Origin of the sequence: Micromonospora sp. NPDC047557 (assembly GCF_043205095.1) — a bacterium.
Classification (GTDB): domain Bacteria; phylum Actinomycetota; class Actinomycetes; order Mycobacteriales; family Micromonosporaceae; genus Micromonospora.
Genome location: NZ_JBIDDK010000001.1, coordinates 1021360 through 1079030 on the forward strand (window position 1 = coordinate 1021360; position 57671 = coordinate 1079030).

Genomic DNA, 57671 nt, shown 5'->3' on the forward strand with positions numbered 1-57671 from the left:
GGATGAACATATCTCCACGTCACGAGTCCGTGACTACCGGTACAACGAGCGGATCGCAATTGCGGTATTTACCAGGTACAACGTTCCTGATATGAAGTCAGTTCATATTCATGAATGAGGAGCGCGCATGGTCGGCACGGCACCGCTCACCACCCCCTGGTCCAACTGGGCCGGCAACCAGCGCGGCTCCGCCACCGCCATCCTCCGCCCCGGCTCGGTGGCCGACGTCACCGAGGCTGTCCGTGCCACCGCCGCCGAGGGCCGCCGGATCCGGGTGACCGGCAGCGGCCACTCCTTCACCGCCATCGCGCTCGCCGACGACCGGCGGATGGAACTGTCCGAGTTGGACACCACCGTCAGCGTCGACGTCGCGAACCGGCTCGTCACGGTACCGGCCGGAATGACCCTGCACACGCTCAACAGCCTGCTCGCCCGGCACGGCCTCGCACTGCCCAACCTCGGTGACATCGACGCGCAGACCGTCGCCGGCGCGATCTCCACCGGCACCCACGGCACCGGCGCCGGCTACGGCTGCCTGTCCACCTTCGTCGAAGCGATCACTCTGGTCACCGGCAGCGGAGAGGTGCTGCGCTGCTCCGCCGACGAGCACCCGGACGTCTTCGCCGCCGCCCGGGTGTCGCTCGGGGCGCTCGGGGTGCTGGTCGAGGTGACGCTGCGCTGCGTCGACGCCTTCGTCCTGCACGCCCACGAACGGCCCGCCGCGCTGGCCGATGTGCTCGGCGACCTGCCCACTCTGATCGGCGGCCACGACCACGTCGAGTTCTACTGGTTCCCCTACACGTCCCGGGTCCAGGTCAAGACCAACGACCGGGCACCCGCCAACGACCGGCCACTGCCTCGCTGGCGCGGCTGGTTGGACGACGACTTCCTGTCCAACACAGTCTTCGCCGGCGCCTGCCGCCTCGGCCGAGCGCTGCCGGCGCTGGCACCCGGCATCAGCGCCGTCTCCGCCCGCGCACTCACCGAACGGCAGTACACCGGGCGCTCCGACCGGGTGTTCTGCACCCCACGCCGGGTCCGCTTCGTGGAGATGGAGTACGGCCTGCCCCGCGAGGCGCTACCCGAGGCGCTCGCCGCGCTGCAGCGGATCGTCGACGGACTGCCGTTCAAGGTGCTCTTCCCGGTCGAGGTGCGGTTCACCGCCGCCGACGACATCTGGCTGTCGCACGGCTACGGTCGGGACTCCGCGTACATCGCTGTGCACCAGTACGTCGGCATGCCGTACGAGCCGTACTTCCGGGCCTTCGAGGAGGTGGCCGCCGGGCTGGGTGGCCGCCCGCACTGGGGCAAGCTGCACTACCGGGACGCCGCCAGCCTGGCCCCCGCCTACCCGAGGTTCGCCGACTTCCTGGCCGTACGCGACCGCCTGGACCCTGACCACCGGTTCGCCAACGCCCACCTCGACCGCGTCCTCGGCGGCGGCGCTCAGCCGCCCGACGCCACCACCTGGTCCGCGCCGGCGCCGAGGGCCCGGACGTAGCCGAGCACCCGCTGGTACGCCGCCCGGTAGTCGCCCCGCAGACCTGGCAGGGTGCCCGGGTCGGCAAGCGCTGCGGTCAGGTCAACCAGCCGGAGGGCCGGAGCCAGGTCGGTCCAGGTTGGCAGTGCCTCCATCCGGGTCACCGTCCAGCGCCCCGGGGCGGTCTCGGTGAAGGTCGCCCGGGCCATCACACCCTCGCGGTTGTCGTTGATCGGCTCCTCGTGCCGGGCCAGCTCGTTGCCCATGCCGAAGACCACCCACTTGTCGCCGAAGCGCTGGAACGGCTGCACCGCGTGGGCGTGATGGCCCAGGATGAGGTCCACGTCGGGGGAAGAGATCAGCCGCTCGGCCCAGGCCCGCTGGTCGGCGTCCGGCAGGTGCTGATACTCCGTACCCCAGTGCAGGCTGAGCACGACGATGTCGGCGCCGGCGGCGCGCGCCTCGTGGGCGGCGGCGAGGATCTCGGGCGGATCGATCAGGTTGGCCAGCCACGGCTGGCCCGAGGGGCGGCTCAGCCCGTTGAAGTTCAGGCTGTACGCCAGGTGGGCGACGCGGACGTCGCCCACCTGATAGATCCGGGGCCTGGCCGCTTCGGCGGCACTGCGGGCGCTGCCGGTGTGCCCCAGCCCGGCGGCGTCGAGGGCGCGGATTGTCCGGGCCACCCCGTCGGCGCCCTGGTCGAGCGTGTGGTTGGAGGCGGTCGAGCAGCCGTCGAATCCGGTGGCGCGCAGCCCGTCGAGCACCTGCGGCGGCGCGTTGAACGACGGATAGCCGGCGAACGGGCCGGCGGGATCGGCCAAAGGCGTCTCGAGGTGGCACAGCGCCAGGTCGGCGCCGCGGACCGCCGGGGCGACCCCGGCGAACATCGGGGCGAAGTCCATGCCGCCGGCACGGGCAGCGTCCCGGCGCGCCTGGTCGGTCACCGCTGGATGGATCAGAACGTCACCCGCGGCGACGAGTCGCACGGTCCGCCGGTTGGCCGGATCCCGGGTCGGCCCGGTGGACGCCCCGGGGGCGACGGTCTGCGGGGGAGCGTGCGACGCGGTGGCCCCGGCCGGCCCGGAACTCTCGACATCCATCTGCCAGGCGCCGACCGCGGCCACGGCAAGCAGCAACGCTCCGGCCGAGGCGCCGACGAGGACGCGGCGACGCGTGGTGGCGAACATCCCCTCACGTTAGGGAACCTCCACCAACCGCCAATCTCAAATAGGACATTTCATCCATTAGGGACAGGGGTCGGTGCTCGTCACTCCTCGGCCGGCCTGGCGGCGGTGGCCTTCTTCGGGGCCGCCTTCTTCGCCGGGGCCGCCTTCCTGGCCGCCGTCGCCTTGGCGGTGGTGGTCTTCTTCGCGGCGGTGGACTTGCTGGCGGCGGCCGTCTTCTTGGTCGCCGTGACCTTCTTCGCCGGAGCCTTCTTCGCCGCCGCCTTCTTGCGCGGCGCCGGACCCTTGGCACGCTTCTCCGCCAACATCTCCGAGGCTTCCTCGAGGCTCAACGCCTCCGGGGTCTGCCCGCGCCGCAGGGACGCGTTGAACTCGCCGTCGGTGACGTACGGGCCGAAACGCCCATCCTTGATCACCAGTGGCTTCTCGGTCAGCGGGTCGACGCCCATCTCCCGCAGTGGCGGCGCGGCGGCCCGCCGGCCCCGGGTCTTCGGGGCGGCCAGCAGGGCCAACGCCTCGTCCAGGCTGACCGTGAACATCTGCTCTTCGGACTCCAGCGAGCGGAACTCCTCGCCGCGCTTCACGTACGGGCCGTAGCGACCGTTGTTGGCGAACACCTCGACGCCGTCGGGCGCGACGCCCACCAGCCGGGGCAGGCTGAGCAGCCGCAGCGCCTCCTCCAGGGAGAGCGAGTCCGGTGTCTGCGAGCGCAGCAGCGACGACTTCCGCTCGCCGCTGGAGACGTACGGGCCGAAGCGGCCGGACTTCAGCACGATCGGCTCGCCGGTGGCGGGGTCGTCGCCGAGCTTGCGCTCGCCGCTGCCGCCGAGGAACAGCTCGTGCACCTTCTCCGGGGTCAGCTCGTCCGGGGCGAGGCCCTCGGGGATCGGCGCCCGGTCGCCCTGGGCACCGCCCTCCTCGCCCTCGGCCGGCGCGGGCTGCTCACCGCCGGGCAGCTCCCGCTGGAGGTACGGCCCGTACCGGCCGACCCGGACGACGATCTCGCGGCCGTCGGAGTCGGTGAAGAGCGGGATGGAGTTGACGCTGCGCGCGTCGATCTCGCTGAGGTTCTCGGTGACCAGCTTCTTCAACCCGCCGGAGCGGGCGATGTCCTGGTCGCCGGCGCCGTTGGAGCTGCCGAAGTAGAACGCGGTGAGGAAGTCGACCGCGGCGTGGTCACCGCCGGCGATCTCATCCAGCTCGTTCTCCATGCTGGCGGTGAAGTCGTAGTCGATCAGGCGGGGATAGTGCCGTTCCATCAGCCCGATCACCGCGAAGGCCAGGAACGTGGGGATCATCGCCTGGCCGCGCTTGGTGACGTACCCCCGGTCCTGGATCGTCTGCATGATCGACGCGTAGGTGGACGGGCGGCCGATGCCCAGCTCTTCCAGGGCCTTGACCAGCGACGCCTCGGTGTAGCGCGACGGCGGCTGGGTGTGGTGACCCTGCGCGACCAGCTCGTCGGCGGTCAGCGGCTGGTCCTTGACCAGGGTGGGCAGCCGGCGCTCGGCGTCCTCGGCCTCGGCGTTCTCGTCGTCGCTGGACTCGACGTACGCGCGCAGGAAGCCCGGGTCGGTAATGGTCTTGCCGGTCGCGCCGAAGTCGGCCTCCTCCTGCGAGGTGGAGACCGCCCGAATCCGCACCGACACGCTGGAACCGACCGCGTCGGTCATCTGCGAGGCAATGGTCCGCCGCCAGATCAGCTCGTAGAGCTTGAACTCCTCGGCGGACAGCTCCTTGGCCACCTCGCCCGGAGTACGGAAGTTGTCCCCCGCCGGGCGGATCGCCTCGTGCGCCTCCTGCGCGTTCTTCACCTTGCCGGTGTAGCGGCGCGGCTCCGGCGGAACGCTGCGCTCGCCGTACAGCTCGACGATCTGCCGGCGGGCCGCCGAGATGGCGGTCTCCGACAGGTTCACCGAGTCGGTACGCATATAGGTGATGTAGCCGTTCTCGTAGAGCCGCTGCGCGGTACGCATCGTCTGCTGCGAGGACAGGCGCAGCTTGCGGGCCGCCTCCTGCTGGAGCGTGGAGGTGATGAACGGCGCGTACGGGCGGCGGCGGTAGGGCTTCTCCTCGACGCGGGTGACGGTGAACGGCCGACCCTCCAGGCGGGCCGCGAGCCCTCGGGCGCCGCCCTCGTCCAGGTGGACGACACCAGCGCCGGCCCGAACCCGGCCCGTGGTCGGCTCGAAGTCCTTGCCGGTGGCGATCCGGTCGCCGTTCAACGCGATCAGGGTGGCGTTGAAGGCGCGCGGCCCCTCACCGGCGTTCGCCACGGCGAGGGTGGCCAGGATGTCCCAGTACTCGGCGGTGCGGAAGGCCATCCGCTGCCGCTCCCGCTCGACCACGATGCGGGTCGCCACGGACTGCACCCGGCCGGCCGAGAGCTTCGGCATGACCTTCTTCCACAGCACCGGGGAGACCTCGTAGCCGTAGAGGCGGTCGAGGATCCGCCGGGCCTCCTGGGCATCGACCAGGTCGCGGTCGATCTCCCGGGGGTTGGCCACTGCCGCCTGGATCGCCGGCTTGGTGATCTCGTGGAAGACCATCCGCTTGACCGGCACCTTGGGCTTGAGCGTCTCCACCAGGTGCCAGGCGATCGCCTCGCCCTCGCGGTCCTCATCCGTGGCCAGGAAGATCTCGTCGACCTCCTTGGCGAGCTTCACCAGCTTGCTGATCTGCTGCCGGCGGTCGGCGGAGACGACGTAGAGGGCGTGGAAGCCGTTGTCCACGTCCACCCCGAGGCGGGCCCAGGACTCGCCCTTGTACTTCGCCGGCACGTCGGCGGCGTTGCGCGGCAGGTCGCGGACGTGACCGAAGCTGGCCTCCACGACGTACCCCGGGCCGAGGTAGCCCGAGATCGTCTTGGCCTTCGCCGGTGACTCGACGATGACCAGACGGGTGGTTCCAGCTTTGCTCGGCACGTCTCTGTCGACCTCACTCCTGCTCGTGGCCTGCCGGCGCCTACGACAGCGACCGCTCTCGACCCCGCCGCGGCACCGGCGGTCCGGATGTCCAACGTAACGCGCCGTCCGCGTTTCGGGTTTCGCGGGCGGCAATCCGCTGCGGCGCGGCGGTCAACTCCCGCCCCGCCGTGCTCGGCACTGCCGGACGGCGCCACCGTACACCGTGAGTAGGGCTCGAAGCGGGTCACTGTGACGATGGCGGACCCTCGGTCGAGGCCCGACCCGGCTGTTTTCCTCTGGATCAACCCGCCGGTTGTCCGGCACCGGACAACCGGCCACCCCTCCCGACTTGGGCGAATTGACTGGTTCAACCCCGGCTGGGCCAGGCGTCCGTTGGCGCCGCCGGTGGCGGTCCGCCGACCAGCTCGGCGAGCCGCGCCAACCGGCGCCGGCCGGTGATCCGGTACGCCGGGCCGCCCTCGCCGGGGCCGAGCAACGTGCCGGCCAGGCCGGCGGCGGCCAGGGCGGCGCCGATCGCGTCCCACGACTCCTGGTCGCCCTCGCCGAGCCGCAGCAGGAAGCCGCTGGGCGGCTCCGGCGTCCCGGCGGCGGCGAGCCAGAGCCGCAGCCGCCGGCCGGTCAGGTGGAAGACGGCCGGCGGGCGCTTCGCCGGGCCGTGCAGCCAGGCGACCGCGAGCGGCTTCAACAGCCGGGTGTACGACGTCCGGACGGTGTGTCGCTCGTCCTCGGTCGGCTCCCAGCTCGCGGCCAGCCCGCGCAGCGCCAGTTCGGCGACGAGCACGTGCACCCGCCAGGCGGCGTCCACCCGCACCGCGAGCCGGGCGGTGCCGCCCATCCGGACCACCTCGCCCGGCCCGGCCAGCAACCCGGCCAGATCGGCGACCGCCGGCTCGGCGGCATCCGCGCCGAAGAAGACCAGTTGCCGCCCCGCGTCGTCGGCGTGCGGCGGCCCGGGACGACTCGACTCCGATCGGGCCGGGCCGCCGCGTCGCCGGCTGGCACCCGACGTCGCCGGGCCAGTGTCCGGCGGATCGGGCTCGGGTGCGGGGAACAGCGCCGGCAGCGGCTGCGCCGCCGGAGAGTCACCGAGCCCGTTCAGCGACACTCCGGCACCTCGTCGAAGGCCTGTTTCAACTCCTCGGAGTTGAGCTGGCTGGTGTCCAGAGCGCTGGCGTCGTACTCCTTGTTCAGCGTCTCGACGGCGGCCCGCACGCCGTCGTAGAAGGCGGCCGGCTCGCCGGTGCCCAACCCCTCGATGGTGTCCCGGGCCCGGCCGTAGGCGTCCCGCATCTTGCTCAGCGAGCTGCGGAACCCGGCCGAGATGGCCTCGCCGTTGTCGGTCTCCGGGACGCCGGCCTGCTCGACCTTGCGGCGCGCGGTCTCGCTGGCCTGCTCGGCACCACCGAAGAGCCGCACCAGGTTCTCCTTGGCCTGCGCCGGAGTGGTCTGCGCCGTCATCTGCTGATCGGTGCTGCTGGTCAACTTGCTGATCTCGGAGCGCCACGGCGTGAGCGCGCCGCAGACCGACGCCGCCCAGGCCCGCGGGCTGGGCCCACCACCGCAGCCGGCGAGGACGACGACGAGCGTGGCCAGGACCACCGTGAGCTTTCCGGCGGCAGACGCCCGGCACGTACGCATGCGTTGCAGCGTACGGCCTCCGGCCAGGCGTGGCACCGGTCCGGATGGCCGGGGTCCCCGCCCGACAGGTACGTCGAGCGGGGACTCCGGTGCCGGTGTCGCTCAGGCGTTGACCGTCTCCGGCCGGTGGTCGGCGCTGCCCGCGCCGGTGTTGCCACCGGCGTCGGAGTCGTCCATCGCGATGCCCTTGCGCTTGCTGAAGACCACCGACGCCACGATGATCAGCGTCGCGACCAGCGCGATGCCCACCCGCAGTGCGACGTTGCGGTCGTCACCGACGCTGTACGCCACCACGGCGGGCGCGATCAGCAGCGAGACCAGGTTCATCACCTTGATCAGCGGGTTGATCGCCGGGCCGGCGGTGTCCTTGAACGGGTCACCGACGGTGTCGCCGATGACCGTGGCGGCGTGCGCCTCGGAACCCTTGCCGCCGTACGCGCCGTCCTCGACCAACTTCTTGGCGTTGTCCCACGCGCCACCGGAGTTGGCCAGGAAGACCGCCATCAGGGTGCCGGCCCCGATCGCGCCGGCGAGGTACGCCGCCAGCGCGCCGGGCCCGAGGCCGAAGCCGACCGCGATCGGCGCCAGGATGGCGAGCAGACCGGGGGTCATCAGCTCGCGCTGCGCGTCCCGGGTGCAGATGTCGACGACCTTGCCGTACTCCGGGCGCTGGGTGCGGTCCATGATGCCGGGCAGCTCACGGAACTGCCGGCGCACCTCCATCACCACGGCGCCGGCCGAGCGGGACACCGCGTTGATGGCCAGCCCGGAGAAGAGGAAGACGACCGCCGCACCGATGATCAGGCCGACCAGGTTGCGCGGGTTGGCCACGTTCAGCGAGTTGAGGATCTCGGTCCCGACGTCGCCCACACCGGCGTCCGCGTACGCGGTGCGCAGGGTGTCCGTGTACGAGCCGAACAGCGCGGTCGCCGCCAGCACCGCGGTGGCGATCGCGATGCCCTTGGTGATCGCCTTGGTGGTGTTGCCGACCGCGTCCAGCTCGGTGAGCGTCCGCGCGCCGTGCTCGTCGATGTCGCCGGACATCTCCGCCACGCCCTGGGCGTTGTCGGAGATCGGCCCGAAGGTGTCCATGGCGACGATGACGCCGACAGTGGTGAGCAGGCCGGTGCCGGCCAGCGCCACCGCGAACAGCGACAGCGTGATGGAGCTGCCGCCGAGCAGGAACGCCCCGAAGACGCCGGCGCCGATCAGCAGCGCCGAGTAGACCGCCGACTCCAACCCGATGCTGATGCCGGCGAGGATCACCGTGGCGGCGCCGGTCTGCGAGCTCTTGCCGATGTCCTGCACCGGCCGGCGGTTGGTCTCGGTGAAGTACCCGGTCAGCGCCTGGATCGCCGCGGCCAGCACGATGCCGATCACGACCGCGCCGATGGCCACCAGTCGCGGGTTGCGGTCGACGTCGGTGAGGCCACCCTCCAGCTCGGCGAAGGTCGCCGGCAGGTACGCGTACGCGGCGATCGCCACCAGCACCGCGGAGATCACGGCGGAGATGTAGAAGGCCCGGTTGATCGCGGTGAGGCCGCTGCGGTCGGAGGCGCGCAGCCGGGTGATGAAGACGCCGACGATGGCGACCAGCACGCCGATGGTGGAGATGATCAGCGGGAAGACCAGACCGTCCTCGCCGAAGGCGGCGCGGCCGAGGATCAGCGCGGCGACCAGCGTCACCGCGTACGACTCGAAGAGGTCGGCGGCCATGCCGGCGCAGTCACCGACGTTGTCGCCCACGTTGTCGGCGATGGTGGCGGCGTTGCGCGGATCGTCCTCGGGGATGCCCTGCTCGACCTTGCCGACCAGGTCGGCGCCGACGTCGGCGGCCTTGGTGAAGATGCCGCCGCCGACCCGCATGAACATCGCCAGCAGCGCGGCGCCGAAGCCGAAGCCCTCCAGGACCGTGGGCGCGTCACCCCGGTAGACCAGGACGACGAGCGCGGCGCCGAAGAGGCCGAGGCCGACGGTGAGGAAGCCGACCACGCCGCCGGTCCGGAAGGCGATCTTCATGGCCGCCTCGCGGCCACCCTGTCGCTCCCGGGCGGCGGCGGCCACGCGCAGGTTGGCGCGGGTCGCCAGCCACATGCCGGCGCCGCCGATGGACGCGCTGAAGACGGCGCCCACGACGAAGAAGAGCGAGCGGCCGAGCTTCACGGCCATCTCGCTGCCGTCGGTGTCGTGCACCGGCAGCAGGAAGAGCAGCACCACGGCGACGACGACGAAGATCGCCAAGGTGCGGAACTGGCGGAGCAGGTAGGCCGAGGCGCCCTCCTGGACCGCCCCCGAGATCTCCTGCATGTTCGTGGTGCCCTTGCCGGCTGCCAGCACCGTCTTCGTCAGCGCGGCGGCGAAGACGAGCGCCACCAGGGCGATGACCGCGGCGATGACGACGTATGTGACATTGCTTCCGGTAAGGGAAAGCCCGCCGCCATCGGCGGCCAAGGTCTCGGACATCTGTGTCCTCCTGTTACCGAACACTCGCGTCGACGGGTGGAGACGCACCGATCGACGCCTGGATGCGGACTCGCAAGCGCGCGCCAACCCACCCCAGCGGACCAGCGATGACCACCCATACCCGCTGGCTGCGGGTTGGATCACTTGCTGACAACCCGGGTACTGTAGCCCTCCACAGTGTTCGAGGTCACACCGAGGTGGCACCGTGTCTCGATGATCTTCGTCGCTGTGTTATGAAACGAAATCTGATATAGGGCCCGATCCATGACGACAAGGCCGCATCCCCGTGGGGACGCGGCCTTGTCTTTCCGTGAGTCTGTGGCCCTTCCGGGTCAGTGGCCCACCGGCCACACCATCCGCACCTCGGTGCCGATGCCCTCGTCGACCGGGCGCACCTGCAGGTCCTCGACGAAGCCCGCGAGCAGGGCGAACCCGACGCCCGTGGTCAACGCCTCGTCGGTAAGTGACTCGTTGGCCAACTCGTCCGGCGGCAACGCCGCCAGCCCGATGCCGGCCTCGATCGGCGCACGGTCCACCACCCGCACCGCGTACGTGCCGCCGTCGGACATCTCCACCAGCACCGGATCGGCCAGGCCGTACTGCCGGTGCAGGGCGACCGCCCGGGTGCACGCCTCACCGATGGCCAGGCGCACCTCGTCCAGCAGATCCTCGCGGACACCGGCCCGCCGGGCGACGGCGACGCCGACCAGTCGGGCGGTACGCACGTGCACCGGCGCCGGGGAGAAGGAGAGCCGGACCGTCGCCATCACGCGTTGGCGCCGCTCGGGCCCGCACCGACCGCCGCCTCGACCGTGGGGTGCAGCGGGAACACCTGGTCCAGGGCCGTGATCCGGAAGATCTTGAGCAGTGGCTCCTTGTCACAGACCAGGGCGAACGAGCCGCCGGCCGTCCGCAGCCGCTTGTGCGCGCCCACCAGCACGCCCAGCCCGGTGGAGTCGAGAAAGTCCACCCGTCCGAGGTCCACGATCACGTGGCGGGCGCCACCGTCGATCAGTTCGAGGAGTCGTTCGCGGAGCCGGGGCGCGGTGTAGACGTCCACCTCACCGCCGACCTCGAGCACCGTGTGCTCGCCCACGGTGCGCGTCGCCAGCGACAGCTCCATCGGTCCTCCTCGCCAGAGCCGTAAACTCTCCTGGGCATCTAACCACTACCGCCGGGACACCCTGCGGTCACCGGCGGAGGCTTCCCCTTACCCCCGGCCCCGGCTTTTCATCTCCGAACACCAGTGCGAGAGTGCAGGACGTGACCTCCAACGACTCCATCTCGGCGCGTCCTACGCCGCGTCGTGACCTGGAGTCGTCGACCGCGCCCACCGTATCCGCAGGTCACGGCGCTGGACCAGCGCCGGTCGACCTGCTGCGCCGGCTGCGCGCCCGGGGTGCCGGCGACCCGGTCACCCACGTCGAGCGGGTGCCGGCCCGGGTCGGGGTGCCCGCCCCCTGGCCGGCGTGGGCGCCGCCGGAGCTGCGGGCGGCGTTCGCCCGCCGCGGCGTGGTCGCGCCCTGGCAGCACCAAGCCGAGGCGGCCACCCTGGCGTACGACGGCGGCCACGTGATCGTCGCCACCGGCACCGCGTCCGGCAAGTCGCTGGCGTACCAGCTCCCGGCACTGGCCACGCTGCTCGCCGACCCCCGGGCCACCGTGCTCTACCTGGCGCCGACCAAGGCCCTCGCCGCCGACCAGCTGCGGGCCGTCGCCGGCCTGGAACTGGAGGGGGTACGCCCCGCCTGCTACGACGGGGACACGCCGCGCGCCGAACGGGAGTGGATCCGCCGGCACTCCCGCTTCGTGCTGACCAACCCGGACATGCTGCACCACGGCATCCTGCCCGGCCACGCCCAGTGGTCCGGTTTCCTGCGCAGGCTGGCGTACGTGGTGATCGACGAGTGCCACACCTACCGGGGTGTGTTCGGCTCGCACGTCGCGCACGTACTGCGCCGACTGCGCCGGCAGTGCGCCCGCTTCGGGGCCACCCCGGTGTTCGTGCTCGCCTCGGCGACCTCCGGCGACCCGGCGACCGCCGCCGGCCGACTGACCGGCCTGCCGGTGACAGCGGTCACCGAGGACGCCTCACCGCGCGGCGGGGTGACCTTCGCGCTCTGGGAGCCGCCGCTGCTCCCACCCGACTCGGCCGCCCCTGCGGTGCCCGCGCAGGCCGCCGGCGACCACGACGCCGCCACCACGGACCTCGTCCAGGTCCGCCGGTCGGCGCTGCGGGAGACCGCGGACCTGCTCGCCGACACGGTCGCCGAGGGTGTACGCACGCTCGCGTTCGTCCGGTCCCGCAAGGGCGCCGAGGTGGTGGCGGCCAACGCGCGCCGGGCGCTGGACGACGCGGTCCCGGGGCTCGGTGGCCGGGTCGCCGCCTACCGGGGCGGCTACCTGCGCGAGGAGCGGCGCGAGCTGGAACGTGCCCTGCTGCACGGTGACCTGCTCGGCCTCGCCTCCACCAACGCGCTGGAGCTGGGCGTGGACCTGGTCGGTCTGGACGCCGTGCTGATCTGCGGCTATCCGGGCACCCGGGCGTCACTGTGGCAGCAGGCGGGCCGCGCCGGGCGATCCGGGCAGGAGGCCCTGGCCGTGCTGGTAGCACGGGACGACCCGCTGGACACCTACCTGGTGCACCATCCGGAGGCGATCTTCGGTGCGCCGGTCGAGGCGACGGTGCTCGACCCGGCCAACCCGTACGTGCTGGCCCCGCAGTTGGCCTGCGCGGCCGTCGAGGCGCCACTCACCCCGGCCGACCTGGCGCTCTTCGGCGATGGGGCGAAGGAGGCCATCGACCAGTTGGTCGAGGCCGGTGCGCTGCGGCAGCGGCCCACCGGCTGGTACTGGCGGCACCGCGAGCGCCCCGAGGTGGACCTGCGCGGCGAGGGCGGCGCACCGGTCTGCGTGGTGGAGTCGGCCACCGGTCGGCTGCTCGGCACTGTCGACGGCGGCTCGTCGCACTTCCTGCTCCACCCCGGCGCGGTCTACCTGCACCAGGGCATCTCGTACGTGGTCGACGACCTCGACCTGGCCGACGGCTGCGCGCTGGTGCACGTCGAGGAGCCGGACTGGTCCACCCACGCCCGGGACGTCACGGACCTGTCCGTGGTGTCGGTGCGCTCCTACGTGGACGCCGGGCCGGTCGGGATGTTCCTCGGCGAGGTGGACGTGACCAGCCAGGTCGTGTCGTACCAGCGGCGCCGGATCGCCACCGGCGAGGTGATCGACACCCGGCCGCTCGACCTGCCCACCCGGGAGCTGCGCACGGTGGCGGTCTGGTTCACGTTGTCACCGCGGTCGCTGGCCTCCGCCGGGGTCCAGCAGGCCGACGTGCCGGGTGCGCTGCACGCCGCCGAACACGCCGCGATCGGCCTGCTTCCGCTGATGGCGACGTGCGACAGGTGGGACATCGGCGGGCTCTCCACCGCCCTGCACCCGGACACCGAGGCGCCGACGGTCTTCGTCTACGACGGGCATCCGGGCGGCGCAGGCTTCGCCGAGCGGGCGTACGGGACGGCGTCGGCGTGGCTGCGCGCCACGCGGGACGCCATCGCGGAGTGCGGCTGCGAGAGCGGCTGCCCGTCCTGCGTGCAGTCGCCGAAATGCGGCAACGGCAACAACCCGCTCTCCAAGCCGGACGCGATCCGGGTGCTCGACGTGGTGCTGGAGAATCTGCCCGCCTGAGGCAGCTTGCATGAATCCCGGCGGCACTGGGCACAATGGCATGGGAGCGCTTCCATCGATGCTTGTGTTCCAGTTAGCCCCCGCGCCCGAGGAGAAGCCGTGGCCGACACGATCGCTGAGACCGTCGACCTGCTCTACACCATCGACCAGGACCACCTCACCCTCGACCAGCAGATCGCACTGGGGGCGGCGCTGGCCGCCCTGGCTCAGGCGGAACGACTGGAGCAGATCAACGAACGGCTGCGCAGCATCCATCAGGTGCTCAACACCTGGTCGTTGCGCGTGACCGTGGACGGCCGTTGACCTTCGCGGGACTGTTCCCGCGGGCGGACCGGTCGGGGTGGGAGCGCCAGGGCCACGGGCCGACGGTGGTTGTCCGGCTGTGCGAGACTCCGGCGCAGCATCCCCCTGAGGAGAACACATGCAGCTCGACAACTTGCAGGCCCTGCAGCAGTTCCACATCCGCCAGCGGCTGCGGATGATGGTCAACCAGTACGAGGTCCGGGCGGTCGCGCCGGACGGCACCGAGGGCGAACTGCTGGCGTTCGCGCAGCAGAAGCGGCTCGCCTTCAAGGAGCAGGTGACGATCTACACCGACGACTCCAAGCAGCAGCCCCTGCTCGGCTTCAAGGCCCGCCAGCGCATCGACCTCGGCGCGACGTACGACGTCACCGACGCGGCCGGCAACGCGATCGGCCTGTTCCGCAAGGACTTCGCCCAGTCGCTGCTCCGCTCCACCTGGCACGTCGAGCAGGCCGGCCTGCCGCAGGTGACGGGTCAGGAGCGCAGCCTGCCGGTGGCACTGCTGCGCCGGTTCGTCGACTCGCTGTCCTGGCTGCCGTATCACTTCGACTTCACCGCCGGTGGCCAGCCGGTCTTCTCGGTGGTGAAGAAGTGGGGCCTGCGCGACAAGTACATCGTCGAGGTGCAGAACCCGCAGATCGACCGCCGTCTCGTCATCGCGATGGCCGTCGCCCTCGACGCGCTCCAGTCCCGCTGACGCACCCCGGCTCGCACCCAGCGACCCACCCTCTCGGCCGCTGGCCGGGACAGGACCCGCAACCCTGTCCCGGCCAGCCGGCCGCGGTCGAATAGCCCGGCGGTCGGGTAGCGCGGCGGCCGGATAACCCGGCGGTCGGATCAACCGGGCGTAACCCGTTGGCGCGACCCGCGGCCCGAAGACACCAGCCAGCCCGGTGGTATCCAGCAGGGCCTCGTTCAGCCACGCACCGGGCCGGCGCGGGCAGTCGACGCGGCGACCCGGGTCAGGCCCGGAAGGGGTGTGAACGCCACCTCGACGGTCACCAGCACGTCCAGCCCGTCGAGGAGACAGTCGATCAGTCGGCCGGCGTTGCGGTGGACGATGTCCGCGGCGGTCGCGCACGCCACCGCCTCGCCGTCGAGCGCCCGGGCAGCGCCGGCCAGCGCGCCGAGATCAGCGGCCACCGCCGCCCGCTGAGCCGCTATCCCCGCTGCGGCGACGGCGGCGCCGAACGTCCCGACCAACACGAAGACCAGTCCCAACGCGAGCAGTAGCAGGGTTGCGCCACCTCGCTCCGCGTCCGGTCGACCGCCATCGTGTCGCTCGGCGTTCGGGCCGTGCCAACGGGACCGAGCGTCGGAGTGCCGCATCACCAACTCCCCTCGCTGGCGCCTGGTTCCACGGCTGCGACCGCGGTGGCGACAACGGTGATCCGCGGTAGCCGGCCGCCCAGCGCGCGGACGGGCGCGCGGACCGTCGCCTGCACCCGGTCGCCGTCGACAGACACCGACACCTCTGCTCCCGGTGGCGCCGCGCGCTCCCTATCTGCGCTGTCGGCTCCCCGGGCGGCGGCCAACGCCACCTCCCGGGCCGTGTGCAGGCAACTCGCCTGGGTGCTGACGGCGTTGACCGCGGTCAGGCCGGCGAGCAGCAGCAGGAGTAGCGCCGGCAGGCCGGCCGCCAACTCGGCGGTGAAGGAGCCCCGGTCGCCGCCAGCGAGGTGGGCCCACCAGCTACCGTCGCACGCCCGCCCGGGGGTACCCGGTTCCCGACCATGGCCGACCTGCCGGCGCCCGATCACTTGAGCGCCCGGTCGATCACCGCGGTCAACGCCGACTGGACATTGCCGGAGGTCAGCACCTTCAACAGAATCCCGGCGAAGGCCACCGCGGCGAGTGTGCCCACGGCGTACTCGGCGGTGTTCATCCCGTCGTCGCCGCGGAGTCGGGCGATGAGTTTGCGCATGCGTCTTCCCTTTCTCGATGGGTCAGAGCACGTCACCGAGGACGGCGACGATCACCGGCACCAGGCCGGCGAGAATGAACGCGGGCAGGAAGCACAGCCCCAGCGGCAGCACGATGAGTACGCCAGCCCGGCGGGCCGACGCCTCGGCGGCGGTGGCCCGGTCGGCCCGCAGGTCGTCAGCGAGACGGGTCAGCGCACCGGCCAGCGCGGCACCACTGTTGGCCGAGCGGAATGCCGCCGCGGCCATCCGCTCGGCTCCCGGCACCCCGTCCAACGCCGACCACGCCTCGGCCGGGCCACCACCGAGGAGCAGGGTGCGGCCGACCCGGGCCAGTCGGCTGGCGAGCGGGCCGTCCAGCGCCTCGGCCACGGCCAGCACCGAGCGGTCCACCGGCGCACCCGCCCGCATCGCCGCCGCCAGCAGGTCAGCGGCGAGCGGCAGGTCGGCGGCCTCCCGGAGTCGCCGGTCGCGCGCCGCCGGGGTCTCGATCCGCCGCAGCAGCACGTCCAGCAGGACTGCCGTCGGAACCGCACCGAGCAGCCCGAACCAGCCCCCGACGACCACCGCCATGGCGAGCCCGGCCATCCCTGCCGCGAGCCGGATCGCGTCCGGTCGCCGCCGACTCTCCACACCGCCCCTACCCGAGCCGCCCTGGGTCACCCGCCGGGGTGGGCGAGCCGGGCCGCGCTGGCGCAGCCGCAGCGGCACCACGAGGAGGGCGGCGACCACCAGACCGGCAGCCACGAGCAGCGCCGGGGACATCAGGCACCCCGGCCCGGCGTCGCGCCCAACCGCTCGGCCCAGAACAGGCCGACAATCTGTAGGGCAACCGCGATGACCGCGCATACCCCTCCGACCGTGCTGTGCAGGAGCACCGCCAAGGGGTCGACCCCGATCCCGTAGCCGAGCCCGATCCCGCCGACCGGCAGGGCCGCCAGCAACCAGGCCGTGGCACGGGCACCCGCCGCCTGTGCCGCTGCGGCGGCCAGGCCCCGGTCGGTCGCCCGGGCGTCCGCCTCGATCCGCTCGACCAGCTCAGCCAGTGGTGCGCCGGTCCGGTCCGCCAGCCGCACGGCGGCCGCAGTCAGCTCGCGAAGGCGGTCCGCTCCGCCCGACCCCTGGACGGCGGCGATCTCCAGGGTTGGCGGGACGGGCAGGCCCGCCCGGAGGTCGGCTGCCAGACCGCAGAGCAGGTCCAGGCCGCGCCGCCGCACCAGGTCGGCGTGCCGGCTCGCCCTCCAGCGGAGCAGGGCGCGCACGGCCAGCGTGCCGTAGCCGGCCACCGCGACCGCGGCCACCGGCCCGGCGGATACGGCACCGACGCCTGCTCCCACCAGGCCAACCAGCAGCAGCACACGCCTCGGCGACCGACGCACGCGTACCGGATGGGCCACGTACGACCCGCCGGCCTTCTCGTCCGCCGGGTCAACGAGGCGGTGGTCCACAGCCAGGTCGACCCGGCTGTGGCCCGGATGCTCGACGGCCTCCAGGGTCTCGGTCTCGGGACGGGCAGTGGCAGCAGGGCGGCGAGGATCCCGACGGATCGGCGGACGTGCCGGGCCTGCCGGTCGGGTGGATCCCCCCGGGCCGCCGGTCGCCCTCGGGCGGCTCGGGCTGTCGTCAAGGTCCCGAGTGGACCAGGCGACAGCCGCCGGCCGGCTGCTGGACGCCGACGTCCCCGGCGGGTACGAGAGGCCACCTGGGTGGACCGAGGCCGAGACGCCGCCGAACTCATCGGTCGGCCCGCCCTGCCCACGAGCGAGGCCCCTGATCCATTCCACCAGGGCGTCGTCCGGGTCAGCGCCGGTGGTGCCACGGCCCGGTGCCAGCACCCGGCGGCGGCGTGCCCGGACGCTCTGCACAGGCCAGGCCACCAGGGCGGCGGCGGCCAGCAGCAGCGCCACCACCAGCGCCGTCCCGCCGGTCATGCCGGGCCCGCCGATCCAGGCCACGGCTCGCTGAGGATCGGGGGCACCGCCACGCCCCGGTCTCGCAGCAGCGTGCCGAAGGTACGCGCGGCCAGCCCCAACCCCCGTCCACGTATCCAGGCGGGCACCACGGTGGCCAGTCGCTCGGGCCCCTCGGGAAGCAGCAGGCAGATCGACTCGAGGACACGACCCCGGTCTCCTCGGCGTACCTGAAGCAGCACCTGGAGCGCGGCGACCACCTGGGCATGCAGCGCGGCGCGCGGCAGCCCGCCCAGCATGCCGAGCGCCTCCAGCCGGGCCGGCACGTCGGACGGGGTGTTGGCGTGCAGCGTGCCGGCGCCACCGTCGTGGCCGGTGTTCAGCGCGGCCAGCAGGTCGACCACCTCCGCGCCCCGGCACTCCCCGACCACCAGCCGGTCCGGGCGCATCCGCAACGCCTGCCGGACCAGGTCGCCGAGGCTGACGACGCCCGTCCCTTCGACGTTGGCGGTACGGGCCTGGAGCCCGACCACGTGCGGGTGCCCCGGTTGCAACTCGGCCGCGTCCTCCACCAGGACGATCCGCTCGGTGGCGGGCACCAGCCCGAGCAACGTGTTGAGCAGTGTGGTCTTGCCCGAGCCCGTGCCGCCGGTGACCAGGTACGCCAGCCGGGCCGCGACGACGGCGGCGAGCAGCGGCGCCACCGGTCGCGGCACCGTCCCCTCGCGCACCAGTTCGTCGAGGGTGAACGGGCGGTGCCGGAACGTCCGCAGGGACAGGTAGGGCCCCTCGGTCGCCACCGGCGGCAGCACGGCGTGCAGCCGGGTGCCGTCGGGAAGCCGGGCGTCCGCGTACGGGGAGCCGTCGTCGAGCCGCCGCCCGGCGCTGGCGATCAGTCGCTGCGCCAGCCGGCGGACGTCCTCGACCGAGCCCACCGGGACCGCGACCTGGTGCAGCCCCGCACCCCGGTCGACCCAGACGCGGACACCGTTGACCAGGACGTCGGTCACCTCCGGATCGGCCAGCAGCGGGGCCAGCGGCCCGGCGCCGACGAGGTCGTCGTGCACCCGGTCGGCGATCCGCAGTACGGCGGTGTCGCCCAACACCGCCGCGGTGGGCTCGGCGCGTACGGCGGACACGATCGCCGCCGGGGTGACCGGGTCGGTGGCGGCGGCGATCCGCTGCCGCACCCGGGCTGCGAAGGTGTCGTCCTCCGACCGGCCGCTCATGCCGCACCCGTCGCGGGGACGCCGGTGAGGTCCGCGACGATCCGCCGGCAGAGAGTGGCGAGCGGGCCCTTGCCGGCTGCCGCCGGCGCCTCGCCGCGTTCGAGACCTCGGCAGAGCCCGGGTTCGGGGCGCAGCGTGCCCGCGAGAGGAAGCCCGAGTGCCCGTGCCACCTCGGTGGCGCGCAGGCGGCCCGGGGCGGGCCCGCGCACCACCACCGAGAGCGCGGCGCAGTGTGGGGCGGCCGCGGCCACCACCCGGGCGGCTGCCGCGGTGGCACGCAGCTCCGCCGGTACGACGACGAACGCCTGGTCGGCTGCCTGCAACGCGACCACGGCGGCGTCGTCCAGCTGTCGGGGCAGGTCGATCACCACGAAGTCCCGGCCACGGTGCGCGGCGTCGACGGTCGCCGCCATCGCGGCGGCGGGCAGTGCCAGCATCTCGCCGCGATCCCAGGAGAGCACCACCAGGTCGCCCCGGCTGGGCAGCGCGTGGACCAGCGCGGGCGCGTCCACCCGCCCGTCCGCGTCGGTGAGCGACGGCCAGCGCAGCCCTTCCAGCTGCTCCCAGCCCAGCACGAGGTCGAGGCCACCACCGAGCGGGTCGGCGTCGATGAGCAGGGTGCGCAGTCGGGCCCGCGCCGCGGTCACGGCGAGCCCGCCCGCGAGCACGCTCGCCCCGGCACCGCCCCGACCCCCGAACAACGCGACGACCCGGGCACCCGGGCCGTCCGGCTGGTCGGGGCCCTGCTCGGCCAGGCGGTCCACCAGCCAGGGCTCCGCGGCGGGCAGTGCGGCGACGTGCTCGGCACCGATCAGCTCGGCGATCTGCCAGCCGGGATCGAGCTGACCGGCCCGGCCCACCAGCACCAACCGGGGCCGCTTCGGCAGTCGGGCCCGCAGGCACGCCTGCGCCTGGTCGGCGCCGAGCAGCACCAGCGGCGCGGGACCCCAGCGGGTGCGGGCCGCTGCCGGGTCGGCCGCCAACTCCACCTCGGTGCCGCCGGCGGCGGCGAGCCGGAGCAGGTCGTCGAGCAGGTCGCCGTCCCCCGTGACGACCAGCGGGAGCCGTCGGATCGGCGGAACGGAGGTACGGGGTGCCATCGCGGCCTCCAGCGGTCGGGATCGGATGCACCGCCGACCCTGCTCGCGATCGGCCCCGCACACTCCCCCCGACGCCTCGCCTGTGGACAACTCCGGGGCCTGTGGACAACGCCCGCCGAGATGGTTGATCTGCTATGCGCGCGGGTTGCGGCGCAGCTACCGCGGCTGCCGGGAAAACACCGTGGGGCCGCTCCCGAGGAAGCGGCCCCACAAAGTCGGCGGTCAGCCGATTCGGTCGGTCCAGGTCGTCTCCAAGATCAGCTGGTACGCGCTGATCCGCACCGGAGCCAGCGTCAGCAGCTCATAGGCGAGCAGCTCACCCGTCGTCGGATCGAAGATCAGCAGAGACTGCTGGTGGTTCTCGCGGTCGTCCACGGTGACCGCGACGCCGGCTCGACCGGCCCGGTCGGCCACCCGTCCCCGCCAGCGAAAACCGGGCACGTCGGCGATGACCCGCAGGATCTCCGCCCGGATCGCACGCGGTACGACGTACCGCGCGTAGAGCGTGCTGACCCCCTTGCTCGCTGCCCCCGCGCCAGAATTGACGTTCAGCAGTTCGCGCAGCTGCGACGGGTCGGCCGACGGTGGCGTGAGCTCCATGGGGGGCAGCGGGATCAGGGACGGGGCGGGGCTGCTCGTGACCGTTGAGCGCGACGGGAACCTGCGCTGCCAGTAGACCCGGGACTCCTGATCGGGGTACTGCGGCTCCAGCTGCTTGTTGCTCTGGCTGCCGGTTCCGTCGGCGGCCTGCCAGACCTTGGACTCGCCGGCGAAGGCCATGTGGTGACGGCCGTCGGGGGAGCTCAGGACCGGCTCACCCCACACCCTCGTCTGGTGGTACATGTAGCGCCCGGTGCGGTGGTCGTACTCCGTGTCCTTGATTTCGCTGGCCAGCGTGCGCAGCGGCGGGTCAGCCGCCGGTGGGTCGGCGTCGAACTGGTACGCGACCGGCACCAGCAGCGTCCCCACGGCACCGCCGGATCCGCCGGGATCGTCCGGCGTTTGCTCGTCGAACGGTTGGAGGACGGCCACGGCACCGGCCGCGACCGCCAGCGTCCCGGCTGTCAGGAGCAGCCGGCGGGTCGGGCGTACGCGACGGTGTCCCGGAGCGGGGTCAGTTGCGCCGGCACGCTCGATCAGATCGCGCGCTGAGACCGGCGGTGGCGCGACGACCGTGTTCCGGGCCGGGTCGGCAGGGCTGAGGAGGGTACGGGTTCGTTCTGCTCCTACCATCACAGATCCCCTCGGGTAGCGGCCAACAAAGGACGTCGGGAGCGTGCCGGTCGCTCGGACATCGCGTCGGCGAGGCGACGGCGGGCGCGGTGCAGGCGCACCGCCGCGGTCGGGCGGCTACAGCCGAGGACCTGGGCGGCCTCGGCCACCGTCAGCTCCTCCCAGCCGATGAGCCGCAGGATCTCCTGATCGAGGTCGTTGAGGGTGGCCAGTGCGGCCCGCACGTCGGTAACCCCCAGAGTCCGGTCGGCACCGGACGGGTCCGCCACCCGCGTCAGGTCGGCGTGGGCGATCGGCAGGAGGTCCGGTGCGGCGCGTCGGGACCGCCACTGGTTGGCCAGCAGGCGCCGGGCCACCCCGTACAGCCAGGGCAGACTGCGGTCCGGCACCTCGCCGCGACGACGCCACGCCACGACGAAGACCTCCTGGGCGAGTTCCGCCGACGCGTCGGCGTCGGCGAGGCGGCGCAGGCCGTACCTCACGATGTGCGCGTACTCGGCGGCGTAGAGGCTGGTGAACCAGCCCTCGTCTCGCTTTCCTGGTGGACCCACCCGAACCCCCATTGCCTCGGCGACTCTCACCCTTGCTTGTGTCGCGCACGGGCCGGCGATTACTACGCACCCTCAATGTGTCGGAGCCATCGGGAACACTCCTGGCCGTGGACGTGGAGGAGTTCTGGGATGTCGTGGAGCGGGCACGGGCTGCGGCCGGCGTAGCGGCCGTCCAACCGCAGCGCGACGGTCAGCCGAGTGCGATGGCCAATGCCTTGGTGACGGAGCTGGCGCGGCTGCCGTTGGCACAGATCGTGGCGTTCGACAGGTGTTCGGCGAGGTGGCGGACCGAGCCGACAGCTGGGATGTCTGTGCCGCGTGTTGGATCATCGAGTACGGGTTTCTCTCCGACGACGGATTCTCCGACTTCCAGGCGGGGCTGATCGGTCTGGGCAGAGGCGTTCGAGTCAGCCGTGCGTGATCCCGACTCGCTCGCCGAGCACCCCGCGGTACGGCAGATCAGCGCATCGGAAGGCTGCCAGCTGTGGATCGGCGACGAGGCTCTCCTGTGCGCCGCGGAGGCGGCGTACGAGCGGCTGACGGGCGACGCCGAGAGCTTCTGGGACGCCGTCGAGTCCGAGCATTCTGCGACCACCGCCCCGCCGGACCCTGACCCGGAGGCTGCTGACGACCGCTGGGATCTCAGCGACGAGGCCGAGTGGCGACGGCGGCTGCCCAGGCTCTTCGAGCTGTTCCGCGCCCGCCGAATCGCGGTGACGTAGGAGAAGCGGGAATCGTCTTGGCTGCGAGTGGCTGAACGGCCAGGACCACCTCGTCCCGAACGCGACTTGGGGCATTGTCGGTTGTCATCCGGCATCGTCTCGTGGTGACGATCGTGGTGGCCTCGCACGCTTGTGCGGCGTCTTGCCCTTCGCAGGTGATGCCTTCGTTGTCTTCTCCCTGCCTCCCTTGGGACCCACCGTCTGATGAAGAATCGATGCGATCGTCGGGTTCAGCTGACGCGTGCCGCCGAAAAGCCGCCGGCCGCCGGCCAGCAACTGCTCGTGTAGGGTGGCCGCTTCCGCGACCCGCCCCACCGACTCGTAGATGCCGGCCAGGTTGTGGATCGAGGCCAGGGTGAAGGGGTGGTCGTCGCCGAGGACCCGCCGACAGTTGGCCAGCGTTTGCTCGTGCAGGGTGACCGCCTCCGCGACCCGCCCCACCAACTCGTAGGCGTCCGCCAGGTTGTTGACCAAGGTCAGGGTGTGCGGGTGGTCGTCACCCAGGATTCGCCGAGAGTCGGCCAGCGCCTGTTCGTACAGGGTGACCGCCTCCGCGACCCGCCCCGACAACCGGTAGGTGGCGGCCAGGTTGTTGACCGAGATCAGGGTTTCCGGGTGGTCGTCACCGAGAACTCGTCGACAGTCGTCCCACCCCTGCTCGAAGAGGGTGATCGCCTCCGCGACCCGCCCCGCCCTCTGGTAGGCGCCCGCCAGGTTGTGGACCGCGGTCAGGGTGTGCGGGTGGTCGTCACCGAAAACCCGCCGACAGTCGCTCAGCGTCCGCTCGAACAGGGTGACCGCCTCCGCGACCCGCCCCACCGACCCGAAGGCGACGGCCAGGTTATGGACCGCGCCGAGCGTGTCCGGGTGGTCGTCGCCCAGGACCCGCCGAGAGGCGGTCAGCGTCCGCTCATACAGGGCGAGCGCCTCATCGGTCCGTCCCACCGCACGGTAGGCGCCGGCCAGGTTGTTGACCGAGGCCAGGGTATGTCGGTGGTCGTCGCCCAGAACCCGCCGACAGTCGGCCCACCCCTGCTCGTACAGCTTGATCGCCTCCGCGACCCGCCCCACCGACTGGTAGGCGCTCGCCAGGTTGCCGACCGAGGTCAGCGTATTGGGGTGGTCGTCGCCGAGAAGCCGCCGACAGTCGGCCCGCACCTGCTCGAACTGTTTGATGGCGGTGGCGTGTTGTCCTTGTCTCTGCCGGAAGGTCGCAGCCTGCCCGAGCAGATACATCTGCTCAGGTGTACGGGCGTCGGCGGGAACACCGGCAGTGAGAGCGTCGACGTGTGGGAGCAGTGCTGTCCATCGGGGCCAGCCTGCCGGATTTCTCGACGGGTCGTCGGGAATGGCTGCGGCCAGCAAGCTCGTCGCCACATCCACCGGGCTGTCGGTGTCGTTCGCGTGTTTGGCGCGGGTGACCGCCTGCACCAGACGGTGCACCCCAATCGTCCCGTCGGTGCGGCTGATCATGCTGTAGGAGGCCAGCAGGGCAATCGCGTCCTGGACATCCTCGGGATCGTCAGCCAGGGGATACACCACGTCCACCGGTAGTCCCTCGGGCGCCAGCCAGGCGAGTACGTCCAACACCCGTACGGCTAGCGGCAGCTGACCGGCGATGGCATCCATGGTGACCGCCCACACCCTGGCGATGGTCCGCTCCGATCCACCGCGCAGGCCCGGATAGGCCGCCGTGCGCGGAAACCGGGTGGTGAGTCGTTGCCGGTAGCCGTCGAAGTCGACATCCGGGCGGCGGCTGATGAATGCGGCCGCCTGCTCCAGCGCCAACGGCAGATCACCCAACTCGTCGGCCAGTCTGCCCGCACCCTCCGGATCGTCGAGGCCGGTCAACTGGTGCAGCAGATCCACGCTCGCCGCACGGGCGAGCACCCCCAACCGCAGCGGCGCCAACCCCGAACGTCGACTCCACGCTCCACCCACGTCCCGGCGCGTCGTCACCAGGACGTCACCGCGCCCGCGGACCAACCCGAGCAGATCGAGGATGTGCTCGACGTCCTCGACGTTGTCCAACACCAACAGCCAGCCCCGGTTGGTCTGCAGCCAACCCACCGCCCACTCATAGGCATCCGCCAACGTCGCCACCGGATGCAACCGCCGCGTCAACCCACTCAGACCGGCGGCGATCGCCTCCGGGCTGTCGGCAGTCAGCCACCACACCAGCTGGTACCGCTCAAGCCGGTGGCGGGCGTAATGCAGCACCAACTCCGACTTACCGATCCCACCCAGACCGTGCACCGCGGCCTGCCCGACCGCCACCCCCCTAGCAGCACCGGCCAGCAACGCGTCGATCTGTTCCAGATCCCGGCCCACGAAGACCTGCGACTCGGCCGGCAGGTTGTCTACGACAGCCTCACCGTCACCAACCCGCTGCGGCGGCGGCAACCGCGCCGGGTCCACCCCCACATTCGTCTGCGAGTTGTTATTACCGATCTGTATCCCCGACGCGTTCTCTAGCCGCATCGACCGGGGCACACCCTCCGGTGGCGTGGTCACCGCGGGCCGTCCGGGGCCGGGCCGAAGTAGTTGGTCTGCGTGTTGTGCGACCCCACCTGCACCCCCTGCGACCCCAGTGTCGTTACCGACCAACCCGGCATTCCCGCGTCGGCCACGACCCTCGCCACGTCCTTCGTCAGCTGGGCGTCCTCGGACAACGCCTCGACCACCACCGCCCGCAGCCGCTCCCGGCTCGCCCGATCGTCGGGCTGCTCCCCCACCTCCGTCACCGCCTGTCCGATCTGCGCTGACCGGCCCGACCGCAGCAACCGCTGAAGCAGCCGCCGACCCACCCCCACACCCGCGTCCGCCGTCACGTCCGCAGACTGATCCACCACCCGCTGCACCACCGCACCGCCGTACGCCCCCGCAACCGCCGTCAGATGCGGCACGACCACACCCACCAACTCAGGAACATCCACGAGCCGCCCCCTTCGACCATCAGGCAACAGGACCACGATCGCCACTGACGACCAACGACGCGACGAACAGACGGCAACCCGACTCACCCGCACCACCCGGCGGGAGCCGGTTACCGCTCCCGGCCCGCGACGTGCGGAGACGGCGATCCGGGCGCGGCTTCTCGCGGGAGAACCCCGGCGAGGGGGTACGGGTGGCCGGTAACCGGGCGGGTGGGGCTCGCGCGGTCATGATCAGCCGGGAGCGCTCCCCACAAAGGGACGACCCCCGTCGGGGGGAGACGGGGGTCGTCGACGGTTCGGCTCCGGGGGGGTCGAGCCGAACCACTCAGCGGTCACGGGGGGTGCAACCGCCGAGGGTCTGTCTGTTTCGGGGATGTGAGAACTCGTCGTGCGCACAAGTCTGCCTGAGCGGACCCGTCACGTCGAGTGGTGTTCGCTCCACTCAGCGCGAAAATCTCCTCGCGGAGTGTGAGCGCGGTCACGCCGACCGGAGTTGGGGGCACCCGCCCGCAGGTCCGAGGGGTGGCCTGACCCCGGGCACCCGCCGACGATAGACCATCCGGCTAGACTTTCGCGCCGTGGGCCGAAGTGCCGCTTTCTTCGATCTGGACAAGACCGTCATCGCCAAGTCGAGCGCCCTGGCGTTTGGTCGGCCGTTCTACCGGGACGGGCTGATCACCCGGCGTGACGTGGTCAAGTCGGCGTACGCGCAGCTGATGTTCCGGCTGGGCGGCACCGACGAGCAGACCATGGCCCGAACACGGGACTACCTGGCCGCGCTCTGCAAGGGCTGGCAGGTGGAACAGGTCCGCCAGATCGTCGCGGAGACGCTCCACGAGCTGATCAACCCCTATGTGTACGCCGAGGCGGCCGCTCTGATCGAGGAGCACCAGGCGGCCGGGCGGGACGTGGTGCTGGTCTCCGCGTCCGGCGAGGAGATGGTCCGGCCGATCGGCGAGCTGCTCGGGGTGACCGACGTGATCGCCACCCGGATGGCGGTGCGGGACGGCCGGTACAGCGGCGAGGTCGAGTTCTACGCGGCCGGTCCGAGCAAGGTTGAGGCGGTCGGTGAGCTGGCCACCGCGCGCGGCTACGACCTGGCCGACTCGTACGCCTACTCCGACTCGTACAGCGATCGTCCGTTGTTGGAGTGCGTGGGGCACCCGAGCGTGGTCAATCCGGACCGGCAACTACGCAAGCTGGCCTCGGAGAACGCCTGGCCGGTGCTGGAGTTCCGGCATCCGATCCCGCTGGGCCGTCGCTGGCGGGAGCGGCCGGCCGTTCCAGTGGCCGCGGCCGCCCTGGGGGTCGGCGTGGGCGTCGCCATCGGCATCGCCTGGTACGGCCGGCACCGTCGCACCCGCGCCGCCACCACCGCCTAACACCCCGCCGCACCCCGCGACTTTTGCGAGGCACCACAACTCCATGATCGACGCCCTGAGGGCGGGCGGTGCTCAGGCGGCGGCAAGGATCTCGTCGCCGATGGTGGTGAGCTGGTCGGCGCCGACCTCGACGGCCGCCATGTAGTGCCGTAGCCAGGAGCGCAGCCCGTCCGGGGTGCCGGTGGCGAACGCGCCGGCCGAGCCGACGTACTCGGGCTCCCGTTCCCGGTGACCGACGTCGACGCCGAGCAGGCCTCGCGGGTCGAGGCCGCTGGCGAGCAGCACCAGTCGGGCGGCACCGCGCGCCACCACGCCGGACGGCCCGGCGAACGGACGCAGGTTCAACAACTCTCCGTGTACGACGGCGGCGAGCACCAGCGGGGAGACCTTCGTGCCGCCGGCCACCAGAGCGGCGAGCCCGTCGAGGCGGGCGGCGACCACCGGGTCGGGCACCGGTCGGCCCAGCTCGGCCTCCCCCACGATGTCGCGGGCGGCGAGGACGTGCAGCCGGGCGAGTGCCTGCCGGGGTGCCTTCGGCCAGAGTTCGCTCAGGCCGGGCAGCGCCCCGGCGACCCGCAGCGCCCCCTGGAGCACCGGGTCGGTGACGGTGCCGGCCCGGACCTCCTCACGCTCGTGGACGGCCCCTTCGAGCGCGGCGCTGGCCACCGCCGACCGAAGGCTGACCTCGGCCGCGACCTGGCCACCGTTGCGGCGCAGCGCGCGGTGCCCGAGCGCCTGGTCGAAGCGCTCACGGGCCCGGTCGGCGGCAGCGGCGACGTCGGCGAGCGCGAGCAGCGGGGCGAGCGGGTCGGTGGTCATCTCGCCACGCTAGCGACCCGACCCGAGCCGCTGGGCCGCACCCGCCCGCAACGCGACCCGGGCCACCCGGCCGACCCCGCTCGGGCTCGCTCGGGCCCGCTCGGGCTCGCCGCCGGGCAAGGTCAACACGAGATCGGCGATATCGGGGTGTCCCACCATCCCGGACACCGCCATATCGCCGATGTCGTGTCGATCAACGCCGGGCGGGCCGAGCACAGCGCGGACAGGCAAGGCCCGCCAGCCCACCCGGGCGGGGCGAGGCGCGGCGGGACGGGCCGGGCCGGCCGTCGGGCGCGCGGCGGGGGCCGCTCGGCGCGACGGGGTGGGCAGCGGTCGCCGGCCGGGGACCCCGCGACTACCCTCGTGGCCAGCGAGACGCAGGTCACCCCGAGGACGAGGAGTCACGGCATGAGCGAGGCATTGGCCAATCTGCTGAACGAGACGCGCCAGTTCCCCCCGCCGGCCGAACTCGCCGCGCACGCCAACGTCACCGTCGACGCGTACGCCGAGGCGCAGGCCGATCGGCTCGCCTTCTGGGCCAAGCAGGCCGACCGGCTGGCCTGGTCGAAGAAGTGGGACGAGGTGCTCGACTGGTCGAACCCGCCCTTCGCGAAGTGGTTCGTCGGTGGGCAGCTCAACGTCGCGTACAACTGTCTGGACCGGCACGTCGAGGCGGGCCGGGGTGACAAGGTGGCGATCCACTGGGAGGGCGAGCCGGGCGACACCCGCACTCTCACGTACGCCGACCTGCACGAGCTGACCTGCCGGGCGGCGAACGCGCTCACCGACCTGGGGGTGACCGCCGGCGACCGGGTGGCGATCTACCTGCCGATGATCCCGGAGGCGGCGGTCGCGATGCTGGCCTGCGCCCGGATCGGCGCGGCGCACAGCGTGGTCTTCGGCGGGTTCTCCGCCGACTCGTTGAGCAACCGCATCCAGGACGCCAGCGCCAAGGTGGTGATCACCGCGGACGGTGGTTACCGGCGGGGCAAGCCGTCGGCGTTGAAGCCGACAGTGGACGAGGCGGTGGCGAGCTGCCCGTCGATCGAGCACGTGCTCGTGGTCCGCCGCACCGGCGAGGACGTGGCCTGGTCGGAGAAGGACCACTGGTGGCACGAGACAGTGGAGACGGCGTCGGCCGAGCACACGGCGCAGCCGTTCGACGCGGAGCACCCGCTGTTCATTCTCTACACCAGCGGCACCACGGCCCGGCCGAAGGGCATTCTGCACACGACGGGTGGCTACCTCACCCAGGCGTCGTACACCACGCACGCGGTCTTCGATTTGAAGCCGGAGACGGACGTCTACTGGTGCACCGCCGACATCGGCTGGGTCACCGGGCACTCCTACATCGTGTACGGCCCGCTCTCCAACGGCGCCACCCAGGTCATGTACGAGGGCACCCCGGACACCCCGCACAAGGGCCGGTTCTGGGAGATCGTCGACAAGTACAAGGTCAGCATCCTCTACACCGCGCCCACCCTGATCCGGACGATGATGAAGTGGGGCGAGGACATCCCCGCCGGCTTCGACCTGTCGTCGCTGCGGCTGCTGGGCAGCGTCGGTGAGCCGATCAACCCCGAGGCGTGGATGTGGTACAGGCAGCACGTCGGCGGGGGTGAGCTGCCCATCGTGGACACCTGGTGGCAGACCGAGACGGGCGCCATCATGATCTCCCCGCTGCCGGGGGTGACGGCGGCGAAGCCAGGTTCGGCGATGACTCCACTGCCGGGCATCGTCGCCGACGTGGTGGACGACCAGGGCCAGTCGGTGCCGAACGGCGGGGGCGGCTACCTGGTGCTGCGCGAGCCGTGGCCGTCGATGCTGCGCACCATCTGGGGTGACGACAACCGGTTCATCGAGACGTACTGGTCGCGGTTCGAGGGCATGTACTTCGCCGGCGACGGGGCGAAGAAGGACGACGACGGGCACATCTGGCTGCTCGGTCGCGTCGACGACGTGATGCTGGTGTCCGGGCACAACATCTCGACCACCGAGGTCGAGTCGGCGCTGGTGTCGCACCCGTCGGTGGCTGAGGCGGCGGTGGTGGGCGCGACCGACCCGACCACCGGCCAGGCGATCGTGGCGTTCGCCATCCCGCGGGGCAGCACGGACATCGCCGGCGAGGCGGGTGAGCAGCTCATCGCCGACCTGCGCAACCACGTGGCGAAGACGCTCGGCCCGATCGCCAAGCCGCGGCAGATCATGCTGGTGCCGGAGCTGCCGAAGACCCGTTCGGGCAAGATCATGCGTAGGTTGCTGCGGGACGTGGCCGAGAACCGGTCGCTCGGCGACGTGACCACGCTGCAGGACTCCTCGGTGATGGAGCTGATCTCCTCCGGGATGAGCGGCGCGAAGTCCGACGAGGACTGACGGCAGGCGTACCCCATCGGTGGGTGACGGTCCGTCCGGACCGTCACCCACCGTCATCTTTTGTGGAGGTACGACCACCGCGCGCCGCCGGCTGCGGTGGTTGGACGAATAACGCCTCCATCACGTTCCCGCCGTTCGGCGTGTTTCTCATTTAGTTTCACGGAGGTCGGCGGGCCTCGATGCGCCCCTGCGCGTCCGGAGCCGGCCGGCATCCTCCGCCCATGCCCGAGAAACGGAGCGGCATGAACAGAAACTCCCATCCGGGGTCGCGTCGACGACTACTCGTCGCGCTGCCCGTCATCGCCCTCGCGGCCACCTCACTGACCGTGAGTGGAAGTGCGGCGGCGCAGCCGTCCACCACCCCCCGGGCGGTGATCGGGGCTGACGAGTACTACATCAACTACGCCGAGCCCGAGGTGCAGACGGACACCACCGGCCGTGAGGTCAAGGGCAAGGGTGGCATCTACACCCCCGCCGTCGACGCCGCGCGTGCGTTCGACCAGAAGCACGCGCGGGGCAACCCGGTGACCGCGCGTCAGCTCGCGCAGATCGAAGCCAAGTCGATCAAGACGGGCAAGAGCCCGCGGCAGATCAAGCAGTCGCCGACCACGCAGACGGCGAAGCTGCTGACGCTGCTTGTCGAGTTCAACGACAAGGCGAACGACGACTTCACGAACGTGATGGTCCCGAAGACGGTGTTCGAGGACCGCACCTGCGTGCCCGGCACCGTGCAGAACGGGCCGAAGCACAACGGCATCCCGAACCCGGCGACGCTGCCGCACGAGGACAACAACTCGATGTGGGTGCCGGACTTCTCGCCGTCGCACTACAACAAGATGCTGTACACCAAGACGGGCATCACCGAGCGGGTCCGCAAGGACCTGAAGGGCCCGGACGGCAAGAAGGGCATCGACCTCTCCGGCCGCACGATGCACAACATGTACCTGGAGATGTCCAAGAACGCGTACACGGTCGCCGGGCAGGCCAGCCCGTGGATCACCGTGCCGCACTCCGAGGGCTGGTACGCGGCCAACCGCTGCACCCAGGACGAGAACGGCAACTGGGTCCCCGGCCGCGAGCAGTCGATGAACGGCCACCCGGACAACCCGGCTGGCGCGGGCAGGCTGGCGACCGACGCGATCGACGCGCTCGCCGCCAAGGACCCCAGCTTCCCGTGGGCCGAGTACGACAAGGAGGACCAGGCCGACCGCGACGGTGACGGCAACCTCTTCGAGCCGGACGGCGTGATCGACCACCTGGTGCTGGTGCACGCCGGCCAGGGCAAGTCGCGCGGCGGCGGTGACCAGGGCGTGTACGCCGTCTGGGCGCACTCCTCCTCGGTCCCGGGTGGCTACACCATCCCCGGCACCGGCCTGAAGGTGTCGAACTACATCGTGCAGCCGGAGGACGCCGGCGTCGGCGTCTTCGCCCACGAGTTCGGCCACGACCTCGGCCTGCCGGACCTCTACGACACCTCCGGCAACGCTGACTCCGACGTGGACTTCTGGGACCTGATGGCCTCGGGTTCGCACTCGGGTGAGATCTTCCAGGCGCTGCCGACGCACATGGGCATCTGGGACAAGTGGGTGCTCGGCTGGGCCGACCCGCTGACCATCCGCCCCGGCTCCAACCCACGTGAGGTGAAGCTCGGGCAGACCTCGCGTACGCCGATCGACTCCGAGGACGGCATCAAGGTCGACCTGCCGGACAAGGTGACGGTCCTGGCCACGCCGCACAGCGGCACGAAGATGTGGCACAGCAACAACGACCAGAGCTGGGCCGACGTCAAGCTGAGCCGCTCGGTCGACGTGCCCAACGCCGCGGACGCCAAGTTCTGGATGTGGAACAACTACATCATCGAGGAGGACTGGGACTACGGCTTCGTCGAGCTCTCGACCGACGGCGGTACGACCTGGTCCGAGCAGAAGGTGTACGCCGAGGGCGGCACGGTGGTCACCACGCCGGACAACTACCCGGACCCGAACGGCCGGATGAACGACTTCGGCGGCAAGAAGTACGGCCTGACCGGCAGCACCGACGGCTGGCGCCACGACTACGTCGACCTGTCGGCGTACGCGGGCAAGACCGTCCAGGTGCGACTGCGTCTGGCCACCGATGAGGCGTTCGAGGAGCGCAACTGGTTCGTCGACGACTTCTCGGTCACCGGCGGCGGCGCCACCACCTGGAGTGACGACGTCGAGGGCGGCGCCAACGGCTGGACGGCCACCGGCGGCACGTTCGTGGACACCACCGGCGCGGGCTGGAAGGTCTCCGGCGGCACCGAGGTGCACGCGCAGTACTACCTGGCCGAGTGGCGCAACTTCGACGGCTTCGACAAGGGCCTGAAGTACGCCTACGACACCATCTACTCCCACGAGGCGTGGAAGGTCGACCGGATCTCCTACAACGCGCCGGGCATGCTGGTGTGGTACCGGGACAGCGCGCTCGGCGACGTCAACCACGTCACCGGGCAGATGACCGCGCTGCCCAGCTACGGCGCGAAGGGCGGGCTGCTCATCGTGGACTCGCACTTCGACCCGTACCGGCGCACCGGTACGGCGGCCGAGAAGGACCCGTCGGTGACGGACAACCTGCCCAGCCGGCCGCAGTCGTCCAACGCGGCGTTCACGCTCCAGAAGACGTACCCCTTCACGGAGTGCCTGGAGGCGGCGAACGAGCCGTACAGCGCGTACTGCACGAAGTTCAAGGCGCAGGCGCCGGTGAAGAGCTTCACCGACGCCAAGGGCTGGTACCCGGGCATCGAGATGCGCAACGGGGCTCCGTACGCGCGGGACAACGACGCCTCCGTGGTGGTGCCGTCGCGCGGTGGAGCGCCGTACACCACCCGGGTGACCAACCCGGACGGCAGCCCGGCACCGGAGTTCTACGGCGTGACGCTGGGCGGCGGCGCGATCGTGCTCGGCACCGGTAACCCGGGCGACGCGGGCGTGCAGAACGGCGTCTCGTTGACCATCCGTAAGACCGCGCGGGACAACTCGTCCGCGACCATCTTCGTCACCCCAGCAAAGAAGTAACGGTTTCGCGCAGCAACAACTGATGGTGGGGCCGGTGGCGGGAACGCTGCCGGCCCCACTGTCGTAACGTCTGATCTTATTGATCGAAATGCATCGCTGCGGACGTTGCCGACCAGCCCACCCTGATTCGCGTGCTGATGAACCGCAGGGGTGTGACGGTGAAAAGCGTTCCCAACAAAATCTTGCAACAAATCGACGCGCGCATCTTCCCACCCGTCCCGGCAGTGTCTATGTTCACCATTGGTCCCACTAGTGGGATCGATCTATCACCGGCCCGTACCCCTGTTGGGCCGGTTCCCTCACACCGGAGGTACCACGTGCGCAAAGTCGCAGTGGGTCTGCTCGGGCTTTCGCTGACGGCGACGGGGCTGGCGTTCGGACCGTCCGCCAGTGCCGCGCCGCAGCCGAAGTTGCCGACGGCCGCTCCGTCGGTCGCCGAGCCCGCCCTTGCCGACCACGACCTGCCGAACCCGCTGGAGGACAAGCGGCGAGCGCTGCGCCAGGAGGGCCTCAACGAGGTCCTCAAGGGCAAGGCCAAGGCAGAGAAGATCAACGGCAGCACCGTCGTCAAGGTCGGTAAGACCCAGGCCGACGGGGCCAGCGCCCGCACCACCGGGGCGGGCACGGCCCAGACGGAAGACCAGTACGTCGAGCTCTCCCGTCAGCGGACCGACAAGATCTTCGTGATCCTCGCCGAGTTCGGCAACGAGCGGCACCCGGACTTCCCGGACAAGAACATCGACCCCAACACCGCGGGGCCGACCAAGTTCACCGGTCCGCTGCACAACGAGATCCCGGCGCCCAACCGGGCGGTGGACAACTCCACCGTCTGGCAGCCGGACTACAACGCCGACCACTACCGGCAGCTCTACTTCGGCACCAACCCCGGCGACGAGTCGCTGAAGCAGTACTACGAGGCCCAGTCCTCGGGTCGCTACAGCGTCGAGGGCGAGGTCACCGACTGGGTCAAGGTCAAGTACAACGAGGCCCGCTACGGTCGTTCCGACGACCCGAAGGCCGACGACGACCCGACCGGTGACCCGAACGTCTGCGACAGCAACGTCTGCAGCAACACCTGGGACCTGGTCCGCGACGCCGCCAACCAGTGGGTCCTCGACCAGAAGGCCGCCGGTCGCACCGACGCGCAGATCGCCGCCGACGTCAAGTCGATGGACCAGTACGACCGGTACGACTTCGACGGTGACGGCGACTTCAACGAGTCGGACGGCTACATCGACCACTTCCAGATCGTCCACTCCGGCGGCGACCAGGCCGACGGTGACCCGATCCAGGGTGAGGACGCCATCTGGAGCCACCGCTGGTACGCCTACGCCTCGGACCAGGGCAACACCGGCCCGGCGAATTTCCCGGCCGGCGGCACCCAGATCGGCGACACCGGCGTCTGGATCGGCGACTACACCATCCAGCCGGAGAACGGTGGCCGGAGCGTCTTCTACCACGAGTACGGCCACGACCTCGGTCTGCCGGACGACTACAACGTGGTCAGTGGTGGCGACAACAACAACGAGCACTGGACCCTGATGGCCCAGAGCCGGCTCGGCGCCAAGAACGACGGCGGCATCGGCGAGCGCGGTGGCGACCTCGGCGCGTGGAACAAGTACCAGCTCGGCTGGCTCGACTACGAGACGATCGGTATCGGGCAGAAGAAGACGCTGGTCCTCGGCCCGCAGGAGTACAACTCGCCGGAGGCGCAGGCCGCGGTGGTCGTGCTCCCGGACCGCGAGTACACCTTCTCGAACGGCGCGCCGTTCGAGGGCAGCAAGCAGTTCTTCACCGGCAACGAGGACGACCTGAACAGCACGATGACCCGGACGCTGGACCTCACCGGGAAGTCGTCGGCCGCCCTGGCCATGAAGGGCCGCTACAACATCGAGAGCGGGTTCGACTACCTGTTCTTCGAGGCGTCGACCGACGGTGGCAAGACCTGGGCGACCCTGCCCGGCACCGTCAACGGCAACCCGCTGAAGGAGATCTCCCCCGGGCGCTTCGCCCTGGACGGCTCCAGCAACGGCAAGTGGGTCGACGTCAACATCCCGATGAACTCCGTGGCGGGCAAGGTCGTGCAGTTCCGGCTGCGCTACCAGACCGACGGCGGCCTGTCCAAGGGCGGCTTCTACGGTGACGCGATCACCGTGACCGCCGACGGCCAGACCGTGTTCACCGACGGTGCCGAGAACGGTGCCAACGGCTGGACCTTCGCCGGGAAGTTCGAGATCGCCACGGCCACCTACACCCGCTTGTTCGACAACTACTACATCGCCGGTACCCGGTCGTACACCTCGTTCGACAAGTACCTCAAGACCGGCCCGTACTACTTCGGCTACGCGAACACCCGCCCGGACTACGTGGACCACTACGCGTACCAGGAGGGTCTGCTGATCTCCTACCACAACACCCGTTGGGCGGACAACGACACGTTCGCGCACCCGGGTGAGGGTCGGAACCTGATCATCGACGCGCACCCGGAGCCGCTGTACAACCTGACCGGTGCCCCGTGGCGGGCCCGCGTCCAGGTTTACGACGCTCCGTTCAGCCTGAAGAAGGCCGACTCGTTCACGCTGCACATCAACAGCCAGCCGAACTACGTTCGCGGTCAGGCTGCGCAGTCGCTGTTCGACGACACCCAGCAGTACTGGTACCCGGAGCTGCCGAACCACGGCGTCAAGCTCCCGGCGACCGGCCGGAAGATCAAGGTTGTGTCGCAGGACGGCATCAACACCACCGTCCGCTTCTCCTGATCCTCGGATCAGGCGACACCCGCACCACGGCGATGCCCGGGCAGGTCACCTGCCCGGGCATCGCCCGTCTCCGGGAACCCCGGCCGCGCCCCGCGCGTCCGATCACCCGTGCAACCGCGAACCCGCACCACCCTGACCGGCGTTGGTCTGGCCGCCCTGCTGGCGCTCACCGGCTGCGCCGGAACGCGGAACGAAGGAGACGGCGTGTCCTCCGAGCAGAGCCCGTCTGACGCTCCCTCGACCGGCACACCGCCGTCCGCCGCCGCGCCGACCGGGCCCACCGATCCGACGCCGTCGTCCCCCTCCGGCCGCCCGTCGCGCTCGCGCGTCCCGCTGCCCACCCTGCGCCCTCCGACCGGGCCGCCGCGCACGCCGACCGACGCCCGCAAGGCCAACGTGCTGGCCGGACGGATCAACCGGGGCGGCGACGGCCCCTGCTACGGCCTGGTCACCGACGACGGCCGGCAGTACGCGCTGCACGGCACTGGCAAGGGCGCCTTCGCCGTCGGCACGACCGTGCTGGTGACCATCGGCCCGGCCGACCCGACCGCCGACTGCGGCCCGGGCACCCCGGCCAGCATTGTCGACATCAGCCCGGTCGGCTGACCGTCACCCGACGCTCCCGGGCCACAGACGGGCCGGCGAAACGGCTGCCTGCCGGCGGGGTCCTAGGCTGTCTGCCATGACCGACCAGCGCGGCGGAGCCGTCGACGAGTCCTGCGTCCTCACCGAGGGGCCGTGGACGCACCGTTTCGTCGGCGCCAACGGCACCCGGTTCCACGTGGTCGAGGCCGGCACCGGGCCGATGGTGCTCTTCCTGCACGGCTTCCCCGAGCACTGGTGGGCCTGGCACCAGATGCTTCCGGCGGTCGCCGACGCCGGCTTCCGCGCGGTCGCCGTGGACCTGCGCGGTTACGGCGCCAGCGACAAACCACCCCGGGGGTACGACGGCTACACCCTCGCCGCCGACATCGCCGGCCTGATCCGTGCCCTCGGTGAACGGTCGGCGACGCTTGTCGGTAGCGGCGTCGGCGGCATGGTGGCCTGGACGGTGGCGTCGTTCCACCCGTCGCTGGTCCGGCGGTTGGTGGTCCTGGGTGCACCCCACCCGCTGCGGCTGCGCGCCGCCATCTTCGCCGACCCACGCGGGCAGTTCGCCGCCTCCACCCCGGCGTTGAAGTTCCAGCTCCCCCGCTACGAGCACGTGCTCACCAAGGACGGCGGGGCGGCCGTCGGGGAGATCCTGCGCCGCTGGGCCGGGCCGCGCTGGGTCGCCAGCGGCGACTTCGAGGCGTACGCCGAGCGGTGCCGGGAGGCGATGCGCATCCCGCAGGCCGCCTTCTGCGCGCTGGAAGGCTACCGCTGGGCCTTCCGTTCGGTGCTGCGGCTACACGGCTACCGGTTCGTCCGCCTCATGCAGAAGCCCCTGGTCACCCCGACCCTTCAACTGCACGGCGCACGGGACGTCGCCGCCCTGCCACGAACCGCCCTGGGGTCCGGCCGGTACGTCGTGGCGCCGTACGAGTGGCGCCTGCTCGACGGGGTGGGGCACTTCCCCCACCTGGAAGCCCCCGAGCTGGTGCTCGGCGAGATCCTGCGGTGGGCCAAGTCCTGATCGGTCAGACCCGCTGCTCGCGCAGGTCGGTGACCTCGGCGGCCGGCGCCCAGCCCTGGTAGACGCCGAAGTCGAAGACCTCCAGCCGCATCGCCTCGGCCACCGGCCAGCGACCGCCGGTGTACTCCACCCGCAGCCAGGCGTCGTGTTTGCCGAGCACGATGAACGGCTGCCCCTGCCACGTGCAGGTGGTCCGCACGTACGCCAGATCCTCGACCTCGCTCGCCGGCAGCACCCGCACGAACCGGCCCGGACGGACCTCCTCGAAGCCCTCACCCGGCTCTGGCTGGTAGAGCCGGATGTCGTCGCCGTCCGGGCTCGCCTGGTACTCCCGGCCCCGCCAACGGGCCACGTAGCCGTCGCGCATCACGCCTCCGGAACCCGTCGCCAGATGACCGCGTCCGTGTCGAGCACCGCGATCACCCGCTCGGTGCCGTCCCCGCCGATGCGCCACAGCTGCGCGCCGTGCGGGAGACGGGCGCTGTCCACCTTGAACTCAGCCACCACGTCGCTGCTCTCACCCGGGGCGAAGCCGTTGCCCCGGAACGGCGGGCGCTCGATGACCCAGCCCTCCATGGCCCGCATCGCCGGCTCGTTCTGGCCGCCGTACGGGATCCGGTAGAGGCTGGGCCGGTGCGCCGGCCAGCGCAGCACGTAGATCTCCTCGGCCTCCCGCACGAACGGTGACCCCGGGTAGCTCAAGCCCAGCGCGTCGTGCAGCTCGGCCGGCGTGGTCAGGTGGGCCAACTCGCCGGCCCGGTGCACGAACCCGGAGACCCGGTCGTACCCCCGCTCCAGGTAGTACGCGAGCTGACTGGGCGCGATCGCCTTCTGCATCACGGTCGGGCGGGCAGGGTCGACCGCCGCCGGAGCGTACCGGGGGCGGGCCGTGGGTTCCGCCTCGACCGCCGGCTCCTCCGGGTCGACCTCCAGATCGTCGCCGAGCCCCACCTCTGCGGCCCAGTTGGCCAACGCGACGATCTGGTCGCCGGGCAGCTTCGCGCCGACCGGTGTGCCCGGGTTGACGGCGAACGACCAGTCCTCGTCGGGCCAGCGCCGGATCAGCTGGGCGAACTTCACCCGGACCGTGTCGACGTCACCCTCGACGTGGTCGGCGAGGCGCTCCGGGGACGTGTAGACCACCACGTACGTCTCGCCGTCGAGCTGGGCGGTACGCCAGACGAAGCCCGGGTCGCCGGGACGGCTGCCGCGCACCGAGTCCGCCGCCGCCGGGAGCAGGACCCGGGCCAACAGCAGGGTGGACAGGAACGTGTCCGTGCTGCCGGCACCGGCCGCGCCGAGCAGGTCCTCCTCGACCGTGTTGGCCGGCTCGAACTGCACCGACGCCGGCTCGTCGGCCATCGCACGCTGGTCGTCCACGACCGGGCGTTCGTCGTCGGTGTCGGGGCGTACCGCCTCCGGCTCGTAGCCCAGCGGGGATCGGGGCGAGGACCAACCGGCGTCCACGCCGGCCGAGCCGCCACCGCCGCCCAGGCCGCCGTCGCTCAGGTCAGCGCTGCTCAGGTCGGGGCCGGCAGAATCGAGCGGGCCGCCGCCGGTGCTGTCCGTGCCGAACAGGCCGGCGGCGGTCCCGGTGGAATCGGGCCGGCCCGTGCCGGTGTCGGCGGGTTCGAACGACACCGAGCCGGACGACGCGGGCTCGAACGACGAGGGCACTCCGATCGGATCCGGGGCCGCAGCGGGGGGCCCGGGAACGAAGGGGCCGGGCATCGAGGCGCCGGGAGCAGCGGGGTCGGGCACGGACGGGCCGGACGCAGCCGGGCCGAACGTCGGCGGGGCGGCGGTGGTCGGGCCGGGTCGCCGTGCCGCGTCGAATGCAGGAGCGCCCTCGGCCGGGTCGAGGAGATCCCGGGACTCGATGATGGTGCCCTCGATGACGATGGGCGTGAAGCCGCGACGCGGGGCGGGTGGGCCGGAGACCGGCTCCGCGACCGACGGCGGCAGTTCCTCCACCGGCTCGAAGCGCTGCCGGTCCCCGGGTCGGCCACGCGGGATCGCCTGGGTCTCGTCCGCCGTGGGAACGGGCCCTCCGACGCGGGTCGGTGACGGCTCACCCGCGGCTGGACCGGGCACCCGGAACGCACGAGTGGGTTCCTCGGCCAACGGGTTGGGCCGTCGCGGTGGCAGAGGCTGGGTGGTCTCGTCGTCGGCCGCGGGCGCTCGTACCACCCGGGGCGCGCCCAGGTCGCCGGCCGGTGGCCGCAGCCCTCGGGTGGCGTCCGGCGTCGGCATCGGGAAGGCCGGGGCCACGTTGTCACCGCCCGGCGCGTCCGCGGGACGGCGACGCGGGAAGGGCTGACTGCCCCGCCCGAACCGGGACGGCGGCGCCGCGCGGTCGCCCGACCGACCGTCCCCGGAGACAGGGCCGGACGCGCGACCGGACGTCGGCTCGAAGAAGGAACGCCGACCACCCTGGGTGTTGCCGTCACCGGCGGCCGGGCCGTCGGCGTCGCTGGCCGGGCGGCCCACGGACGGCCGGCCGGCGCGCGGACCCGGCTGGTCGGCCGGGGCGACCTGGGCGCGGTCGGTGGAGGCCAGTGGCACGTACCGGGATGCGCCGGTACGGCCCGTGCCCGGCACGGGGCCGACGCCGGGGCGGGCCGGTCGGGGCGGGACGGTCGGCTGCCGCGGACCGGCGGCGGGCAGGTCCTCCGAGCCGGACCGGCTCGACAGCTCACCGGGACCGGGCGCCCGGGTCGGGGTGCCCGACGCGGAGGGTGTGCCCACCGGCGGCACCGCGTTCCTCGGCGCGGGTCGTCCGGACGGCGTCGGGTCCGACGCGGGCGGCACGAACCCGGTGGCGGGCGACGCGTCTCGGCCGGCCGTACCGGCTCTCGACCGGGCCAGCGTCTCGGCCCGCTCCAGCCGGGCGCGGGCGCCCATGGCGCGGCCCGGTAGCCGGACGTCACCACGGGAGAGCTGGGACACGAACCAGGCGGGCAGGTAGCCCTCGACCGGCAACCCGGGGTTGACCGCGAGCCACCACTCGTGGTTGGGCCAACCGACGGCGAGGTCGGTGAACGGCACGCGCCGGTTGGTGCCGCCGTGCTCACCGAGGCAGGCCCGCAGCGCCGCGGGGGAGGTGAAGGCCAGCACGTGGGTCCGGCCACCGGTGGTCCAGGTGCCCCAGCCGGCGGACGTCTGGCCGGACGGCGCCGGTGTGGAGACCGGCAACAGCAGATCGGTGCGGGACAGGAGACGGAAGTAGAGCTCCTGGTCTTTGGCGCGCAGCGCGTCCCACATCGCCACCTCGGCCTCCGTGGCCGGCTCCCATTCGGTCACGGCCACCTCTCCTTCCGAGAACAGGCCACAGGTATCGCGTACAACCTACAAGGTGGTATCAAGATCACAATGGCTGGCCGGCGGCGGTCCGCCGGGGCGGCGTCGAGGCGATAACATCCCGTTCCGGAGCCGACACGATACGGAGGCTGTCGATGTCCCGGTCGATCGCGCGTCCCGTCCTGGCAGGTCTGGCTGCTGCGCTGCTGACCGCTGCGACCGGTCCGGCCGTCGCCGCCAGCGCCGGGCTCCGGGTGACCCCGGCCTGCGCGACCCCACTGGCGCCCGTCCGGCCGGTCGAGGCCACACCCTGGCCCCAGCAGCGGTACGACCCCGCGCGGCTCGCGCCGCTGACCACCGGCGCCGGGGTGACGGTCGCGGTCGTCGACTCCGGAGTCGACCGGGCGCACCCCCAGTTGACTGGACGGGTGCTGGCCGGCACCGACCTGCTCGACCCGGGTGGGGACGGCAGCCGGGACTGCGCCGGGCACGGCACCGGCGTGGCGAGCATCATCGCGGCGGCGCCCCGGCCCGGTGTCGCCTTCCACGGCCTGGCCCCGGCCGCCCGGATCCTGCCGGTACGGGTGAGTGAGCAGCAGGTGGTGCAGGGCCGGGAGTCGGGGCGCACGGTCAGCGCCGACGAGTTCGCCCGCGCCATCCGCTGGGCCGTCGACCACGACGCCGACGTGGTGAACCTCTCCGTGGTGCTGTACGCCGACGACCCGGAGGTCCGATCCGCCGTGCGGTACGCCGTCGAGCGGGACGTGGTGCTGGTGGCCGCAGTGGGCAACCTGCACGACAGCGGCGACCCGCGCCCGTTCCCTGCCGCGTACGACGGGGTGCTCGGGGTGGGCGCGATCGGGGCGGACGGGGCACGGGCGACCTTCTCCCAGACCGGCTCGTACGTCGACCTGGTCGCCCCGGGCAGCGCGGTGCTGGTCGCCGCGCCGGCGCAGGGCCACCAGCAGGTCGAGGGCACCAGTTACGCGGTGCCGTTCGTGGCCGCCACGGCGGCGCTGCTGCGCGCGTACCGTCCCGAGTTGACCGCCGCCGAGGTGGTGGAGCGGATCGTCGCCACGGTCGATCCGGCGCCCGGCCCGGGACACGGCGGCGGGTACGGCGCCGGCGTGCTGAACCCCTACCGCGCGGTCACCGAGACCGGCGGCGGCCGTACGACCGCCCCTCGGCCGGTTGCCGCACTCGCCGTCGACCGGCCCGATCCGGCGGCGCTCGCCCGCCAGGCCCGCCGCGCGACCGCCCGGGACCGGGCCCTGGTGGCCGGCGCGGCGATCGGCCTGACGGCGGTCGCTGTGGTGTTGCTCGCCCTGGTGCTGCCCCGCGGCGCGCGCCGGCGCTGGCGACCGGCCGAGCCAGCCTGACCCGACCCAGCGGTCATCCGCGCCCAACCCGACCCGGTCCTGGTCGGCGCCCGACGCGGGCCGGTCCTGATCCGCCTCGGCGGGCGTCGACCCCGGTGCCCCGCGTGCATGATGTCGCCTCGATCGGCCAGCACGCGGGCGCCCCTCGTCGGAGGGTGGCCGGGGCGCCGACGCGGGCACGGTCAGCGCTCCCGGCCCACCGGCGTCACTGGAACAGCCCGGTGTTCTTCTTCTCCGTGTCCAGATAGTCGGCCGCGGAGTCGTCCACCGCCAGCTTGATCGCGCGCAGCATCGCCTGCAGGTCCTGCGAGGCGGACCGCCACCGCGCCTGGCGCTGCTCGTACGCCTGTCGGGCGTCACCCGCCCAGGCCGACACCAGCGGCGCGGCGTCGCGTTCGAGCTGGCCAAGCTGCGAGTCGAGCCTGTTCAGCGCCCGTTGAATGTCCGCGCCGGCCTGTTGCAGCGCGGCGAAGTTGACGACCAGCACACCGTGGTCCATCGGAACTCCCCTTCCGGCAGGTCAGAGCGGCAGCTGGATGCCGCCGCGGTTGGTGCCGGCCACCCGGCTGGCCGCCTCGTCGTCCGAGACGTCGTACTGTCGGCCGGCGGTGCGGATGGCCCCGGCGGTCTCCCGCAGGGCCCGGTGCAACGCGGCCTGATCCTCTGACCACTGCCGCTTGACCTGCTCGAACGACCGCCCACCGGCACCGCGCCAGGCCTGCTGCAACACCTCCAGCTCGGCCAGCAGGCCGGTCAGCATGGACTGCAACGACTGGTCCACCTGCTCGAACTTCGCGGCGGTCTGCCGCATCACCGCCGCTTCTGCCTGGGTCTGGGACACCCGAACATCACCTCGTCTCCTCGGTCGTGCCTGGCCGGCTCTGCGCCCACCGTGGGAGCGCACCGATCGCGTGGCCCGGTCGACGAGCATGGGTGGACGCGGGTCAGCGATGAACTTCGTGGCTGACGGTAGCGGCCCGGTAGCCGTTCTGCTACCCCACGCGCCTCCCCTGTGGACAACCACGGCAGCCATCGGTCGCTTACGATGTGCGGCAGCCACGTCGCGGCGCGTGACGGGCAGTCCCGGGACGGTCGGCCGCCCGGCACGTCCCAACTGGTCGAGGAGGCGCGGTGTCGCCGATCACCACCGGAGGCTCGCAGCCGGCGAGCAGGCCCGGTTGGGGCCCGGTCCCGGCCGCCAGCGCCCCGACAGCCGGGTCGGGCGCCCCCACCGCCGTCGGAACGACCGCATCTGTCGGCACCGCGCCGGGTGTCGACACCGGAGCAACCGCGACCGTGGCCGTCGACATCGCGCCGCCCGCCCTCGGCGTCCCCGGGTCGGGGGCAGCCAGGGATCGCGTATTCGATCGACGATCTGGCGGCCGGTGGGCCGCGTTCAGCCGACGCGGCGCGGGGATCGGCGCGGGTCAACTGGTCACCGGGCAGGTCGCCGTCGCGGTCATCCTCGTGGCGCTGGGCCGAGGCACGCCGGTCACCGTCGCCGCGCTGCTGATGGCGGCACTCCTCGTGGCGGTCGCCGGCGTCCGGGTCCGCGGCCGGTGGCTCTTCGAGTGGCTGGGCACCGCCGCCGGGCATGTGACCCGACGCCGTGTGCTGGGCCAGCAGCCCGGCCCGACCGGGTTGCTCGCCCTGGTCGCACCCGGTGCCGTGGTCCACTCGACGGAGCTGTCCGGCGGGCCGGCGGCGGTACTGGAGGACACCGGCGGCCTGGTGGCGCTTCTGGAGCTCGGCGATCCCGGCGACCTGCTGGGCGACGCGTCCCGAGCGATCCCCGCGCCGGCCGCGCTGCTGCCGACGCCCGGTCCGGACGTGCCGCCGCTGCGGATCCAACTGCTCCTCAGCGGGACGCCGGCGCCCGTTCCGACGGCGGGTGGCACCGTCGGCACGTCGTACCGGCAGCTCACCGACGGACGGCTCGCCGGGCGGGAGCGGGCGGTGCTGGCGATCCGGGTGCTGCGGGCGGACGGGTGGACGCAGGAGGCCCTGCGTCGGGCGCTCGCCGGCACGGTACGCCGGATCGTCCGCCGACTCGGGCCGCTGACCGCCCGGCCGCTCGGCGTACCGGCGGCACTGCGCGTGCTGGGCGAGCTGGCCCACCACGACGGCCAGCCGGTGCGGGAGTCGTGGCCGCTGCTCCGCTCGGGCGCTCTCGTCCAGGCCACGTTCCGGCTGGTCGACTGGCCGCAGACCGGCGCCCCGGCCGCGCGGCGGCTGGTGCCCCGGCTGCTCGCGCTGCCGGCGACCGCGACGACGGTGTCGCTCTGCGCGGGGCCACCGCCGGCCGGCGGCACCGGGGCGGCGACGACCGAGATGGCCGTACGCCTGGCCGCCGCGTCGACCGCCGAGCTGACCATGGCCGTCGACGCGCTGGGCCGACTGGTCAGCGGCGTGGGCGGGACGCTGCGCAGACTCGACGGCGCGCACCTGACCGGGCTGGCCGGCACGCTGCCGGTGGCGCTCACCAGCGCCGAGGGGCAGTCAGCGGTGGCGCTGGACGACTGGGAGCTGACCCTGGGCGAGGCGGGGATGATGGTCGGCACCAACCGGCACGGCGGTGCGGTCACCGTGCGGTTGTTCCGGCCGGAGAGCACCCGGGTGATGCTGGTGGGCGGGGTGCGCGCCGCGCAGTTGGTGGCGCTGCGGGCGATGGCCCTGGGCGCGCTGGTGGTGGTGCAGACGGCGCGACCCCGTGTCTGGGAGCCGTTCGTGCGAGGTGTGGGCGCTCCGGGCGGAACGATCCCGCTGATCCCGCCGGGCCGACCGGTCGCCGACTCGGTGGGCACCGCGCTCCAGCCGTTGCTGCTGGTGGTCGACGCCGGGCCGACGCCGGCCGAGACCGAGCCGGGTCCCGCGTGGCGGGCCACCCTCGTGGTGCGCGACGAGCTGACCCCGGCCGATGTGGAGGCGTTGAGCCGCGCCGACCTGGCGGTGCTGCAGCCGCTGCACGCGGCCGAGGCCGCGCTGGCCGGCGCGGCGCTGGGGCTGGGTGGGTCGGCCGACTGGCTCACGCGGATCCGGGACGACATGGTGGCGGTGGTGAACCGCCGAGCCCTGCGGTGGGCGCTGCTCTCCCCCACCCCGATCGAGGCCCAGCTGATCGGCCGGCCGGCGCGCGGCTGAGCCGGCGGGGGCGCCGACCCGAGCTGCGGCCGGGCCCGCCCTGGGACGCGTCGTCCTGGATGGTCAACTGGTGGGTTACGCCGGTGAGTGGTCCGTGGCACGATCCCGGCCATGGGTTTTCTGAAAGGGTTGCTGATTCGGCTGGCCACCACGGCGCTGGCCTTCTGGTTGGCCACACTGCTCATTCCGGGCATCGACCTGGAGTCGACCTCGGCAGTGGAGACGGTCACCACGCTGATCCTGGTGGCGGTGATCTTCGGCGTCGTCAACGCGGTGCTCCAGCCGGTCATCAAGACCGTCGGCTGCGGGTTCTACCTGCTCACCCTGGGTCTCATCGCGCTGGTGGTGAACGGACTGCTGTTCCTGCTCACCAGCTGGATCGCCGACCAGGCCGGGCTGCCGTTCTCGGTGGACGGCTTCTGGCCGGCCGCCGTGCTCGGCGCCCTGTTCGTGAGCATCGTGACCTGGATCCTCGGCGCCGTTCTCGACCGGGACTGACCGGCGACCGACCACCACCGACCCGCACCGCCCGGCTCCCGATGGGCCGGGCGGTGCGGCGACCAGATTTCGGGAATTGGCGGGTTTGCGAGCCGGTCGGGTTGGCTAGCCTCGCAGGCGTGTTCTCGCTAACCCGCGCCGACGGCCACCTGATCAGCACCGATCCCGCCCGGCTCGATCTGGACCGGATACACCACTGGCTGTCCACCGACGCGTACTGGGCGCTGGGGCGTGACCGGGAGACGGTCGTGCGGGCGTTCGCCGGGTCACTGCCCTTCGGCGTCTACCGACCCGGGGACGGCCGCCAGGTCGCGGTGGCCCGGGTGGTCACCGACGGCGCCACCTTCGCCTGGCTCTGCGACGTGTACGTCGACCGGGCCTCGCGGGGCCTCGGGCTGGGTGGTTGGCTGGCCGGCGCGGTCCGCGACCACCTGGCCGAGCTGGGCGTACGCCGGATCCTGCTGGCCACCAACGACGCGCACGAGGTGTACGCGCGGGTCGGCTTCACCCCGTTGGACGTACCGCAGCGGTGGATGAATCTCGACCAGCGACCGCCGGTGACTCCGATCACCGGAAAGGAACAAAGCGGAGGTTCACCCCTTACGGTGGAGGCGTGACGCCACTCCGCCTGGGATACCTCTACGGCATCGGTGCGTACCTGCTCTGGGGTTTCTTTCCGCTCTACTTCAAGCTGCTGCGGCCCACCGGCCCGCTGGAGATCCTGGCCCACCGGATCGTCTGGTCGGTGCTCTTCGTGGCCCTGCTGCTCGGCGCGCTGCGCAACATCGGCTTCCTGCGGGCGCTGCTACGCCGCCGCCGGACGGTCGCCGGGATCGTCGCCGCGTCCGCGCTGATCGCCATTAACTGGGGCATCTACATCTACGGAGTCAGCTCCAACCGGGTGGTGGAGACCGCGCTCGGCTACTTCATCAACCCCCTCGTGGTGGTGCTGCTCGGGGTGACGGTGCTGCGGGAACGACTCCGCCCGGCGCAGTGGGTGGCGCTGGGCATCGGCGCGTCGGCCGTCGCGGTGCTCGCCGTCGACTACGGCCGGCTGCCCTGGCTGGCCCTGAGCCTGGCGTTCAGCTTCGCCGGCTACGGCCTGATCAAGAAGCAGCTCGGGTTGCCCGCCGCCGAGGGGCTCTTCGTCGAGTCGGCGGTGCTGGCGCTACCCGCGCTGGGCTATCTCGCCTGGCTGAACCGGCATGGCGGGTTGACCTTCGGGCACGTCTCGGCCGGGCACACCGCGCTGCTGGTGCTGGCCGGCGCGGCCACCGCGATCCCGCTGCTGCTCTTCGCCGGGGCCGCCAACCGGCTGCCACTGACCGGCCTCGGCATGATCCAGTACCTGGCGCCGATCCTCCAGCTCGCCTGCGGCGTGCTGATCTTCCACGAGCCGATGCCGCCGGCCCGCCTCGCCGGCTTCGCACTGGTCTGGCTCGCCCTGGTGGTCTTCACCGCCGACGCCATTCGCCAGGCCCGTCAGTCCCGCCAGTCCCGCAGCACCCCTCGTCTCCCGAGCCCCGTCCCAACCCCCTGAACCACCCCGCCCTGCCCTGCCCCCGCGCCGGGCTGCGCGGGGTCAGGGGACCGCGTAGGTCAGCAGGGGGGTGCCGTCGGATCGTTGGAGTTCCACGCTGACCAGCTCGGCGTCGGTGAAGCGGGTGACGCCGGTGAAGCTGAGGTCGTCGCCGGGGGCCGCCAGCCACGAGCCGATCTGCTCGCTGCTGCCGTTCGGGCCGTGCGCCACCAGCCGGAACGGGTACGCCTTGCCGTAGCTCGTCCGCGCGTCGTACCCGCAGTGCATGATCACCTCGGTGCCCCACTTGCTGCCGGCCAACCCGATCTCGGCGTGCACCGGCCCGGCGGTGGCCACCGGCCGCATGGCGACCATCGACACCTGCGGGGCGGGGCGGGTGCCCTGTGCCCCCGGGGTGACCGGCGGGGCGACCGGTCGGGGCAGCACCGCGGCCGTGCCGACACCCACCACGAGGGCGAGCGCGGCGGCGGCCAGCGTGGTGAGGGCGTACCGCCGACGGGTCGCGGCGCGCTCGCGGCGCCGGCGGCTCCGGGCCTCCTCCAGCAGCGCGGGCACCCGGGGCGGGGACGGCGGCGGCAGGAACTGCTCCAGGCCCGCCGGGTCGAGGCGACCGAGCAGTCCGGGCAGGACGGCGATCTCGGCGACCGCGTCCCGGCAGGAGGCGCAGCCGGCGAGGTGCCGCTCGTAGGCCGCCCGCTCGGCGGGGGCCAGGGCACCCAGCACGTACGCGCCGTCGTCGTGCGCGAACTCGCACCGAGTCATCCCGTCACCCCCATCTCGGCCAGGACCAACCGTAGTGAGCGCAGGGCGTAGTGGGTGCGCGACTTCACCGTGCCCGGCGGCACGCCCAGCCGCGACGCCGCCTCGGCCACCGACCGCCCCTGGTAGAAGCATTCGACAAGCACTTCGCGGTGGGTGGGGCTGAGCCGGTTCAACGCCTCGGCGACGGTCCACGCCTCCACCGCACGCTCTGCCTCGTCGACCACCTCGGGCGGCTCGGGCAGCTCGTCGGTGAACACCTCACCGACCCGGGTGGACCGTCGCCGCCAGGCGTCGATGGCCAGGTTACGGGCGGTGGTGAACAGCCAGGCGCGTACCGAGCCGCGTCGCGGGTCGAGGGACTCGGGGTGCCGCCAGGCCCGCAGCAGCGTCTCCTGCACCAGGTCCTCGGCCCGCTGCCGATCGCCGTTGACCAGCCGCAGGGCGTGTGCGTACAGCGCCTCCGCGTGCTCGTCGTGCAGCGCCCGCAGCAGTTGGGCGTCATGGTCACTGATGGCGGTCTCCTCACTTCCGGGCGCGCGTCCGGCGGTGTGTCCGCTCGGGAATACGTGCGGTCACGCCGAACGGTTCAGCCCGAGGTCAGACCGCTGGTCCCCACGCAGGTGTTCACGCCTGGTTCACATTGCGGCCGACGACCGCTCACCACGTCCTCCTAGCGTCCGGCTGGTACGCCGCCTGTCGTGCCACCGACTTTCCTGGAGGCCACTCCCATGAGCGACCGTCCCCGGCTGCTCCCCCTGTTGACCGGTAACCGTCATGGCACCCGTGACGCCATGACCTGTCTGTACCGCTGCGGCAACGCCTGTGACCACCCCGTCCCGAACACGTCGGACAACGCGTACTTCGGCGACGTGGTGAACGCGGAGGTCTCCCGGCGCGGCGTCGTCCGGGCCGGCGCGGTCGGCGCCCTGGTCCTCGGCTTCGGTGGCGCGGCGGCCGGCGCGCTGGCCGGCGCGGCCCCCGCCGCAGCCGCCCCCGCCACCCCGGACGTGCCGGAGGGCTTCGGTTTCGGCCGTCCCGCCACGGGCGTCGGCAGCGGCGCGCTGACCTTCAAGCCGATCCCGCCGAACAAGCTGGACACCCTGGTCGTGCCGAACGGCTACGACCATGCCGTGGTGATCAAGTGGGGCGACCCGGTGCTGCCGGGCGCGCCGGAGTTCGATCTGCACCACCAGACCGCCGCCGCCCAGTCGAAGCAGTTCGGCTACAACAACGACTTCGTCGGGGTGCTGCCGCTGGACAAGCAGGGCAGGCGGGCGCTGCTCGTGGTCAACCACGAGTACACCAACGAGGACCTGATGTTCCCCGGCTTCCCCGGCCTGGACGGGCTCTCCGTGGAGCAACTGCGCACGGCAATGGCCGCGCACGGTATGTCGGTGGTGGAGTTGGAGCGGGTCGCCGGCACCGGGCAGTGGAAGCCCGTGGACAACGGCCGCCGGCCGTACAACCGGCGGGTCACCGCGCTCAGCACGAAGTTCGACCTGACCGGCCCGGCCGCCGGCTCGGCCTGGCTGAAGACCGCCGCCGACCCCAAGGGCCGTACGGTCGTCGGCACGCTGAACAACTGCTCCGGTGGCGTGACGCCGTGGGGGACGGTGCTCTCCGGCGAGGAGAACTTCAACCAGTACTTCGTCGGCGCGGATGCCGCTCCGGCCGACCTCAAGCCGAAGCTGGACCGCTACGGCATCACCACCGCGTCCCGCTACCCCAGCGGCAGCCGTAAGTGGGAGCGCGCCGACGAGCGCTTCGACCTGGCCAAGCACCCCAACGAGGCGCACCGGTTCGGCTGGGTCGTCGAGATCGACCCGTTCGACCCGGAGAGCCGCCCGCGCAAGCACACCGCGATGGGCCGCTTCAAGCACGAGGGCGCGAACGTCATCGTCGCCAAGGACGGGCACGTGGTCGCGTACATGGGCGACGACGAGCGGTTCGACTACCTCTACAAGTTCGTCTCGGAGAAGAAGTTCCTCAAGGGCAACTCCTGGGCGGCTCGCAAGCACAACCTCACGCTGCTGGAGTCCGGCACGCTCTACGTCGCGCAGCTCGACCAGACCAGCGCGGGCGAGATCGACGGTTCGGGCAAACTCCCCGCCGACGGGGCGTTCAACGGCCGGGGTCGCTGGATCAAGCTGGTCAGCGGCAACCGCTCGTTCGTCGACGGGATGACCGCCGCGGACGTGCTGACCTTCACCCGGCTCGCCGGCGACAAGGTCGGCGCGACCAAGATGGACCGCCCCGAGGACGTCGAGCCGAGCCTGCTCACCGGCAAGGTCTACGTGGCGCTGACCAACAACACCGACCGCGGCAAGGCCGGCAAGGCGGCGGCCGACGAGGCCAACCCGCGCAACGCCAACAAGCACGGGCAGATCCTGGAGCTGGTCGAGGACCGCAACGACAACACCTCGGAGACCTTCGCCTGGTCGCTGCCGATCGTCTGTGGCGACCCGACCGACCCGTCGACCTTCTTCGCCGGGTACGACAAGACCAAGGTCTCCCCGATCTCCTGCCCGGACAACGTCGCGTTCGACGCCACCGGCAACCTGTGGATCTCCACCGACGGCAACGCGTTGGGCAGCAACGACGGCCTCTTCGCCACCGCCGTCGAGGGTCCGGAGAAGGGTCACCTCAAGCAGTTCCTCACCGTGCCGCTCGGCGCCGAGACCTGCGGCCCGTTCATCACCGGCGACAACCGCTCGGTCTTCGTCGCCGTGCAGCACCCGGGTGAGATCACCGGCGCGTCGGTGGAGAACCCGGCCTCGAACTGGCCGGACGGCGACTACGCCAAGCCGGGCGTGGTGGTCACCTGGCGCCTCGACGGCGGCCCGGTGGGCAGCTGACGGTGCTCCCGCGGCCGGCAGGCCGCTGACGTTGCTCCGGCGGTTCGGCGCTGGACCGCCCCGAGAGGCCCTCTCCCAGCCCGGGAGAGGGCCTCTCGGCATCCGGCGCGTCAGTGGTCGGCGGCGATGCCGTCGGCGACCGTGCGGGCGACGGTGAGCAGCTTGGCCCGGACGACCCGAGCGGAGGTCATCATCTCGCTCGCCGGCAGGGCGCAGGCCAGCACGACCCGACGTTCCATGTCCTTGTCCGGCGTGACGAGCACCGCCGCGCAGGCCACGCCCTGGCGGAACTGCCCCAGCTCCAGCTGCATCCCGCGCCGGTCGCCGGCGGCCAGGTCGGCCTCGAACGCCTCCGTGGTGGTCAGCGTCGCGGTGGTGAACGAGCGCATGCCGTACTCGCGCAGGTAGCGGAAACGCTGCTCGGTGGTGAGGGTGGCGAGTAGGGACTTGCCGAGGGCGGTCGCGTGCGCCCCCTCGTCGAAGCCGGGGACCAGGTCTTCCAGGTAGGGCGAGCGGTGCCCCTCGGCCACCGCCGTGATGGCGACCTGACCGCCGACGAAGCGGCCCAGGTAGTGGCTGTAGCCGGTGTCCACGGCGGCCCGGCGCAACGTCTCACCGACCACCGGCGGGCCCCGGAACGCGGTCACCAGCTCGCGGTAACGATCGGCCACCTCCAGCCCCACGATGTACGTGCCGTCCTCCCGACGGATCACGTAGCCCTCGTAGGCGAGCGTGCGGACCAGGTGGTAGGTGGTGGCCACGGTCAGCTCGCACCGTCGGGCGATCTGCTTGACGGTCAGGCCCTTCGGAGCGCGACCGACCGACTCGAGCACCCGCAGTGCTCGGGACACGCTGCGGATCAGGTCCGAGGGTTCTGCCAAGGGGTCGCGCACAACCACCTCCGCCGCCGGGGACTTACACCATATGAAAAACAGGCCGGGTGCGAAATGCCTGTTCGGGTCGAGGATGCCAGATCACCATCCACTCCTCGTAGGCCACTGGTCACCAGGAGTGGTCCGAGTCTGACTCGCGTAGGTTTGCCGGACGATGACCAACACCGCCCTCACCCCCGCTGAAGACCGCGCCCGGACCCGCCCGATCCGGGCCAGTGCCGGCGCCGTCGCCACCACCGTGGCCTGCGTACTGCCCGTCTTCCTCCTCGGCGGCCTCGCCGTGCAGATGGGAGCGGACCTCGGGTTCTCCCCGGCCGGGCTGGGCCTGGCCGTGTCCGTCTACTTCGGCGTGAGCGCGCTGGCCTCGGTGCCGTCCGGCCGGCTCGTCGAGCGGTACGGGCCGGCCGTGGTGGCCCGCTGCGGCATCGTGCTGGCCTCCGGGTCGATGCTGGCCGTGGCGGCGGTCGCCCGCTCGTACGAGGTGCTGCTCGCTCTGCTGGCGCTCAGCGCCGCCGCCAACGCCCTCGGCCAACTGGCCAGCAACGCGGCACTGGCCCAGCACGTGCCCCCGAACCGGCAGGGGCTGTCGTTCGGTGTCAAGCAGGCGGCCATTCCGGTCTCCACCCTGCTGGCCGGCGCGGCGGTGCCCACCATCGCGCTCACCGCCGGGTGGCGCTGGGCGTTCGTGGTCGCGGCCGTCGCGGCGCTGACGACGCTGCCGGCCGTACCCCGACAGCTGCCCGGCCGGGACCGACGGGCCGACGCGACGCGCGCCGGCCGGGCCACGACGGCGCTGGTGGTGATCGGCGCGGCGGCGACGTTGGCGGCGGGCGCGGCCAACGCGCTGGGTACCTTCCTGGTGGACTCGGCCGCCGCCCGGGGTCTCTCGCCGGGCCTCGCCGGCCTCACCCTGACCCTGGGCAGCGCGGTCTGCGTGGCCGCCCGGGTGGGCGCCGGCGGACTGGCCGACCGCCGGGCCAGCGGTCACGTCGCGCTCATCGCCGCGATGCTGGTGGTCGGGGCGACCGGACTCGGTCTGCTCGCGGTGGCCGGCCCGGTGCCGTTGGTGGCCGGCGTGGTGCTCGGCTTCGGCCTGGGCTGGGCATGGCCCGGCCTCATGAACTTCGCGGTGGTCCGGCTGCACCCGCAGGCCCCGGCCGCCGCCACCTCGATCACGCAGACCGGGGTGTACGCGGGCGGCTGCCTCGGCCCGTTGAGCCTCGGCCCGCTCGCCGCCCACTTCGGCTACCCGGCCATGTGGGCCACGGCGGCGGTGGCGATGCTGCTCGCCGCCGCCCTCATGCTGATGGGCAGCCGCCTCCTGACCGCCGCACGCCCCGGCGCCGACCCCGACCCCGCGTGATCATGAAGTTGTTGCCCGATCAGACGGCGTGTCGGGGCAATAACTTCATGATCAACCGAGTGACCGGGGGTGGGGGTTAGCTGGTGCGGTCGGCGATGTAGTCGCAGAGCGATTCCAGCGCCTGGCGTGACGCGCTCGCGGGGAGCGGGGTCAGGCGCGCGCGGGCGTCCTCGGCGTAGCTGCGTACGGTCTCCCGCGCGCGCTTGAGCGCCGGGCTCTCCCGGAGCAGCCCCAGGGCCTCGGCGTGCAGCGCGTCGTCGGTCAACGGGCCGGTCGCCAGGATCTCCCGTAGCCGCACCGACGCGGCGTCGGAGTCGTCGGCCGCACGGGCGTAGAGCACCGGCAGCGTCGGGACACCCTCGCGCAGGTCCGTGCCGGGCGTCTTGCCCGACTGCACCGACTCGGACGCGATGTCCAGCAGGTCGTCGGTGAGCTGGAACGCGACGCCGATGGTCTCGCCGTAGCCGGCGAGGGCCTCGACCTGCTCGGCGGGGGCGCCGCCGAACATGCCGCCGAACCGGATCGACGTGGCGATCAGCGACCCGGTCTTCTCGGCGATCACGCTCAGGTAGTGCGCGACCGGGTCCTCCCCGGCGCGCGGACCCACCGTCTCCGCGATCTGACCGTGCACCAGGCGGGCGAAGGTTCGCGCCTGCAACCGGACGGCCTCGGGGCCCAGATCGGCCGCGATGTCCGCGGCGCGGGCGAAGAGGTAGTCGCCGACCAGGATGGCGACCGAGTTGGTCCAGCGCGAGTTGGCGCTGGGTGCGCCCCGCCGCACGGCGGCCTCGTCCATGACGTCGTCGTGGTAGAGGGTGGCCAGGTGGGTCAGCTCCATCACCACGGCCGCCGGGACCACCTGTGCGCCCGACGGGTCGCCGAACTGAGCGCCGAGCGCCACCAGCAGCGGCCGGAACCGCTTTCCGCCGGCCTCCAGGAGGTGCCGGGCCGCCTCCGTGACGAACGGGTCGGCGCTGGCCACACTGGCGCGCAGCTCGACCTCGACCGCGTCCAGCAGCCCCAGCACGGACGCCTCGACGCGGGGATCGGCAAGATGAAGGCCGAGCGCGCCGAACTGACTCGTGCTCGCCCGACCCCGACGACCGCCGGAACCGGTGGCACCTGAACGCTCGCCAGCCGGAATCACCACACCATCAACCATGCCACACCCGTTCGACCTGCTCCGGGTCGGGGATACGCAGTAGAGGCCGGCACGCGTTCGCGCGCCGGCCTCCGCTGTCCGCGGTACGTCTCACCGCACGAATTCTGCGGCTCCGGTAGCCAGGTCGAGCAGTGGACCAGGGGCGACACCCAGCGCCAGGGTGGCCAGCACGCCGACCATCAGCGCCGCGGACGTGAGGCCGCCCGGCACGGTGACCGTCGGCGTGGACTCGCCCGGCTCGGACAGCCACATCATCACCACGACCCGCAGGTACGGGAACGCCAGCACCATGCTGGTCAGCACACCCGCGATGACGAGCCAGGCCTGACCGCCGTCCAGCGCCGGCCCGAAGACCGCGAACTTGCTGGTGAAGCCGCTGGTCAGCGGGATACCGGCGAACGCCAGCAGGATGAACGTGAACAACCCTGCGTAGAACGGCGAGCGCCGGCCCAGCCCGGCCCAGCGGGACAGGTGGGTGGCCTCCCCGTCGGCGTCGCGCACCAGGGTCACCACCGCGAACGCGGCCAGCACCGAGAAGCCGTACGCGACCAGGTAGAACATCGTGCCGGAGAGCCCGTCGCGGCTCGGCGCCAGCACACCGACCAGCAGGTAGCCGGCGTTGGCGATCGAGGAGTACGCGAGCAGCCGCTTGATGTCCGTCTGGGTGACCGCGAGCACCGCGCCGACCAGCATGGTCAGCACCGCCACCGCACCGAGCACCGGCGTGAAGTCCCAGCCCCCGCCCTCGAACGCGACGTGGAAGACGCGCAGCAGCGCGCCGAACGCCGCGACCTTGGTGCAGGCGGCCATGAAGCCGGTGACCGGGGTCGGCGCACCCTGGTAGACGTCCGGCGTCCACACGTGGAACGGGGCCGCGGCGGCCTTGAAGAGCAGACCGATGGCGAGCAACGCCATGCCGGCGAAGAGCAGCACCGGGCTGGCCGGCGACTCGGTCACCGCCGCGTTGACGGTGGCGAAGTCGACCCCGGCCGACCGGCCGGGAACACCTGCGGTGAAGCCGTAGATCAGGGCCACCCCGAACAGGAAGAACGCCGAGGCGTACGCGCCGAGCAGGAAGTACTTCATCGCCGCCTCCTGGCTCAGCAGACGCCGGCGGCGGGCCAGCGCGCAGAGCAGGTAGAGCGGCAGGGAGAAGACCTCCAGCGCGATGAACATGGTCAGCAGGTCGTTCGCCGCCACGAAGATCAGCATGCCGCCGATCGCGAACGTGACGAGGGGGTACACCTCGGTGAGCCCGTTGCGCCCCTCGGCCTGCTTGCGGTCGTCGGCCGACTCGGCGGTCACCGCAGCCTGGGCGACGAACGCGCCGCCCCGCTCGACGGAACGGTCACCGATCAGCAGCAGCGCCATCGCGGCCAGCACCAGGATGGCGCCCTGGAGGAAGAGCGTCGGCCCGTCCACCGCGATGGACTGACCGGCCGTGACGAGCCGGTCGTCGGCGTTGAGGACCACCATGGTCAGCGCGGCGAGGACGGCCAGCAGCGCCAACGTCAGCTGCACCACGTGCCGCGAGCGGCGCGGCACGAACGCCTCGACCAGCACACCGAGCAACGCGGTGCCCAGCATGATCATGATCGGGGCGAGTGCCGCGTAGTCCAGCGACGGCAATTTCAACTCGGTCACTTTGCCGCCTCCTGGACGGTGCCGCCCACGGACGGGGCCGGGTCGGTTCTGCCGATGTCGTCCATGGTCGCCTGGACGGCCGGGTTGATCACATCGGTGACCGGCTTGGGATAGAAGCCGAGCAGGACGATCAGCGCGACCAGCGGAGCGACCACGACCTTCTCGCGCAGGTTGAGGTCCCGGCGCATCCCGTCGACCTCGGTCAGCGCCGGATTGAGCGTGCCCTGCGTGGTGCGCTGCACCATCCACAGCACGTACGCCGCCGCCAGGATGATGCCGACCGTGGCGATGACCGCCACCGGCTTGTTCACCGTGAACGTGCCGATCAGCACCAGGAACTCGGAGATGAACGGCGCGGTGCCGGGCAGCGCGAGCGAGGCGAGACCGGCGAAGAACAGCACACCGGCGAGCACCGGGACCAGCTTGCCGGCGCCGCCGAAGTCACTGATCAACGACGAGCCACGCCGGGAGATCAGCATGCCGACCACGAGGAACAGCAGGCCGGTGGCCAGACCGTGGTTGAGCATGTAGAGCACCGCGCCCGTACCGGCCTGCGTGGTGAAGGCGAAGATGCCCACCCCGATGAACCCGAAGTGCGCGATCGACGTGTACGACACGAGCCGCTTGAGGTCGTTCTGGCCGACCGCCAGCAGCGCCGCGTAGATGATGCCGATGACGCCCAGCGCCAGCGCCCACGGCGCGAACCACTTCGACGCCTCCGGGAACAGCGGCAGGCAGTAGCGCAGGATCCCGAACGTGCCGACCTTGTCCAGCACACCGACCAGCAGCGCGGCGGCGCCCGCCGGGGCGGCGCCACCGGCGTCCGGCAGCCAGGTGTGGAACGGGAAGAACGGGGCCTTGATGGCGAACGCCAGGAAGAAGCCGAGGAACAGCCACCGCTCGGTGCCGGTGCTGATGTCCACCTGCGACAGCGCCTGCCAGTCGAAGGTCTTTCCGCCGACCACCCAGAGGCCGATCACCGCGGCCAGCATGAACAGACCGCCGACCAGCGAGTAGAGGAAGAACTTCACCGCCGCGTACTGCCGCTGGTGGCCGCCGTAGCTGCCGATCAGGAAGTACATCGGCACCAGCATGACCTCGAAGAACACGTAGAACAGGAAGACGTCGGCGGCGGCGAAGACGCCGATCATCGTGCTCTCGAGGATGAGCAGCAGCGCGAAGTAGACCGGGATGGACCGCTTGGAGGACTCCGCGTCGTGCCAGGAGGCCAGGATCACCAGCGGCACCAGCACCGCGATCAGCATGAGCATCACCAGCGCGATGCCGTCGGCGGCGAAGGTGAAGCTGACGCCCCAGTTCGGGATCCAGGAGTACGACTCCCGGAACTGGAACCGGTCACCGCCCGCGTTGAAGCTGACCCACATCACCACCGAGAGCACCAGCACCAGCAGCGACCAGACGAACGCCACCTGCTTGGCCAGCTCCGGCCGGTGGCGCGGCAGGAAGGCCACCACCAGGGCGCCCACCAGCGGCGCCACGGTGAGCACCGAGAGGAACGGGAAGTTGGACATTATGCGGCCTTACCTCCGTCGTGGATGCGTGGTCCGCCGGCGGGGGCGGGCGTATTCAGGTCGATCACGCCAACCACCCCGCCTGCACCGCCAGGAACGCCGCCATCACCAGCAGCGCACCGGCCAGGATCGAGGTGGCGTACGAGCGGACGAAACCGGTCTGCAGCCGCCGGAGCCGGCCCGAACCGCCGCCGACGCCGGCGGCGAGCCCGTTGACCAGCCCGTCGATGCCCCGGTTGTCGAGGAAGACCAGCGCCCGGGTGAGGAAGATGCCCGGCTTCTCGAAGACCGCCTCGTTGACCGCGTCGGTGTAGAGGTTGCGCCGGGC

The 57671-nt window shown here is 72.0% G+C and carries 47 protein-coding genes and 2 pseudogenes (1 of these 49 running past the window's edge); 19 read left to right on the top strand and 30 right to left on the bottom strand.

Going from position 1 to position 57671, the window contains the following annotated elements; genetic code table 11:
• Nucleotides 1-127 precede the first annotated feature (127 nt).
• Nucleotides 128-1438 (top strand): annotated as a pseudogene (locus tag ACGGAQ_RS04745) (D-arabinono-1,4-lactone oxidase); the annotation flags it as partial.
• Between the two features lie 8 nt (nt 1439-1446).
• On the opposite strand, the gene ACGGAQ_RS04750 reads toward ACGGAQ_RS04745, so the two are convergent.
• The 7 genes from ACGGAQ_RS04750 to ACGGAQ_RS04780 all read right to left on the bottom strand — a co-directional run bounded on the left by ACGGAQ_RS04750 (nt 1447) and on the right by ACGGAQ_RS04780 (nt 10815).
• Nucleotides 1447-2667 carry a CapA family protein gene (locus ACGGAQ_RS04750; protein ID WP_393044630.1) on the bottom strand — a complete coding sequence of 407 codons (1221 nt, stop codon included), beginning with the start codon at nt 2665-2667 and terminating at the stop codon, nt 1447-1449.
• Nucleotides 2668-2747: 80 nt separating this feature from the next.
• Nucleotides 2748-5588 (bottom strand): type I DNA topoisomerase, encoded by a 2841-nt coding sequence (gene topA, locus ACGGAQ_RS04755; RefSeq protein WP_393044632.1) that lies wholly within the window; start codon nt 5586-5588, stop codon nt 2748-2750.
• Nucleotides 5589-5937: 349 nt separating this feature from the next.
• A complete protein-coding gene (locus ACGGAQ_RS04760; RefSeq protein WP_393044634.1) occupies nt 5938-6696 on the bottom strand; it encodes a hypothetical protein in 759 nt (252 codons plus the stop codon).
• Nucleotides 6687-7229, bottom strand: coding sequence for a hypothetical protein (locus ACGGAQ_RS04765; protein WP_393044636.1), 543 nt, complete (start codon nt 7227-7229; stop codon nt 6687-6689). The genes ACGGAQ_RS04760 and ACGGAQ_RS04765 overlap by 10 nt, the downstream gene beginning before the upstream one ends.
• 102 nt (nt 7230-7331) lie before the next feature.
• Nucleotides 7332-9692, bottom strand: coding sequence for a sodium-translocating pyrophosphatase (locus ACGGAQ_RS04770; RefSeq protein WP_393044638.1), 2361 nt, complete (start codon nt 9690-9692; stop codon nt 7332-7334).
• 332 nt (nt 9693-10024) lie between these two features.
• Nucleotides 10025-10459 carry an ATP-binding protein gene (locus tag ACGGAQ_RS04775; RefSeq protein ID WP_393045668.1) on the bottom strand — a complete coding sequence of 145 codons (435 nt, stop codon included), beginning with the start codon at nt 10457-10459 and terminating at the stop codon, nt 10025-10027.
• Nucleotides 10459-10815 carry an STAS domain-containing protein gene (locus ACGGAQ_RS04780; protein ID WP_393044640.1) on the bottom strand — a complete coding sequence of 119 codons (357 nt, stop codon included), beginning with the start codon at nt 10813-10815 and terminating at the stop codon, nt 10459-10461. Before ACGGAQ_RS04780 ends, ACGGAQ_RS04775 begins: the two co-directional genes overlap by 1 nt.
• A gap of 188 nt (nt 10816-11003) precedes the next feature.
• Between ACGGAQ_RS04780 and ACGGAQ_RS04785 the strand changes: the two genes are divergently transcribed.
• The 3 genes from ACGGAQ_RS04785 (at nt 11004) to ACGGAQ_RS04795 (ending at nt 14385) form a co-directional block, all read left to right on the top strand.
• The gene (locus ACGGAQ_RS04785) at nt 11004-13385 is read left to right on the top strand and encodes a DEAD/DEAH box helicase (protein WP_393045670.1); all 2382 of its coding nucleotides are present in this window, start codon (nt 11004-11006) and stop codon (nt 13383-13385) included.
• Between the two features lie 99 nt (nt 13386-13484).
• Complete coding sequence (locus ACGGAQ_RS04790; RefSeq protein ID WP_234584145.1) at nt 13485-13688, top strand: hypothetical protein; 204 nt, start codon at nt 13485-13487, stop codon at nt 13686-13688.
• Between the two features lie 118 nt (nt 13689-13806).
• On the top strand, nt 13807-14385 hold the full coding sequence (locus ACGGAQ_RS04795; RefSeq protein WP_393044642.1) for a hypothetical protein: 579 nt from the start codon (nt 13807-13809) through the stop codon (nt 14383-14385).
• A 218-nt stretch (nt 14386-14603) separates the two neighbouring features.
• On the opposite strand, the gene ACGGAQ_RS04800 is transcribed toward ACGGAQ_RS04795, so the two are convergent.
• The 9 genes from ACGGAQ_RS04800 to ACGGAQ_RS04840 form a co-directional block, all read right to left on the bottom strand.
• Nucleotides 14604-15017, bottom strand: coding sequence for an Rv3654c family TadE-like protein (locus tag ACGGAQ_RS04800; protein WP_393044644.1), 414 nt, complete (start codon nt 15015-15017; stop codon nt 14604-14606).
• Nucleotides 15017-15331 carry a TadE family type IV pilus minor pilin gene (locus ACGGAQ_RS04805; protein ID WP_393045672.1) on the bottom strand — a complete coding sequence of 105 codons (315 nt, stop codon included), beginning with the start codon at nt 15329-15331 and terminating at the stop codon, nt 15017-15019. Before ACGGAQ_RS04805 ends, ACGGAQ_RS04800 begins: the two co-directional genes overlap by 1 nt.
• Before the next feature lie 113 nt (nt 15332-15444).
• Nucleotides 15445-15612: a DUF4244 domain-containing protein gene (locus ACGGAQ_RS04810; RefSeq protein WP_234584142.1), complete on the bottom strand. Its 168-nt coding sequence runs from the start codon at nt 15610-15612 to the stop codon at nt 15445-15447.
• A gap of 22 nt (nt 15613-15634) precedes the next feature.
• Complete coding sequence (locus tag ACGGAQ_RS04815) at nt 15635-16375, bottom strand: type II secretion system F family protein (protein ID WP_393044647.1); 741 nt, start codon at nt 16373-16375, stop codon at nt 15635-15637.
• A complete protein-coding gene (locus ACGGAQ_RS04820; protein ID WP_393044649.1) occupies nt 16375-17565 on the bottom strand; it encodes a type II secretion system F family protein in 1191 nt (396 codons plus the stop codon). The genes ACGGAQ_RS04815 and ACGGAQ_RS04820 overlap by 1 nt, the downstream gene beginning before the upstream one ends.
• Nucleotides 17538-18749 (bottom strand): TadA family conjugal transfer-associated ATPase, encoded by a 1212-nt coding sequence (locus tag ACGGAQ_RS04825; protein WP_393044651.1) that lies wholly within the window; start codon nt 18747-18749, stop codon nt 17538-17540. Before ACGGAQ_RS04825 ends, ACGGAQ_RS04820 begins: the two co-directional genes overlap by 28 nt.
• Nucleotides 18746-19849, bottom strand: a complete 1104-nt coding sequence (gene ssd / locus ACGGAQ_RS04830) for a septum site-determining protein Ssd (protein ID WP_393044653.1) — start codon at nt 19847-19849, stop codon at nt 18746-18748. The genes ACGGAQ_RS04825 and ssd overlap by 4 nt, the downstream gene beginning before the upstream one ends.
• A 222-nt stretch (nt 19850-20071) precedes the next feature.
• Nucleotides 20072-21082: a CU044_5270 family protein gene (locus ACGGAQ_RS04835; protein WP_393044655.1), complete on the bottom strand. Its 1011-nt coding sequence runs from the start codon at nt 21080-21082 to the stop codon at nt 20072-20074.
• Nucleotides 21082-21633 carry an RNA polymerase sigma factor gene (locus ACGGAQ_RS04840; RefSeq protein WP_393044657.1) on the bottom strand — a complete coding sequence of 184 codons (552 nt, stop codon included), beginning with the start codon at nt 21631-21633 and terminating at the stop codon, nt 21082-21084. Before ACGGAQ_RS04840 ends, ACGGAQ_RS04835 begins: the two co-directional genes overlap by 1 nt.
• A 113-nt stretch (nt 21634-21746) precedes the next feature.
• Here ACGGAQ_RS04840 and ACGGAQ_RS04845 point away from each other — a divergent pair.
• Both ACGGAQ_RS04845 and ACGGAQ_RS04850 read left to right on the top strand, forming a co-directional pair.
• Nucleotides 21747-22054, top strand: a pseudogene (locus ACGGAQ_RS04845) (DUF4240 domain-containing protein).
• Nucleotides 22047-22355: a hypothetical protein gene (locus ACGGAQ_RS04850; protein ID WP_393044659.1), complete on the top strand. Its 309-nt coding sequence runs from the start codon at nt 22047-22049 to the stop codon at nt 22353-22355. The pseudogene ACGGAQ_RS04845 and the gene ACGGAQ_RS04850 overlap by 8 nt, the downstream one beginning before the upstream one ends.
• An 84-nt stretch (nt 22356-22439) precedes the next feature.
• Here ACGGAQ_RS04850 and ACGGAQ_RS04855 read toward each other — a convergent pair whose 3' ends face one another.
• Together ACGGAQ_RS04855 and ACGGAQ_RS04860 are read right to left on the bottom strand one after the other, a co-directional pair.
• Nucleotides 22440-24836 carry a tetratricopeptide repeat protein gene (locus ACGGAQ_RS04855; RefSeq protein ID WP_393044661.1) on the bottom strand — a complete coding sequence of 799 codons (2397 nt, stop codon included), beginning with the start codon at nt 24834-24836 and terminating at the stop codon, nt 22440-22442.
• Between the two features lie 29 nt (nt 24837-24865).
• Nucleotides 24866-25291 (bottom strand): hypothetical protein, encoded by a 426-nt coding sequence (locus ACGGAQ_RS04860; protein ID WP_393044663.1) that lies wholly within the window; start codon nt 25289-25291, stop codon nt 24866-24868.
• A gap of 578 nt (nt 25292-25869) precedes the next feature.
• Between ACGGAQ_RS04860 and ACGGAQ_RS04865 the strand changes: the two genes are divergently transcribed.
• The gene (locus ACGGAQ_RS04865) at nt 25870-26673 is read left to right on the top strand and encodes an HAD family hydrolase (protein WP_393044665.1); all 804 of its coding nucleotides are present in this window, start codon (nt 25870-25872) and stop codon (nt 26671-26673) included.
• A 72-nt stretch (nt 26674-26745) separates the two neighbouring features.
• Here the strand turns inward: ACGGAQ_RS04865 and ACGGAQ_RS04870 are convergent, their stop codons facing one another.
• Nucleotides 26746-27492, bottom strand: a complete 747-nt coding sequence (locus tag ACGGAQ_RS04870; RefSeq protein WP_393044667.1) for an oxidoreductase — start codon at nt 27490-27492, stop codon at nt 26746-26748.
• A 408-nt stretch (nt 27493-27900) separates the two neighbouring features.
• On the opposite strand from ACGGAQ_RS04870, the gene acs reads away from it, so the two are divergent.
• The 5 genes from acs to ACGGAQ_RS04895 all read left to right on the top strand — a co-directional run bounded on the left by acs (nt 27901) and on the right by ACGGAQ_RS04895 (nt 37274).
• Nucleotides 27901-29865: an acetate--CoA ligase gene (gene acs, locus ACGGAQ_RS04875; RefSeq protein WP_393044669.1), complete on the top strand. Its 1965-nt coding sequence runs from the start codon at nt 27901-27903 to the stop codon at nt 29863-29865.
• A 221-nt stretch (nt 29866-30086) separates the two neighbouring features.
• Nucleotides 30087-32900 (top strand): immune inhibitor A domain-containing protein, encoded by a 2814-nt coding sequence (locus ACGGAQ_RS04880; RefSeq protein ID WP_393044671.1) that lies wholly within the window; start codon nt 30087-30089, stop codon nt 32898-32900.
• A 332-nt stretch (nt 32901-33232) separates the two neighbouring features.
• Nucleotides 33233-35659, top strand: coding sequence for an immune inhibitor A domain-containing protein (locus tag ACGGAQ_RS04885; protein WP_393045674.1), 2427 nt, complete (start codon nt 33233-33235; stop codon nt 35657-35659).
• A 204-nt stretch (nt 35660-35863) separates the two neighbouring features.
• On the top strand, nt 35864-36265 hold the full coding sequence (locus ACGGAQ_RS04890) for a hypothetical protein (protein WP_393044673.1): 402 nt from the start codon (nt 35864-35866) through the stop codon (nt 36263-36265).
• Nucleotides 36266-36341: 76 nt separating this feature from the next.
• Nucleotides 36342-37274 (top strand): alpha/beta hydrolase, encoded by a 933-nt coding sequence (locus tag ACGGAQ_RS04895; protein ID WP_355134284.1) that lies wholly within the window; start codon nt 36342-36344, stop codon nt 37272-37274.
• 4 nt (nt 37275-37278) lie between these two features.
• Here the strand turns inward: ACGGAQ_RS04895 and ACGGAQ_RS04900 are convergent, their stop codons facing one another.
• A complete protein-coding gene (locus ACGGAQ_RS04900) occupies nt 37279-37644 on the bottom strand; it encodes a hypothetical protein (protein WP_393044676.1) in 366 nt (121 codons plus the stop codon).
• Entirely contained in the window at nt 37641-40577 is a 2937-nt protein-coding gene (locus tag ACGGAQ_RS04905; protein WP_393044678.1) for an SseB family protein, read from the bottom strand. Before ACGGAQ_RS04905 ends, ACGGAQ_RS04900 begins: the two co-directional genes overlap by 4 nt.
• 152 nt (nt 40578-40729) lie before the next feature.
• Here ACGGAQ_RS04905 and mycP point away from each other — a divergent pair, with 152 nt between their 5' ends.
• Nucleotides 40730-41953, top strand: coding sequence for a type VII secretion-associated serine protease mycosin (gene mycP / locus ACGGAQ_RS04910; protein WP_393044680.1), 1224 nt, complete (start codon nt 40730-40732; stop codon nt 41951-41953).
• Nucleotides 41954-42158: 205 nt separating this feature from the next.
• Here mycP and ACGGAQ_RS04915 read toward each other — a convergent pair whose 3' ends face one another.
• Nucleotides 42159-42452 carry a WXG100 family type VII secretion target gene (locus ACGGAQ_RS04915; protein ID WP_393044682.1) on the bottom strand — a complete coding sequence of 98 codons (294 nt, stop codon included), beginning with the start codon at nt 42450-42452 and terminating at the stop codon, nt 42159-42161.
• 21 nt (nt 42453-42473) lie between these two features.
• A complete protein-coding gene (locus tag ACGGAQ_RS04920) occupies nt 42474-42794 on the bottom strand; it encodes a WXG100 family type VII secretion target (RefSeq protein WP_354860428.1) in 321 nt (106 codons plus the stop codon).
• A gap of 290 nt (nt 42795-43084) precedes the next feature.
• Here ACGGAQ_RS04920 and eccE point away from each other — a divergent pair, with 290 nt between their 5' ends.
• The 4 genes from eccE to rarD all read left to right on the top strand — a co-directional run bounded on the left by eccE (nt 43085) and on the right by rarD (nt 47132).
• Nucleotides 43085-45094, top strand: coding sequence for a type VII secretion protein EccE (gene eccE, locus ACGGAQ_RS04925; protein WP_393044684.1), 2010 nt, complete (start codon nt 43085-43087; stop codon nt 45092-45094).
• Nucleotides 45095-45205: 111 nt separating this feature from the next.
• Nucleotides 45206-45592 carry a phage holin family protein gene (locus ACGGAQ_RS04930; RefSeq protein ID WP_234584566.1) on the top strand — a complete coding sequence of 129 codons (387 nt, stop codon included), beginning with the start codon at nt 45206-45208 and terminating at the stop codon, nt 45590-45592.
• A gap of 119 nt (nt 45593-45711) precedes the next feature.
• The gene (locus ACGGAQ_RS04935; protein WP_393044687.1) at nt 45712-46209 is read left to right on the top strand and encodes a GNAT family N-acetyltransferase; all 498 of its coding nucleotides are present in this window, start codon (nt 45712-45714) and stop codon (nt 46207-46209) included.
• On the top strand, nt 46206-47132 hold the full coding sequence (rarD, locus tag ACGGAQ_RS04940) for an EamA family transporter RarD (RefSeq protein ID WP_393044689.1): 927 nt from the start codon (nt 46206-46208) through the stop codon (nt 47130-47132). The genes ACGGAQ_RS04935 and rarD overlap by 4 nt, the downstream gene beginning before the upstream one ends.
• A 42-nt stretch (nt 47133-47174) precedes the next feature.
• Here rarD and ACGGAQ_RS04945 read toward each other — a convergent pair whose 3' ends face one another.
• Complete coding sequence (locus ACGGAQ_RS04945) at nt 47175-47894, bottom strand: anti-sigma factor family protein (protein ID WP_393044691.1); 720 nt, start codon at nt 47892-47894, stop codon at nt 47175-47177.
• Entirely contained in the window at nt 47891-48385 is a 495-nt protein-coding gene (locus ACGGAQ_RS04950) for a sigma-70 family RNA polymerase sigma factor (RefSeq protein WP_234584867.1), read from the bottom strand. Before ACGGAQ_RS04950 ends, ACGGAQ_RS04945 begins: the two co-directional genes overlap by 4 nt.
• A gap of 237 nt (nt 48386-48622) precedes the next feature.
• Here ACGGAQ_RS04950 and ACGGAQ_RS04955 point away from each other — a divergent pair, with 237 nt between their 5' ends.
• Entirely contained in the window at nt 48623-50749 is a 2127-nt protein-coding gene (locus ACGGAQ_RS04955; protein WP_393044693.1) for a PhoX family protein, read from the top strand.
• 110 nt (nt 50750-50859) lie between these two features.
• On the opposite strand, the gene ACGGAQ_RS04960 is transcribed toward ACGGAQ_RS04955, so the two are convergent.
• On the bottom strand, nt 50860-51642 hold the full coding sequence (locus tag ACGGAQ_RS04960) for an IclR family transcriptional regulator C-terminal domain-containing protein (protein ID WP_354860437.1): 783 nt from the start codon (nt 51640-51642) through the stop codon (nt 50860-50862).
• A gap of 154 nt (nt 51643-51796) precedes the next feature.
• Here ACGGAQ_RS04960 and ACGGAQ_RS04965 point away from each other — a divergent pair, with 154 nt between their 5' ends.
• A complete protein-coding gene (locus tag ACGGAQ_RS04965; RefSeq protein WP_393044695.1) occupies nt 51797-53005 on the top strand; it encodes an MFS transporter in 1209 nt (402 codons plus the stop codon).
• 76 nt (nt 53006-53081) lie between these two features.
• On the opposite strand, the gene ACGGAQ_RS04970 is transcribed toward ACGGAQ_RS04965, so the two are convergent.
• The 4 genes from ACGGAQ_RS04970 to nuoL all read right to left on the bottom strand — a co-directional run.
• A complete protein-coding gene (locus tag ACGGAQ_RS04970; protein WP_393044696.1) occupies nt 53082-54167 on the bottom strand; it encodes a polyprenyl synthetase family protein in 1086 nt (361 codons plus the stop codon).
• 90 nt (nt 54168-54257) lie between these two features.
• Nucleotides 54258-55811: an NADH-quinone oxidoreductase subunit NuoN gene (nuoN, locus tag ACGGAQ_RS04975; protein WP_393044698.1), complete on the bottom strand. Its 1554-nt coding sequence runs from the start codon at nt 55809-55811 to the stop codon at nt 54258-54260.
• Nucleotides 55808-57343, bottom strand: coding sequence for an NADH-quinone oxidoreductase subunit M (locus tag ACGGAQ_RS04980; protein WP_355134268.1), 1536 nt, complete (start codon nt 57341-57343; stop codon nt 55808-55810). The genes nuoN and ACGGAQ_RS04980 overlap by 4 nt, the downstream gene beginning before the upstream one ends.
• A 64-nt stretch (nt 57344-57407) precedes the next feature.
• Nucleotides 57408-57671: the 3' portion of an NADH-quinone oxidoreductase subunit L gene (gene nuoL / locus ACGGAQ_RS04985; protein WP_393044700.1), read on the bottom strand. The gene runs 1662 nt beyond the window's last position; the window shows 264 of its 1926 coding nt (coding positions 1663-1926); its start codon lies beyond the right edge, outside the window — the gene reads right to left on this strand; the stop codon is at nt 57408-57410.

Bases quoted from the DNA above. Each gene is read 5' to 3' on its own strand.
- ACGGAQ_RS04980 (WP_355134268.1), bottom strand. From the start codon at position 57,343: ATGTCCAACTTCCCGTTCCTCTCGGTGCTCACCGTGGCGCCGCTGGTG.
- ACGGAQ_RS04750 (WP_393044630.1), bottom strand. From the start codon at position 2,667: ATGTTCGCCACCACGCGTCGCCGCGTCCTCGTCGGCGCCTCGGCCGGA.
- ACGGAQ_RS04825 (WP_393044651.1), bottom strand. From the start codon at position 18,749: ATGAGCGGCCGGTCGGAGGACGACACCTTCGCAGCCCGGGTGCGGCAG.
- ACGGAQ_RS04895 (WP_355134284.1), top strand. From the start codon at position 36,342: ATGACCGACCAGCGCGGCGGAGCCGTCGACGAGTCCTGCGTCCTCACC.
- ACGGAQ_RS04765 (WP_393044636.1), bottom strand. From the start codon at position 7,229: ATGCGTACGTGCCGGGCGTCTGCCGCCGGAAAGCTCACGGTGGTCCTG.
- ACGGAQ_RS04795 (WP_393044642.1), top strand. From the start codon at position 13,807: ATGCAGCTCGACAACTTGCAGGCCCTGCAGCAGTTCCACATCCGCCAG.
- ACGGAQ_RS04775 (WP_393045668.1), bottom strand. From the start codon at position 10,459: ATGGCGACGGTCCGGCTCTCCTTCTCCCCGGCGCCGGTGCACGTGCGT.
- ACGGAQ_RS04770 (WP_393044638.1), bottom strand. From the start codon at position 9,692: ATGTCCGAGACCTTGGCCGCCGATGGCGGCGGGCTTTCCCTTACCGGA.
- ACGGAQ_RS04945 (WP_393044691.1), bottom strand. From the start codon at position 47,894: ATGACTCGGTGCGAGTTCGCGCACGACGACGGCGCGTACGTGCTGGGT.
- ACGGAQ_RS04835 (WP_393044655.1), bottom strand. From the start codon at position 21,082: ATGGTAGGAGCAGAACGAACCCGTACCCTCCTCAGCCCTGCCGACCCG.
- ACGGAQ_RS04930 (WP_234584566.1), top strand. From the start codon at position 45,206: ATGGGTTTTCTGAAAGGGTTGCTGATTCGGCTGGCCACCACGGCGCTG.
- ACGGAQ_RS04800 (WP_393044644.1), bottom strand. From the start codon at position 15,017: ATGCGGCACTCCGACGCTCGGTCCCGTTGGCACGGCCCGAACGCCGAG.
- acs (WP_393044669.1), top strand. From the start codon at position 27,901: ATGAGCGAGGCATTGGCCAATCTGCTGAACGAGACGCGCCAGTTCCCC.
- ACGGAQ_RS04815 (WP_393044647.1), bottom strand. From the start codon at position 16,375: ATGTCCCCGGCGCTGCTCGTGGCTGCCGGTCTGGTGGTCGCCGCCCTC.
- ACGGAQ_RS04870 (WP_393044667.1), bottom strand. From the start codon at position 27,492: ATGACCACCGACCCGCTCGCCCCGCTGCTCGCGCTCGCCGACGTCGCC.
- ACGGAQ_RS04965 (WP_393044695.1), top strand. From the start codon at position 51,797: ATGACCAACACCGCCCTCACCCCCGCTGAAGACCGCGCCCGGACCCGC.
- ACGGAQ_RS04970 (WP_393044696.1), bottom strand. From the start codon at position 54,167: ATGGTTGATGGTGTGGTGATTCCGGCTGGCGAGCGTTCAGGTGCCACC.
- ACGGAQ_RS04780 (WP_393044640.1), bottom strand. From the start codon at position 10,815: ATGGAGCTGTCGCTGGCGACGCGCACCGTGGGCGAGCACACGGTGCTC.
- ssd (WP_393044653.1), bottom strand. From the start codon at position 19,849: ATGGCACCCCGTACCTCCGTTCCGCCGATCCGACGGCTCCCGCTGGTC.
- ACGGAQ_RS04855 (WP_393044661.1), bottom strand. From the start codon at position 24,836: ATGCGGCTAGAGAACGCGTCGGGGATACAGATCGGTAATAACAACTCG.
- ACGGAQ_RS04880 (WP_393044671.1), top strand. From the start codon at position 30,087: ATGCCCGAGAAACGGAGCGGCATGAACAGAAACTCCCATCCGGGGTCG.
- ACGGAQ_RS04810 (WP_234584142.1), bottom strand. From the start codon at position 15,612: ATGCGCAAACTCATCGCCCGACTCCGCGGCGACGACGGGATGAACACC.
- ACGGAQ_RS04915 (WP_393044682.1), bottom strand. From the start codon at position 42,452: ATGGACCACGGTGTGCTGGTCGTCAACTTCGCCGCGCTGCAACAGGCC.
- ACGGAQ_RS04955 (WP_393044693.1), top strand. From the start codon at position 48,623: ATGAGCGACCGTCCCCGGCTGCTCCCCCTGTTGACCGGTAACCGTCAT.
- mycP (WP_393044680.1), top strand. From the start codon at position 40,730: ATGTCCCGGTCGATCGCGCGTCCCGTCCTGGCAGGTCTGGCTGCTGCG.